At 69.6% G+C, this 56,233-nt stretch carries 52 protein-coding genes and 3 pseudogenes (1 of these 55 cut by a window edge); 25 read left to right on the top strand and 30 right to left on the bottom strand.

Translation table 11 applies throughout. The features are described 5' to 3' along the window. Positions 1–503, top strand: a 503-nt coding sequence (locus ACIRJP_RS06665; protein WP_404168995.1) for a DALR domain-containing protein, incomplete at its 5' end; no start/stop codon positions are given. A gap of 47 nt (positions 504–550) precedes the next feature. Here ACIRJP_RS06665 and ACIRJP_RS06670 read toward each other — a convergent pair. Next, the gene (locus ACIRJP_RS06670) at positions 551–1,357 is read right to left on the bottom strand and encodes a BTAD domain-containing putative transcriptional regulator (RefSeq protein WP_404168998.1); all 807 of its coding nucleotides are present in this window, start codon (positions 1,355–1,357) and stop codon (positions 551–553) included. A gap of 44 nt (positions 1,358–1,401) precedes the next feature. Between ACIRJP_RS06670 and ACIRJP_RS06675 the strand changes: the two genes are divergently transcribed. From ACIRJP_RS06675 to ACIRJP_RS06710, 8 genes are all read left to right on the top strand, one after another. Further along, positions 1,402–1,554: a hypothetical protein gene (locus ACIRJP_RS06675; protein WP_404169001.1), complete on the top strand. Its 153-nt coding sequence runs from the start codon at positions 1,402–1,404 to the stop codon at positions 1,552–1,554. A gap of 647 nt (positions 1,555–2,201) precedes the next feature. After that, positions 2,202–2,657 carry a hypothetical protein gene (locus tag ACIRJP_RS06680; RefSeq protein WP_404169004.1) on the top strand — a complete coding sequence of 152 codons (456 nt, stop codon included), beginning with the start codon at positions 2,202–2,204 and terminating at the stop codon, positions 2,655–2,657. Further along, the gene (locus ACIRJP_RS06685) at positions 2,657–2,986 is read left to right on the top strand and encodes a winged helix-turn-helix domain-containing protein (protein WP_404169692.1); all 330 of its coding nucleotides are present in this window, start codon (positions 2,657–2,659) and stop codon (positions 2,984–2,986) included. Before ACIRJP_RS06680 ends, ACIRJP_RS06685 begins: the two co-directional genes overlap by 1 nt. A 42-nt stretch (positions 2,987–3,028) precedes the next feature. Next, a complete protein-coding gene (locus ACIRJP_RS06690; protein ID WP_404169006.1) occupies positions 3,029–3,943 on the top strand; it encodes an ATP-binding cassette domain-containing protein in 915 nt (304 codons plus the stop codon). A gap of 2 nt (positions 3,944–3,945) precedes the next feature. Beyond that, complete coding sequence (locus ACIRJP_RS06695) at positions 3,946–4,716, top strand: ABC transporter permease subunit (protein ID WP_404169009.1); 771 nt, start codon at positions 3,946–3,948, stop codon at positions 4,714–4,716. 238 nt (positions 4,717–4,954) lie between these two features. Next, on the top strand, positions 4,955–6,955 hold the full coding sequence (locus ACIRJP_RS06700) for a hypothetical protein (protein WP_404169012.1): 2,001 nt from the start codon (positions 4,955–4,957) through the stop codon (positions 6,953–6,955). A 45-nt stretch (positions 6,956–7,000) separates the two neighbouring features. Further along, positions 7,001–7,585 (top strand): hypothetical protein, encoded by a 585-nt coding sequence (locus tag ACIRJP_RS06705; protein WP_383720041.1) that lies wholly within the window; start codon positions 7,001–7,003, stop codon positions 7,583–7,585. Between the two features lie 20 nt (positions 7,586–7,605). Next, complete coding sequence (locus ACIRJP_RS06710) at positions 7,606–8,055, top strand: DUF3592 domain-containing protein (RefSeq protein ID WP_404169015.1); 450 nt, start codon at positions 7,606–7,608, stop codon at positions 8,053–8,055. A 42-nt stretch (positions 8,056–8,097) separates the two neighbouring features. Here ACIRJP_RS06710 and ACIRJP_RS06715 read toward each other — a convergent pair whose 3' ends face one another. The 3 genes from ACIRJP_RS06715 to ACIRJP_RS06725 all read right to left on the bottom strand — a co-directional run bounded on the left by ACIRJP_RS06715 (position 8,098) and on the right by ACIRJP_RS06725 (position 12,011). Then, the gene (locus tag ACIRJP_RS06715; RefSeq protein ID WP_404169018.1) at positions 8,098–8,826 is read right to left on the bottom strand and encodes a hypothetical protein; all 729 of its coding nucleotides are present in this window, start codon (positions 8,824–8,826) and stop codon (positions 8,098–8,100) included. 50 nt (positions 8,827–8,876) lie between these two features. Then, positions 8,877–11,246, bottom strand: coding sequence for a Tox-REase-5 domain-containing protein (locus ACIRJP_RS06720; RefSeq protein ID WP_404169020.1), 2,370 nt, complete (start codon positions 11,244–11,246; stop codon positions 8,877–8,879). A gap of 171 nt (positions 11,247–11,417) precedes the next feature. Further along, complete coding sequence (locus ACIRJP_RS06725; protein ID WP_404169022.1) at positions 11,418–12,011, bottom strand: hypothetical protein; 594 nt, start codon at positions 12,009–12,011, stop codon at positions 11,418–11,420. A 281-nt stretch (positions 12,012–12,292) separates the two neighbouring features. Between ACIRJP_RS06725 and ACIRJP_RS06730 the strand changes: the two genes are divergently transcribed. Beyond that, entirely contained in the window at positions 12,293–12,796 is a 504-nt protein-coding gene (locus ACIRJP_RS06730) for a DinB family protein (protein WP_404169024.1), read from the top strand. 46 nt (positions 12,797–12,842) lie between these two features. Here the strand turns inward: ACIRJP_RS06730 and ACIRJP_RS06735 are convergent, their stop codons facing one another. After that, positions 12,843–13,712 carry an LLM class F420-dependent oxidoreductase gene (locus ACIRJP_RS06735; RefSeq protein ID WP_404169027.1) on the bottom strand — a complete coding sequence of 290 codons (870 nt, stop codon included), beginning with the start codon at positions 13,710–13,712 and terminating at the stop codon, positions 12,843–12,845. A gap of 164 nt (positions 13,713–13,876) precedes the next feature. Here ACIRJP_RS06735 and ACIRJP_RS06740 point away from each other — a divergent pair, with 164 nt between their 5' ends. The 3 genes and pseudogenes from ACIRJP_RS06740 to ACIRJP_RS06750 all read left to right on the top strand — a co-directional run. Then, positions 13,877–14,422, top strand: a complete 546-nt coding sequence (locus ACIRJP_RS06740) for a MarR family winged helix-turn-helix transcriptional regulator (protein ID WP_404169030.1) — start codon at positions 13,877–13,879, stop codon at positions 14,420–14,422. Between the two features lie 148 nt (positions 14,423–14,570). Beyond that, entirely contained in the window at positions 14,571–17,153 is a 2,583-nt protein-coding gene (locus ACIRJP_RS06745; RefSeq protein WP_404169033.1) for an MFS transporter, read from the top strand. Positions 17,154–17,327: 174 nt separating this feature from the next. Continuing rightward, positions 17,328–17,627: pseudogene (locus ACIRJP_RS06750) on the top strand (peptidase); the annotation flags it as partial. Positions 17,628–17,681: 54 nt separating this feature from the next. On the opposite strand, the gene ACIRJP_RS06755 reads toward ACIRJP_RS06750, so the two are convergent. Further along, positions 17,682–18,902, bottom strand: coding sequence for an erythromycin esterase family protein (locus ACIRJP_RS06755; RefSeq protein ID WP_404169037.1), 1,221 nt, complete (start codon positions 18,900–18,902; stop codon positions 17,682–17,684). Between the two features lie 58 nt (positions 18,903–18,960). Between ACIRJP_RS06755 and ACIRJP_RS06760 the strand changes: the two genes are divergently transcribed. Both ACIRJP_RS06760 and ACIRJP_RS06765 read left to right on the top strand, forming a co-directional pair. Next, positions 18,961–19,704, top strand: a complete 744-nt coding sequence (locus ACIRJP_RS06760) for a TioE family transcriptional regulator (protein WP_404169041.1) — start codon at positions 18,961–18,963, stop codon at positions 19,702–19,704. 137 nt (positions 19,705–19,841) lie between these two features. Next, positions 19,842–20,414 (top strand): dihydrofolate reductase family protein, encoded by a 573-nt coding sequence (locus tag ACIRJP_RS06765; protein WP_404169043.1) that lies wholly within the window; start codon positions 19,842–19,844, stop codon positions 20,412–20,414. A gap of 42 nt (positions 20,415–20,456) precedes the next feature. On the opposite strand, the gene ACIRJP_RS06770 is transcribed toward ACIRJP_RS06765, so the two are convergent. Continuing rightward, the gene (locus tag ACIRJP_RS06770) at positions 20,457–20,843 is read right to left on the bottom strand and encodes an ATP-binding protein (protein WP_404169046.1); all 387 of its coding nucleotides are present in this window, start codon (positions 20,841–20,843) and stop codon (positions 20,457–20,459) included. 479 nt (positions 20,844–21,322) lie between these two features. On the opposite strand from ACIRJP_RS06770, the gene ACIRJP_RS06775 reads away from it, so the two are divergent. The 4 genes from ACIRJP_RS06775 to ACIRJP_RS06790 all read left to right on the top strand — a co-directional run bounded on the left by ACIRJP_RS06775 (position 21,323) and on the right by ACIRJP_RS06790 (position 25,069). After that, on the top strand, positions 21,323–22,174 hold the full coding sequence (locus ACIRJP_RS06775) for a helix-turn-helix domain-containing protein (RefSeq protein ID WP_404169050.1): 852 nt from the start codon (positions 21,323–21,325) through the stop codon (positions 22,172–22,174). A 10-nt stretch (positions 22,175–22,184) separates the two neighbouring features. Then, the gene (locus ACIRJP_RS06780) at positions 22,185–22,376 is read left to right on the top strand and encodes a hypothetical protein (protein WP_404169053.1); all 192 of its coding nucleotides are present in this window, start codon (positions 22,185–22,187) and stop codon (positions 22,374–22,376) included. Positions 22,377–22,565: 189 nt separating this feature from the next. Then, positions 22,566–24,689: a PQQ-binding-like beta-propeller repeat protein gene (locus ACIRJP_RS06785; protein WP_404169056.1), complete on the top strand. Its 2,124-nt coding sequence runs from the start codon at positions 22,566–22,568 to the stop codon at positions 24,687–24,689. A 188-nt stretch (positions 24,690–24,877) separates the two neighbouring features. Then, positions 24,878–25,069, top strand: coding sequence for a hypothetical protein (locus tag ACIRJP_RS06790; RefSeq protein WP_404169059.1), 192 nt, complete (start codon positions 24,878–24,880; stop codon positions 25,067–25,069). Positions 25,070–25,123: 54 nt separating this feature from the next. On the opposite strand, the gene ACIRJP_RS06795 is transcribed toward ACIRJP_RS06790, so the two are convergent. The 15 genes from ACIRJP_RS06795 to ACIRJP_RS06865 all read right to left on the bottom strand — a co-directional run bounded on the left by ACIRJP_RS06795 (position 25,124) and on the right by ACIRJP_RS06865 (position 39,326). Then, the gene (locus ACIRJP_RS06795; protein WP_404169062.1) at positions 25,124–27,193 is read right to left on the bottom strand and encodes a protein kinase; all 2,070 of its coding nucleotides are present in this window, start codon (positions 27,191–27,193) and stop codon (positions 25,124–25,126) included. 126 nt (positions 27,194–27,319) lie between these two features. After that, the gene (locus ACIRJP_RS06800) at positions 27,320–27,970 is read right to left on the bottom strand and encodes an OmpA family protein (protein WP_404169695.1); all 651 of its coding nucleotides are present in this window, start codon (positions 27,968–27,970) and stop codon (positions 27,320–27,322) included. 8 nt (positions 27,971–27,978) lie between these two features. Further along, positions 27,979–28,593: a hypothetical protein gene (locus ACIRJP_RS06805; RefSeq protein WP_404169065.1), complete on the bottom strand. Its 615-nt coding sequence runs from the start codon at positions 28,591–28,593 to the stop codon at positions 27,979–27,981. Positions 28,594–28,624: 31 nt separating this feature from the next. After that, positions 28,625–29,233, bottom strand: coding sequence for a pilus assembly protein TadG-related protein (locus tag ACIRJP_RS06810; protein WP_404169068.1), 609 nt, complete (start codon positions 29,231–29,233; stop codon positions 28,625–28,627). Further along, entirely contained in the window at positions 29,233–29,463 is a 231-nt protein-coding gene (locus ACIRJP_RS06815) for a hypothetical protein (RefSeq protein WP_266912799.1), read from the bottom strand. The genes ACIRJP_RS06810 and ACIRJP_RS06815 overlap by 1 nt, the downstream gene beginning before the upstream one ends. 245 nt (positions 29,464–29,708) lie before the next feature. Then, a complete protein-coding gene (locus ACIRJP_RS06820; protein WP_404169073.1) occupies positions 29,709–30,803 on the bottom strand; it encodes a response regulator in 1,095 nt (364 codons plus the stop codon). Positions 30,804–30,856: 53 nt separating this feature from the next. Continuing rightward, positions 30,857–32,173, bottom strand: a complete 1,317-nt coding sequence (locus ACIRJP_RS06825) for a sensor histidine kinase (RefSeq protein WP_404169076.1) — start codon at positions 32,171–32,173, stop codon at positions 30,857–30,859. A 54-nt stretch (positions 32,174–32,227) separates the two neighbouring features. Further along, positions 32,228–33,112 carry a DUF5936 domain-containing protein gene (locus tag ACIRJP_RS06830; protein ID WP_404169079.1) on the bottom strand — a complete coding sequence of 295 codons (885 nt, stop codon included), beginning with the start codon at positions 33,110–33,112 and terminating at the stop codon, positions 32,228–32,230. A 14-nt stretch (positions 33,113–33,126) separates the two neighbouring features. Beyond that, a complete protein-coding gene (locus ACIRJP_RS06835; protein ID WP_404169082.1) occupies positions 33,127–34,065 on the bottom strand; it encodes a type II secretion system F family protein in 939 nt (312 codons plus the stop codon). Positions 34,066–34,074: 9 nt separating this feature from the next. Continuing rightward, positions 34,075–35,412, bottom strand: coding sequence for a CpaF family protein (locus tag ACIRJP_RS06840; protein ID WP_404169085.1), 1,338 nt, complete (start codon positions 35,410–35,412; stop codon positions 34,075–34,077). A 58-nt stretch (positions 35,413–35,470) separates the two neighbouring features. Continuing rightward, entirely contained in the window at positions 35,471–35,869 is a 399-nt protein-coding gene (locus ACIRJP_RS06845; protein WP_404169088.1) for a TadE/TadG family type IV pilus assembly protein, read from the bottom strand. Further along, positions 35,866–36,258, bottom strand: coding sequence for a TadE family protein (locus ACIRJP_RS06850; RefSeq protein ID WP_404169091.1), 393 nt, complete (start codon positions 36,256–36,258; stop codon positions 35,866–35,868). Before ACIRJP_RS06850 ends, ACIRJP_RS06845 begins: the two co-directional genes overlap by 4 nt. 90 nt (positions 36,259–36,348) lie before the next feature. Further along, the gene (locus tag ACIRJP_RS06855; RefSeq protein ID WP_404169094.1) at positions 36,349–37,635 is read right to left on the bottom strand and encodes a CpaE family protein; all 1,287 of its coding nucleotides are present in this window, start codon (positions 37,633–37,635) and stop codon (positions 36,349–36,351) included. A 7-nt stretch (positions 37,636–37,642) separates the two neighbouring features. After that, a complete protein-coding gene (gene cpaB, locus ACIRJP_RS06860; protein WP_383766573.1) occupies positions 37,643–38,350 on the bottom strand; it encodes a Flp pilus assembly protein CpaB in 708 nt (235 codons plus the stop codon). Positions 38,351–38,459: 109 nt separating this feature from the next. Beyond that, positions 38,460–39,326, bottom strand: a complete 867-nt coding sequence (locus ACIRJP_RS06865; protein ID WP_404169097.1) for a hypothetical protein — start codon at positions 39,324–39,326, stop codon at positions 38,460–38,462. Between the two features lie 704 nt (positions 39,327–40,030). Here ACIRJP_RS06865 and ACIRJP_RS06870 point away from each other — a divergent pair. From ACIRJP_RS06870 to ACIRJP_RS06880, 3 genes are all read left to right on the top strand, one after another. Continuing rightward, on the top strand, positions 40,031–41,764 hold the full coding sequence (locus tag ACIRJP_RS06870) for a chitinase (RefSeq protein WP_404169100.1): 1,734 nt from the start codon (positions 40,031–40,033) through the stop codon (positions 41,762–41,764). Between the two features lie 247 nt (positions 41,765–42,011). After that, entirely contained in the window at positions 42,012–44,222 is a 2,211-nt protein-coding gene (locus tag ACIRJP_RS06875) for a serine/threonine-protein kinase (protein ID WP_404169103.1), read from the top strand. Between the two features lie 167 nt (positions 44,223–44,389). Beyond that, on the top strand, positions 44,390–46,321 hold the full coding sequence (locus tag ACIRJP_RS06880) for a serine/threonine-protein kinase (RefSeq protein ID WP_404169106.1): 1,932 nt from the start codon (positions 44,390–44,392) through the stop codon (positions 46,319–46,321). 48 nt (positions 46,322–46,369) lie between these two features. Here ACIRJP_RS06880 and ACIRJP_RS06885 read toward each other — a convergent pair. The 4 genes and pseudogenes from ACIRJP_RS06885 to ACIRJP_RS06900 all read right to left on the bottom strand — a co-directional run. Further along, positions 46,370–46,696, bottom strand: a pseudogene (locus tag ACIRJP_RS06885) (GntP family permease); the annotation flags it as partial. A gap of 30 nt (positions 46,697–46,726) precedes the next feature. Next, on the bottom strand, positions 46,727–47,137 hold the full coding sequence (locus ACIRJP_RS06890; protein WP_388659634.1) for a RidA family protein: 411 nt from the start codon (positions 47,135–47,137) through the stop codon (positions 46,727–46,729). A 6-nt stretch (positions 47,138–47,143) separates the two neighbouring features. After that, on the bottom strand, positions 47,144–47,902 hold the full coding sequence (locus ACIRJP_RS06895) for an IclR family transcriptional regulator (RefSeq protein WP_404169110.1): 759 nt from the start codon (positions 47,900–47,902) through the stop codon (positions 47,144–47,146). After that, positions 47,899–48,978 (bottom strand): sugar kinase, encoded by a 1,080-nt coding sequence (locus ACIRJP_RS06900; protein ID WP_404169113.1) that lies wholly within the window; start codon positions 48,976–48,978, stop codon positions 47,899–47,901. The genes ACIRJP_RS06895 and ACIRJP_RS06900 overlap by 4 nt, the downstream gene beginning before the upstream one ends. A 107-nt stretch (positions 48,979–49,085) precedes the next feature. On the opposite strand from ACIRJP_RS06900, the gene ACIRJP_RS06905 reads away from it, so the two are divergent. Beyond that, positions 49,086–50,414 carry an alanine racemase gene (locus tag ACIRJP_RS06905; RefSeq protein ID WP_404169116.1) on the top strand — a complete coding sequence of 443 codons (1,329 nt, stop codon included), beginning with the start codon at positions 49,086–49,088 and terminating at the stop codon, positions 50,412–50,414. A 151-nt stretch (positions 50,415–50,565) separates the two neighbouring features. Further along, positions 50,566–52,199: pseudogene (locus ACIRJP_RS06910) on the top strand (amidohydrolase family protein). Between the two features lie 55 nt (positions 52,200–52,254). Here ACIRJP_RS06910 and ACIRJP_RS06915 read toward each other — a convergent pair. Continuing rightward, positions 52,255–53,091: a siderophore-interacting protein gene (locus tag ACIRJP_RS06915; RefSeq protein ID WP_404169119.1), complete on the bottom strand. Its 837-nt coding sequence runs from the start codon at positions 53,089–53,091 to the stop codon at positions 52,255–52,257. A gap of 82 nt (positions 53,092–53,173) precedes the next feature. Between ACIRJP_RS06915 and ACIRJP_RS06920 the strand changes: the two genes are divergently transcribed. After that, the gene (locus tag ACIRJP_RS06920; RefSeq protein WP_404169122.1) at positions 53,174–53,995 is read left to right on the top strand and encodes a TetR/AcrR family transcriptional regulator C-terminal domain-containing protein; all 822 of its coding nucleotides are present in this window, start codon (positions 53,174–53,176) and stop codon (positions 53,993–53,995) included. A gap of 61 nt (positions 53,996–54,056) precedes the next feature. On the opposite strand, the gene ACIRJP_RS06925 is transcribed toward ACIRJP_RS06920, so the two are convergent. From ACIRJP_RS06925 to ACIRJP_RS06935, 3 genes are all read right to left on the bottom strand, one after another. Beyond that, positions 54,057–54,917 carry a serine protease gene (locus tag ACIRJP_RS06925; protein WP_383719942.1) on the bottom strand — a complete coding sequence of 287 codons (861 nt, stop codon included), beginning with the start codon at positions 54,915–54,917 and terminating at the stop codon, positions 54,057–54,059. Between the two features lie 131 nt (positions 54,918–55,048). Further along, the gene (locus tag ACIRJP_RS06930; RefSeq protein WP_404169125.1) at positions 55,049–55,918 is read right to left on the bottom strand and encodes a GyrI-like domain-containing protein; all 870 of its coding nucleotides are present in this window, start codon (positions 55,916–55,918) and stop codon (positions 55,049–55,051) included. A 257-nt stretch (positions 55,919–56,175) separates the two neighbouring features. Continuing rightward, a protein-coding gene (locus ACIRJP_RS06935) for a hypothetical protein (protein ID WP_404169128.1) crosses the window boundary here: on the bottom strand, positions 56,176–56,233 show its 3' end. The gene runs 272 nt beyond the window's last position; the window shows 58 of its 330 coding nt (coding positions 273–330); its start codon lies off the right edge, out of view; it ends in the stop codon at positions 56,176–56,178.

Here is a 56,233-nt window from a genome sequence, read left to right on the forward strand (position 1 = left end):
AGTACAGCGAGGAGGCCCTGCGCGAGGCCGAGTCCGCGTTCGCGCGGATCGAGGGCTTCGTCCAGCGCGTCACCGAGAAGGCGGGCGAGAGCGTCGAGCCCGCCACCGAGGTGCCGCCGGCCTTCGCCGAGGCGATGGACGACGACCTGGGCGTCCCGCAGGCGCTCGCGATCGTCCACACCACGGTCCGCCAGGGCAACTCCGCGCTGGCCGCCGACGACAAGGAAGCCGCCGTCGCCCGGCTCGCGGAGGTCCGCGCGATGCTCGGCGTCCTCGGCCTCGACCCGCTCGACGAGCACTGGGCGGGCGAGAACGACCGCGGCGACGATCTGCACGGGGCCGTCGACACGCTCGTACGGCTCGTCCTGGACCAGCGCCAGTCGGCCCGCGAGCGCAAGGACTGGCCCGCCGCCGACGCCATCCGCGACCAGCTCAACCAGTCCGGACTCGTCATCGAGGACAGCCCCACCGGACCGCGGTGGACACTCGGCCCGCGCCAGTAGTCCCCACCGTGTGCCGCCCGGCGTTCCGGGCGGCACATCCGCACGTATCAATCGAGGGCCGCGGCCCGCGTCGCGACCAGGCGCCGGGCCTGGTCACTGTCCCAGCTGAGGGCGGCGTGCCGCATCGCCTCGACATCCGGAGGCAGGTCGAGACCCAGGTCGTCGGCGAACAGTGCCTGGCACCGCTTGATCACGATCAGGGCGCCGGCGGCATCGCCGTCGATGCAGTGCACCGCAGCCAGCAGTTCCCACAGACGCTGCCTGTACGGCGCGTCCGCGATGACACTCTCGATCCGGTAGGCGAGCATCTCGGTGCGGTTGGCGAGGACGCAGGCGGTGAACAGAGTCTGGTATGCGTCGAACCGCGCTCTGTTGAGGCCGGCGGCGTGCGCGTGAAACCACCGAGTCGCCGGAAGGTCCTGGCCGAACGGGCCGCGCCACAGGACCATGGCCTGCTCGAGCGTGGTGATCGCCGACTCGGCGTCACCGCGTGAGAGGAGACTGCGCGCATGGCGCGAAGCCTGTGTGAACCTCGACAGGTCGATCTCGTCAGGAGCGGCTTGAAGTCCGTACCCACTCTGGCCGCCGCGGTAGGTCGTGATCCTGCGGCTGAGCCCCGCACCGGCCTTTTCGAGGTCACGTCGTAAGCCCGTCAGATGGCTACGGATGTTCGCCGCGGCGGAGGTGGGGGGCGCGTCCCACAACAGTTCCGCCATCTCGGTTATCACTACCGGCTGCCCGGCCCGCAGCAGGAGGGAGGTGAGAATCGCGCGCCGTACAGGCGAGCAAATCTCGATCTTTCCCTGAACACGAAGCGGCCCGAGGATACTGAAAAGCATTCCCCCGCCTCTCATCAAAACGCAGAATCGAGGCGACTCCCGTGACACATTTTGAATTCATGGAGAAGATCTTCTCGCGGCTGGAGCGATTTATTGACCGCGCCGCTCGGCAAACACGCGCGAACACGCAGAACCAGGGACGGATGATGCTGATTTCCATCGGATCGCGGCATTTTTTCCGAATGTTCCTGCCGGAATCTCCTGTCACATAGCGTGAATATCGGACATCTACCCTCCCCCACAGACCACACCGCGAAGTCCGGGCCGACAACGGACATACGCGAACGATCGGTGCCAATGCAGGTGCAAACAGACATGGATACGGATGCGGATGCGGATACACGATTCATAATGACCCCCGTTGCGAAATTGCAGAAATCAGGCCGGCGCACAGACTCGCAAAATTACTCAGCAGCCACACACTATGCAATCGATCAACAATCGGTCACGTCGGACCGAAAGCTCTCCCTCGTTCCGGATCATAACCCGTAAGTTGAAATTGCACACGCGATCGACTCAACGAATCGGATCCACCGATTGATGCCCGTCGGTGACGCCGCCAGGAGCGGTGGAGCCCCTCGCGACCCGCGACCTGCGAGACGGGACCGATCGAGACCCCCCGCCCGAAGGGCCGGCAAGACGCTCTCGACATACGGCTTCGACGCCGCCGCGCGACGGCCGGTTCCCGACCCTGCCACCGGCGAGGCGGCCGAGGGCCGTCGAGAGGGACGGGCAGCCGTGGGGTTCCGGCCGGAGCGGGGCCCCGATGACCGCAGGCGACCTACGCGATCCTGCTTTCCTCTGAGGAAAGCAGGTGCTACTTTCCTCATAGGAAAGCAAAGACGACCAAGGAGCGCCCATGACCTCCAACGACGCCCAGGCCAGGCTCACGGAGATCCGCCGCCTTCAGGAACGGACCAGTGACGAGTACGTCCGCCACGGCTTCTCCCGCCCCTATCTGATCACCGCCGCATTGATGATCTTCATCGCTCTGGCGTCGTTCGACCTGCCGAACCCCTGGAGCGGCGCCATGCTCCTGCCGGTGTTCGCGCTGGTGGTCGGGCAGTTGATCACGTACAGGCGTCGGGCTTCCGTGCGCAGGAGGCCCACCGGCCCCGAAGTGCTCTTCGCCCTGGGTCTGTCGGCTGTCTTCCTGGCCGCCTTCGCGGGCCTTCTGGCTGCCGCCCGGGCGATGGGTGCGCCGGCGCCTCACGCGGTTGCCGCCGCGGTGCTCGCCCTGGCGAGCCTGCCGGTCGCGGGCCTGGCGCGACGCGCGTTCGGAGCACTTGTGCGGTGGGAAAGCAGGCCTCGCTGATGGATCCGGACTTCGACGAATTCCTGCACGTTCCGGCCCGGTTGTCCATCGTCGCGTTGCTGGCTCCGGCCAGTTGGGTGGAGTTCGGCTTCCTGCGGGACACCATCGGGACCAGCGACTCAGCCCTGTCGAAACAGATCTCCGCCCTCGCGAACGCCGGGTACGTCACCGTGCGCAAGGGGCGGGAGAACGGGACCAGACGCACCCACGTACGGCTCACCCCGCACGGACGGCAGGCGTTCCAACGGCATGCCGCCACGCTGGAGCGGATCGTCGCCGCCGCGCACGGGCCGACGGAGCGGTCCGCCCAGGACGACGAAGAGAACTGACCCGCACACATCCGGACGATCGCGCACACAAGGTTGAGGGGCATGCTCGAAGTACAGGAACTGACCAAACGCTACGGAACGACACTCGCGCTCGACGGGCTCTCCTTCCGTGTCGAGCCGGGCCGTGTAACCGGATTCCTCGGGCCCAACGGGGCCGGGAAGTCCACGCTCATGCGCGCCGCAGTCGGCCTGGACCGGCCGACCTCGGGCCAGGTCCTCATCGAGGGCAAACGATATGAGGAGTTACATCTCCCTCTCACCAGAGTCGGTGCGCTGCTCGATGCCAGATCACTGCACGGGGGACGCACCGTCCACGGCCATCTCCTGGGGCTGGCCCGCAGCCACCGCATCCCCGAACAGCGGGTGCGGGAGGTACTGGAGACCGTCGGGCTGAGCGCGGCGTCACACAAGCGGGCCAAGGGGCTCTCACTGGGTATGGCCCAGCGGCTCGGGATCGCCACCGCACTGCTCGGCGACCCGTCGCTGCTTTTGCTCGACGAGCCGGTCAACGGCCTCGATCCCGAAGGGATCCAATGGATCCGCCGCCTGATGAAGAAGCTGGCCGGCGAGGGCCGTGCTGTCCTCGTCTCCAGCCATCTGATGAGTGAGATGGCTCTGACCGCGGACCATCTGATCGTGATCGGGCAGGGACGGCTCCTCGCCGACGCATCCGTCGACGACTTCGTCGCACGCCACTCACGTTCGTACGTTCTGGTCCGCACACCTGAGCCGGAACGGATGCGTGATCTGCTCGCGGCCCAGGGCATCCACGCGGACACCGGGCCCGACGGGGCGATCCAGGCTGTCGGGACACTCCCGGAGACCGTGGGCACCCTGGCGGCCGGGAACCAGGTGCCCGTCTATGAGATCAGCCGCCACGTCGCATCCCTGGAAGAGGCATTCATGCAGTTCACCGACGCCGCCGTGGACTACCGCGCGAAGCCGGAGGTGCGGTGACGATGGCAGACATCGGCGCGGCCGTGGCCTTCGAGTGGACCAAGATCAGAACCCTTCGGTCCACCCTGTGGAGCCTGGCCCTCTACTTCCTGGCAAGTGTGACCTTGGCTCTCCTCACAGGCGGCTTCCTGCGGAGCAGTCAGCAGCGCATGAGCGCGGAGGCAATGGCGAAGTTCGATCCGGTAGCCTCCGGCTTCAGCGGGCTCCGGCTCGGATTGATCGCGCTGGTCGTCTTCGGCGTACTGATCGTGAGCAGCGAGTACGCGACGGGCACCATACGCAGCTCACTGCTCGCGGTACCGCGACGCGGTGTCTTCTACGGGGCCAAGATGCTCACCGGTGGCGCCGCGGCCTTCGTGGTGTCCGTCGTCGTGGTGGTCGTCGGTTTCCTCACCACGCAGGCCGCCATGGGCAGTCCGCGGAGTGTCGCGCTCACCGATGACGGGGTGCCGACCGCACTGGCCGGAGCGGTGCTCTACACGACGCTGCTCTGCGTCTTCTCCATGGGACTCGCCAGCGTGCTGCGCAGCTCCGCCCTCACGATGGGCATCCTGGTGCCGCTGTTCTTCATGCTCTCGACCATCCTCAACAATCTTCCCGGTGTGCAGAAGGCCGCGCAGTTCCTGCCCGACGTGGCCGGCGGGCTCATCCTCTACAGGGAGCAGCAGGAAGGCACCGTCCTCAACGCCTGGACCGGCATGGCCGTGCTGTTGGCCTGGACCGTTCTCGCCGTGAGCGCCGGATATCTGGTGACACGGCGCCGTGATGTCTGAGGCTTTGCCGACCTGGTGAGTCGACACGGTGGCCCCGCGTCCGGAAGTCATCGGGACGCGGGGCCACCGCGCTCGAACGCCCGGGACGTCACCCCCGCCCGGCACCGCCCCTCGCGCTTGGGCCCGATTTTGGGGCCAAGGGCCCAGGTCACCCGGCTCGTACACCCGTACGCTCACGTCGACCCGAATGCGAACTGCGGGCACAGGCATGGCGAGTGGGCGTCGGAGAGGAAGAACCGTGACTGGTGGCGGGGGCTGGGGAAGCGGAGGCGCGGGCCACATACCGCCGGGGAGCGGGGGTGGCGGATCCGGTGCGAGCGGGGGCGTGTTCTTCGCGCTGACCCGTAGCTGGGCCGCCGGCGCGCTGGTCTACATCGCCGCCGGGTATCTGGTCTCGCGCGGGCTCGTCGAGCTGCTGGCCAGCGACGAGCGGCTGGCCGGATTCGGCTGGCGCCTGGCCCTGATCCACGTACCCGCCGTCATCACGACCGTCCTCACGGTTCTGGCCTCCGCGCGCGTCCTGCCCGACGAGTACCGCGAGTCCCGCCTGCTGACGCTCCTCGCCTCCCTCACCGTCCCGCTGGCCGCGCTCGTCTACGGGCTGGCCGTGTCCTGGCATCTCGTGGACGTCGAGGGCACGTTGATGCCGCTCGTCTCGCTGGCGACCGGCGCGGCGGCGGGACTGGCCGTCGACCGGCTCCTGGACGACCGCGCGGACCGGCCGGAGCCGGCCCCGTACCAGCCGTACTCCTGGCGGGACGGCGGTGCCACCGCCATGGAGTACCTCGGGGTGGTCGTCCTCGTCGTGACGCTGATCGGCGCGATGGCCATGGCCGGTGTCGGCGGGCAGATCGGTGAGCGCATCCGCTGCGCGATCAGCTCCATGGGCGGCGGCGGTGGCGGCTGTTCCACCGGCGGCGGGGACACCACCGCGAAGCCGAAGACGGACGCCGACTACGAGCCCAAGATGTGCCAGGTCTCCAGCATCTCCGACACCGTCGGCGACAAGGTCAAGATCGGCTGGTTCGAGTGGGGCAACGAGTACGGCTTCCAGCAGAAGGTCAGCCAGGCCAAGACCGATGTGAACGAGGACGGCAAGGTCGACGAGAACGACAAGCTCGTCTACATGACGTTCACGGACGCCGCCTCGGCCGGAGCCACCGCCAGCACCCCCGGCGTCAAGCTCGGCAAGCTGGGCAAGGCCGATGTGGACGTCGGCGGCGGCATCAAGATCACCAACGGTGACACCTGGGTCTTCAAGAGCGAGGAGGAGGCCCAGAAGATGAGGGACGACATCGAAGAGATGAAGATGTGGGAGACCTCCACCAAGTACAGCGGCGGCTACGGCGGCGGCTGGTACTCCGGGATGAAGTGGGCCGACAAGAAGAAGGACGTCGAGAGCAAGATCGGCGACAAGAAGATCTCGTACTCGACCATCGGCCTCAACGCGTACGCGGACGGCGGCCTCTCCATCAGCGCGGGTGACGAGTCCAAGCTCGGCGCGAAGCTCGGCGGCAAGGCGAAGTTCTCTCCCGAGGTGACCATCACCAAGGACGACGTCAACGGAAACGAGTCGTACACGTACACCGCCAAGCTCGAACTGGAGGGCAAGGTCAGCGGTTCGGCCGGCCCGCTGGGCGGCGCGGCCTCCGCGAAGGACAGCCGGACCGGGGCGGTCACCGTCACCCGTGACCAGAAGACCGGCAAGATCGTCCGGATCGACATGACCCAGACCATCGAGAACGGCTCGACGTCCGACAAGGGCGACATCAGCGGCGACAACGGCGAGAAGGGCAAGGACAAGCGCGGCGGCAAGGTCAGCGGCTCGGACTCCTCCGGCGACACCGGCATCGAGGTCCGGACGAACTCGATCGTCTTCGGCAAGGACACCGACAAGGCCACCGAGGACAAGCGCGCCGTCGCCGAGCAGTGGCTGGACGGCTCCGGCAACAACACCGCTCCGTTCGAGTACATGTTCGGCGATCATTCGCTGGAGCAGAAGCCCACCGGAACCGACCCCTTCGACCAGCTGATGTACGAGGACGGCCTGTCCAGCAAGATGAAGTACAACGGTCAGACGGACGCGCAGGAGTTCGGCTTCGAGGTCTCGCTCGGCATGAGTCTGGGATTCTCCATCTCCGACGAGCACAAGAAGGAGACACTGACGGACGCGGAGTTCCTCGGCGCTCCGCAGGGCGACAAGCGCTCGTACCTTCCGTACAGCTACTGCGCGAAGTAGCTGTACGGGAAGCAGCAACCGGGCACGACGAAGAGGCGATAGGCGATGACGACGACCAAGAAGACGTACCGGACCATCGGCGCGACCGCGGCCGCCGCCATCGGCCTCGCCCTGCTCACCGGCTGCGGCGGGGAGAGCGCCGCGCTCCCGCAGGGCTGGGACAAGCTCGACACCAAGAGCCTCTCCGTCGGCTACCCCGGGGACAAGGGCTACAAGGAGCAGCCCGCGGCCGACCGGGCGAAGACCAACGCGGCCGTCGCGCTCAAGGAGGAGGGCGGGCTGCGCACCGGCATGGTCTCGGTGCAGCTCGACTTCGCCACGGGCGTGGACAGCGCCGCCGAGGCGGCGTCCGCGGCGGGCGCCGGCATCGGCCTCGGGGCGACCCGCAAGGGGACCGAGGAGGTGCGGCTCGCGGGTGCGGAGAGCGCCCGTGAGGCGCGCCGGATCGACTACGAGTTCACGTCGAGCGGCGAGGACCGGACGCCGGCACAGGGCACCCGGATGACGGGGGTCGTGGTGGCGGGCGTCGATTCGAAGGACGTGCCGTTCGCGGTCCGGATCAACGCGGTGAAGGGTTCGCTGAGCTCGAAGGACCTCGACGCCTTCGTCGACTCGATCACGGTCAAGTAGCGGACCGGGAGCGCTCGTTCATGCAGATCCTGCCCGGTGGCACGGCCACGTTCCTGCTGCTGTTGGGCCTGCTCCTGGGCGCGTTCGCACTCCGTTCCGCGCTGCGGCTGAACCGGGTGCTGCGGCTGGTGCGGCACGGCGAACGCGCCGAGGGCCGGTGCTCGGACCGCCGGACGGTCGACCGGGGGCCGGGCTCCGAGCGTGCTTACGCCACCGAGTACGTCTTCGCGTTCCGTACCCGCGAGGGCCGCGACATCGAGTTCACCGACCATGCCCCGGGCCCGTTCGGCTTCGAGGTCGGGGCACCGGTCCGGGTCAGCTACGACCCGGCCGACCCGGCGAGGAGCGCCACGGTGGCCGGGCCGGGGGCGTGGGGTCCGGTGCTGATGCCAGCGGCGTTCACGCTCGTGCCCGGGGCGTTCGCGGTGGGGCTGCTGCTGGGGTTCGCGGCGATGCGGGGATGGCTCTGAGGGCGGCCGGCCGGGCGGGGGCCGGGGCGGTGGGACTGCTGGTCAGAACCTGGCACGGTCGAAGGGCTCCGGGAGCGGCGTCAGCGCCCCGGCCGCCCGCAGTCGCATGTTCGCCTCGATGACCGTCTCGATGGACGGGGACTCCGTACCGCCACGGGTGAGGTCGATGACCAGTCCGTCGTGCGCGGTACGGACGTACGTTCCGGGCAGGCCATCGGGGGCGAGGGCGGCACGGCCGGCGGAGAGGAAGACCGCACGGCCGCAGCGGGGGTCGCTGTTCGCCAGGTCGAACCGCTCGGCCACCGCCCGGTACTGGGGCTTTCCGTACACCTGCCCGGCGTCGATCTCCCAGTGCTCCGCGAGGACACGCAGGATCTCCGGGGCGCGCCGGATCACTTCGGCGGATTCGTCGACCTCACGCGACCGGAAGGTGAGGGAGACGGAATGCGGTGCGTGGAGCGACGTACCGCCCGCGTGGATCGCGAAGGACACGTGCGCCGCTCCGGGATTCCGGGCCCACAACGACGACGTGTAGCCCACCACGTCGAGGTCGGGGCCCGTGTTCGTCCGTTCGATGTACTCCGCCAGTGCGGGAACCGAGGGCTCCAGCAAGGGGTCGGAGGCGATACCGTCCTCGGATTCGTGCCATGCGCCGAAGGTCGGGCCGTCGATGTTCCTCAGCGCGGCGAGCGTGCCGGACCAGCGCTCGGCGATGTCCGGCACGCATTCCCCGCGAGGACCCCAGAGACCATTGACGACTACGTACAGCACGACACGCTCTCCTCGGGTTCCCGGTCCTGAGTTCCGCTCCCGGCAGGCGCTCAGCCGACCAGGTCATCAGGGGTGTTGATGACCTTAACGTTGATGCCCCGCTCCTCGAACATCTCGCGCGCCGCCTCGGCGACGTTCGGGTCGGAGAGGTGCCACTCGACCGGTTTGCCGCGTGCCGCGTCGACCTGCCGGGTCGCCTGGTCGGCCCACCGGTCGGCGATCTTCGGGGTGAGGGTTCCGGTATCGGCGTTGTAGAAGTCCTTGCCCGTGTACCCGTACTTCGCCTCCAGGTAGGTGCCCCGCGAGGCGTCCCAGCCGTCGAAGTCGACGGGCTTGCCCGTGAGCTTGTCGAGCGGTACCTGGTACTCCTTGCCGCGGCCCACCTTGGAGATCTGTTCCTGGTAGCGGGCGCCCATCTCGGACGCGTAGCTGAAGACGCCCGGCCTGATCTCCGCCCAGTTCCCGTCGCCACCGTCCTTGGCGCCCGTCGTCGGGTCCTTCAGGTCCTCGTACCAGGCCGGCTTGGGCTGATTCTGGGCGCGCTCCAGCCCCTGCCTCCGCTTCGCCGCGGCGGCGGCCTTCTTCGCCTCGTCGGCCAGTCGCTGGGCCTCGTCGGCGGCGGCCTTGTCCTCCGGGTCGACGTCGCCGCAGTCCTTCGCGAGGAACCCGACGGGTACGGAGATGGGCGGCGCGGCGATGGTGCCGGTGCCCGAGCCGGGCAGTCCGACGCCCGCACCACTGCCGTACGGGACCCGGACGCGACCGCCCATCCCGACGGTGCAGCCCTTGAGACCGGCTTTCTCGGCGGCGTCGTCGGCGTGCCGCTGCGCTTCCTGCGCGGCCCTCTCCGCGCCGTCGACGTCGCCCGCCTTGGCGGCCTTCCTCGCCTTGTCGGCTGCCTTCTCGGCCTTCTGGGCGACTTCGCCGAGCTTGCCGAGCTTCCCGAGCTTGCCCAGTTTTCCGAACTTGCCGATGAGCTTGGCCTCGCCGTAGCCCGGGATGAACAGCGAGCCGATGTTCCAGAGGCCGGTGCCGATCGCCTGGCCCTCGTCGCCGTTCTTCCACATGTCACGGACTTCGTCGCCGATGAACATGTCGTCGAGGACCTTGACGCCGGTGCCGCCGGACGCCTTGGTCCAGTCCCAGATCGCGCCGAGGTAGTCGCCGTCGTCCCACTTGCCCCCGGCGTCCTTGGAGTCCTGGCTCCACTTGTCGCCGAGGCTCTTGCCGTAGTCCATCAGGCCGTTCCACGCATCGACGGGGTGGAAGATCGTGCTGATGGTGCCGGTGATGTCACCCCACAGGCCGTCGCCGATCAGACCCTTGAAGAAGCCGCCGGTCTGGTGCGCGGCGCAGGAGAAGAACGCGCCGACGCCCGAGGTGCAGCTCTCGTCGGACTTCCCGTCGTCGCCGTCGCCGGAGTCGTCCTGGTCGTCGTCGCCGCCGTTCGGCTCCCCGGTGGTGTCCACGTCGTCGCCGCCGTCGTCGACCTGGATGGCGGGATCACCCCCGTTGGAGCCCGCGGAGCTTCCGGAGGCGCCGGATTCGCCCGAACTGCCGGAGCCACCCGAGTCGGACCCCGAGCCACCCGATGCGCCCGAGTTGCCGGCTCCGCCGGCCGTGTCGGAGCCGCCGGCCGTGATGGAACCCCCGGCCGTGTTAGATCCCCCGGCCACGTCCGATCCGCCCGAGTCCGTGCCGCCGGAAGCGGCCGTACCGCCGGAGTCCTTGCCGGGACCCGCCTCCACATCGCTGCCGGGCGCGGGGCAGGCGCTCCCGGTGAGCCGGCAGATCGCGTCCTGCATCCCACCGGTCAGCTGGGCGGCGATGCCGGTGACGACGAGCCCGCCGATGAGGGCCACGACCACCAGGATCATGCCCAGGTATTCCATGGCGGTCTGACCGGCGTCGTCCCGGCGCCACTTGATCATGCGCGCGATGCTGAACCGCCGGTGCGGCAAGCGCTGTTCGAGGGGCAGGTCGAACCATTCGCGCGAACTCGGCCGGAACAGCAGGACGATGACGGCGACCGGCATCACCAGCTGGGTGACAGCCCGCCCACCGCCGTCCCCGCCGAGGTTCGCCAGCGCGCCGAAGGTGAGCCAGATGTGTATGGCCAGCAGTCCGCGCCAGATCCAGACGCCGCCGGTGCGCGCGTACAGCGAGAGCACGAAGGCGGTCACGCTCGGCAGCGCCGCGTACAGCAGCAGCCCGAAGAGCTGGCCGTCGACCTCGTCGACCGCCGACGCCACCGTCAGTACACCGATGCCGCCCAGAGCCGCGGCGGCGAAGAGGAGCCGTACGAGGATCAGCACCGCCTGCAGCGGGCGCGGCAGGGACTGCCTGCCCTGCCGACCCACGGCGACGGCCCCGCCCCCGCCCCCGCCACCCGAAACCGCAAATCCGCCTATGCCAGACACGACGAGTCCCCCACCTTGCCGGTGTACGGCCACAGTTCAGCCACTCCACGCATCCGACCACACCGGCACCCATCGGGGCATGGGCCTCAGGACCCAATGCAAGGCTCAAATTCGGCGCTACCGGGCGGGGAGCCCCTACCGGACGGGGAACCGTCACCGGGCGGGGAGCCGCTAGCGGACGGGGACCTCGCTCCCGAAGAGCATCCAGGGCGACTGGTCGTACGAGGCCACCCCGGCGAGCTGCGGCTGCATCGCGGCTATCTCGTGCCGCACGGCCAGGGTGTCGGGCCAACTGTCGAAGAACGTGGTGCCGTTGATGACGACGCCGCTCCAGTCCGTCGCCACGGAGGCACCCTCGCGGTCGACGACGAAGCCGATGCAGAGCACGGAAGCCCGCCCTATCGCCTCCCTGATCGCCCTCGCGGCCACCTCCTGTTCGTCCCGGGTCAGCCGCCCGAACCCGAATTCGAGCGCGACCACTCCGTCCCTCATGCGGCGGATGCGTGCGGGCACATCGGTCCCGCTGTCCACCCACAGCACGAAGTCGACGCTGTCGAGCCGCTGGAGTCCGGCGAGGAGCACGAGCTGCTCCCTGGTCACCCATGACGGGGTGCCGTGCGGGCCGGGCCCCGGGCCGAGCAGGGTCACCCGCCGGGTGACCGGGTGGCTGAGCCGCAGGCCCGCCGCGTCGAGATCGCTGAAGAGCGACTCGGAGTCCGGGCGGCTCCAGCCGAGGTGGTACGAGTAGAAGAAACCGTCACTCATCGACAAATCACCCCATGAATGTGTGGAGACAGAGATGGAGACAGATGGAGATAGGCGGAGACGGACTGAGACAGGTGCAGACAGATGGCGCGTGCAGCTCCGGATGTCTGCGGGCACGCCGGACAGGCGCTGGTCGCGGGCGCCGGCCGGTTGGCTCACAGTTGGTCGTGCACGAGCGTAATGAGGCAGGATCGCCGGGGCGTGGGCCCACGGGCCCAGGGGCGGGCCCCATTGGACAATGCGGTGGACAGGGGACGGTCCGTCGCACATCGTGTACGGCGATGACACGCACCGATTCGCCTCCCGCATGGGACGAGCGCACCCAGTTGGCCACCTTCCTCGACTACGTCCGCGCCACCGCCCGCGCGAAGTGCGAGGGCCTCTCGCCGGAGGACGCCCGCAGAGCCCCGCTGCCCGGATCGCCCCTGATGACGATCGCCGGGCTGATCAACCACCTCAGCTGGGTGGAGTACTACTGGTTCGAGGTGGCCTTCCTCGGTGGCCCGGACGAGGGCCCGTGGACCGACGAGGACCCCGACCGAGAAATGCGCATCGCGGTGGACATGCCACTCGCCGATGTACTTTCACTCTACGAGGAACGAACCTCCCGCTACAGCGAACTGGTGGCCTCCACCGACCTGGACACACGGGCCAAGCAGCCGCGGCGCGACGGCAGGCACCCCGACCTGCGCTGGGTCGTCATGCATCTGATCGAGGAGACCGCCCGGCACAACGGCCATCTCGACGTGATCCGGGAGATCGTCGACGGCACCACCGGCGTGTAGGCCGGCCCTGCTGCGACGCGGGAGCGCATCGCCCCGCCCCCGCCGGCTATCCGATCCCGGCGACGGCGGGTGCGATGCGCTCCGCGATCTGGTGGGTGAAGCTGACCGGATGCCGGTCGGGCAGCACCTGGATCTCGCTGATGCCCAGGTCCGCGTACGCCTGCGCGTCGGCGAGGAACGCGGCCGGCTTCTCCAGCACCGGCCCGCCGTACATCACGGTCTTCGTGATGGCGTCGTAGTCGCGGTCCTCCGCCTCGCAGTGCGCCCGCAGCACATCGAGCTTGTGGGCCACTTCCTCCTGGTCGGTGGCGAAGAGGTTGCACGCGTCCCCGTAGCGGGCGACCAGGAGCAGGGTCTTCCTCTCGCCCCCGCCGCCGATCATGATCGGCGGGTGCCCGCCGATCGGCTCGGGCACGCACAGCGTCTCGGCGAGCCGGTAATGACGGCCCCGGAACGGGCCGTTGTCGTCGCTCCACATCTGGAGGCAGATGCGGAGCGTCTCCTCCAGCCGTTCGAACCGTTCGGCGACCGGGACCACCGGCACGCCGAGCCCGTACTGCTCGCGCTCGTACCAGGAGGCGCCGATGCCCAGCCTCGCCCTGCCGCCCGACAGCACGTCGAGGCTGGTGACGATCTTCGCCAGCAGGCCGGGGTGCCGATACATCACCCCCGTGACCATCAGGCCGAGCGTCATCCGCTCGCTCACCGCCGCCACGTAGCCGAGGGTGGTGTACCCCTCCAGCATCGGTTCGTCGGCGACGCTGCGCCCCGTCTCCATCTGGAAGTAGTGGTCCATCACGCTGAAGGACGCGATCCCGGCCTGCTCGGCGACCCGCACCGACTCCGCGAGCGTGGGCGCGATGAGCGCCGGGTCGGCCGGTGTCGAGTAGTTCCAGTAGTGCAGACCGAGCTTCATGTCCGCCCTCCGAGGGCCGAGGGGCTCGGGCGCGGGGCTGCGGCGCCGTCGCGGCCGGGGTCTGTCACGCTACGCGAGGCGGCACCCGTCGGCATGTCGGAGGGAACCAGTTTGCTACGATTTCAAAATATCTGAATCGGGATCATCCCTTCTATGCTGGAGCCATGGAGACCACGCGCGATCCGGCCCACGGCGCCGACTCGATCGACCGGCACATCACCCGATGGCGGCGCGAGGTCCCCGACCTGGACCCGCTCGTCGAGGGTGCCGTCACCCGGATGCAGACACTGGTGCAGTACCTCCAGGGCCGCAAGGAAGCCGGGCTCTCGCAGCGCAAGTTGAAGATGTGGGAGTACGAGATCCTCTGGCGGCTGCGGTCCGCCGGCGAGCCGTACCGGATGACGCCGACGCAGCTGGCCGAGGGCCTGGGCACCCATCCGGCGACGCTGACCAACCGGCTGGACCGCATGGCGAAGTCCGGCTACGTGACCCGTCAGCCCTCGCCGGAGGACCGCCGGAGCCTGCTCGTCGTGCTGACCGAGAAGGGGGCCGACGCCTGGTCGTCCACGATCGGCGAGCAGATGGAGACGGAGCGCGCGCTCCTGGCCCCGCTGAGCGAGGCGGAGCGGGAGCAGCTCGTGGTCCTGCTGCGCAAGATCGCCTCGGCGGCGGAGTCCGACGGCCCGCCGCTCATGCCGTCTCCCGACTGAGCCCCGTACCGCGTGCTGCGCACCCGCGCCGCGCGCACGTAGTCGTACGCGGACACGTGCAGGTACGCGGACACGTGCACGGACACGTACACCGATCGTTCACGGCAATCCGGCACAACGGCTTGGATACCTCAACTATCTTGCTGCCGTGGAACAGTTGACCGCCGAAGATCCCCAGCGCATCGGCCCCTACCGTCTGATAGCCCGGCTGGGCGCGGGCGGCATGGGCCTGGTGTACCTCGGACGTTCCGAAGCCGGACGGACCGTGGCCGTGAAGGTGGTGCAGGCCGAACACGCCCAGCACCCCGAATTCCGCAAGCGGTTCACGCGCGAGGTGGCCGCCGCCCGACGGGTGGGCGGGACCTGGACGGCGACCGTGCTCGACGCCGACACCGAGGCCCGGGTGCCCTGGGTGGCGACCCAGTACATCCCCGGGCCCGATCTGACCACCGTGGTCGCCAAGGACTTCGGACCGCTGCCCGAGCACTCGGTCCGCACCCTCGCCAACCGCCTGGCCACAGCCCTGGAGTCGGTGCACGGCGCGGGGCTGATCCACCGCGACCTGAAGCCGTCCAACGTGCTGGTGACGGTGGACGGGCCGCGCGTGATCGACTTCGGGATCGCGCGGGCCATGGACAGCCTCGCCGGGGACAGCCTGCACACCCGCACCGGAATGCTGATCGGCTCCCCCGGCTTCATGTCGCCCGAGCAGGTGCGCGGCCTCGAACTCACCGCGGCCAGCGATGTGTTCTGCCTGGGCGCGGTACTGGTCTACGCCGCCACCGGCCGCCTCCTCTTCGGCGCCACGGAGACCGGCCTGAACGCGCACCTGTTCCGGATCGCGGAGGAGGAAGCGGACCTGACCGGTGTACCGGACTCACTCGTCGACCTCGTACGCGCCTGTCTGCACAAGGACCCGGCACAGCGGCCCACACCCGCCGACGTGGTCGCCCGCACGTCCGGCGACCAGGGCGGCGAATGGCTGCCGGGCTCTGTGCTCGCCCAACTCGGGCGGCACGCCGCCCAGTTGCTGGACTTCACCCCGGAGCCGAGGAGCGCTCAGCCGGACCCGCGCGTCCCGTCCCAGCCGCAGCACGCCGACCGGCCCCAGCCACTCCCCCCGCACCCCGCGTACGCCCCGACAGTGCCGGAGGACCACCACCCGTCACCGGGGTTCGGGCCGTCCCTGAGCAAGGCGCCTGCCGGCCTGCCGACGGCCCCCGTCCCGGCAGGTGCGCAGGCTCCGCACCCCAGGCGGTGGCTGGGGCTGGGGGTGGCCGCGCCGGCCCAGCTGCTGGTGCTGACCGGCACGACGATCACCAGCACCGCACTGCCGTCCATCTACGCCGAACTGGGCGCCTCCTTCAACCCGAGCCTGTTCACCACCGCCTACATGCTGGCCTTCGGCCTGCTGCTGCTGCTCGGCGGGCACCTCTCCGACCTCCTGGGCCGCAAACGGGTGTTCGTCATCGGTTCGGCCGGTTTCGCCGTTTCCTTCGCGGTCGCCGGCCTGGCTCCCTCCTTCAATCTGCTCGTCCTCGCCAGCGCGCTCCAGGGCATGTCCGCCGCGCTGCTCTCGTCGTCGGCGCTGGCCCTGGTCTCCGCCGGATTCAGTGCCCCGAAGGAACGCGGCAAGGCCTTCGGCGTCTACGCCGCGGTCGCCGGCGCCGGCACGGCGTTCGGCATGTTCGCGAGCGCCACGCTGGTGGAGAACCTGAGCTGGCGCCTGTGCATGTACGCCATTGCCGTGCTCGCTCTGGTCATCACGGTGTGCGCGGCCGCGCTGGTGCACGACCCCCACCCGGTCCGCACCCCTGCCCGCCTCGATGCACCGGGCCTGACGATCGGCTCCGTCGCACTCATCGCCCTCGCCTTCGGCTTCGACAGGGCCCAGGCGACGGGCTGGGTCACCCCCCTGCCCCTGATCCTCCTCACGAGTGGTGTTCTCCTGCTGCCGGCCTTCGCATGGCAGCAGACCAGTTCACCCAACGCACTCGTCCCGGCGCACGTGCTCAGGGACCGCAACCGTGCGGGCTCTCTCCTGACCCTGTTCCTCCTCGGCCTGAGCCTGTTCGCCATGTTCCTGATCCTGAACAGGTACTTCCAGGGCGTCCTCGGATATTCCCCGGCCAACAGCGCCATGGCCCTGCTGCCCATGGCCGGCGCGGCCGTCCTCGCCGCCACCCAGGTCGCCGCCCGGCTGTGCCACCGGCTGGCGCCCCGCAACCTGATCACGCCGGGCCTGCTGCTGGCGGCGATCGGCCTGGCGCTCCTGACCGGGATCGATGCCGACAGTGTGTACACCGCCCAGGTGCTGCCGGGCACGCTGCTCATCGGCTTCGGTGCCGGACTGGCTCTCACGCCGCTGTTCACCACCGTGACCGGCGGGCTCGCCGCGCAGGGTTCCGGCGGGACCTCGGCGATCGTCCTCGCGGCCCAGAACGTGGGCGGCTGGGCCGCCTGGCCCCTGGTCACCGGCGTCCTCGCCTCGGCGATCTCCGCTCGGCTGACCAACACCCCGGACATTCCCGCCTCTCTGGTCGAAGCGGCGAAGAACGGCTTCCCGATCAGCCGGAACAATCTTCCGCCGTCGTTCTCCGCAACCCTGGACCGGATCAACGCCGCGGTACTGGACGGGTACTCCGTAGCCCTCTGGTGGACGGCCGGCCTCACCCTGCTGGCGAGCGTGCTCGCCGGTCTGCTGGTCACGGCCAGGGCTCCCAAGGAATGACCCGGGCGAACAGCCCCAACGGATCCTCCCTGAGCCCTGCGTTGCGCGTCAGTGGCACCGAGGAGGCGGCACCCCGCCCCCTCGGTGACCTGGAGGCAAGACGCATGAGGCAACGAACCACACGTATCTCCTCGCTCGCCCTGGCGATGGCCACGACCGTGGGAACGGCTCGACGAGGTGCCGCTGGGCAACGGGACCGGCTACGGACTCGGCGTCGAGTTCGCGGAGCTGTCCTGCGGCGTGAAGGTGGTGGGCAAGAACGGCCGTACGAACGGCTCCCTGTCCGCGATGGTCGGCACACTGGACGGGAAGCACCAGCTGACGTTCAACATCAACGGTGACTGGTTGTGGGACGGAGACACCTACGTCGATGTGATCGAGGCGGAGTTCTGCGACAAAGCCCCGTCCTCGGCCCCGGCCCCGGGTGACGCCGGCACCCCGAACGCCGTCAACATTCCGGCCGCCCTCAACTAGCCATAAACGCACGGAACTTCGCGGCCCCCTGGACGGAATGGCCGACCCGACCCCTCACTGAACCTGTGGGACGTCCTTGACGAACACGATGCCGTCGCTGCCCGCCAGGTGGGCCGGGTCGAAGGGGGCGTAGCCGAACCAGGGGGATACGCGGGGGCCGGGCCGGGTGTCCCCGAGGGCGGTGGCGAGCCGGCCGGCGTCGATGACGCAGCGGTCCTCCGGGAGCGCGTACAGGAGTCCTTCGAGGGTGTCCGGTGGCGGGGTGTCCACGCCCTGGTGCCGGATCGTGCCGAGGGCCGTGGCCACGAAGGCGTACTCCTCGCCGAGCCCGGCGCTCACCAGCGCACCGGCGCTCCACCACTCCAGCCGCGTCCCGCCCATCCGTACCGTGCTCTTCTCCCGCTGGAGGTGGGAGTTGTGGGCGTGGACGAGCACGGGGCCCCGCTCGGCGAGGGCGAGGAGGTTGTGGGCCATCATCTGGTCCCGCAGGCCCACCAGCCGGGCCAGGCGGGCCGTTGAGGAGTCGGCCATCCAGTGGTGGTAGCGCAGCAGGCCGATCGCGGTGCGCCCGTACAGCCGCGCCCGGTCCCAGTCTTCCGGCGGCCCCGCCGTGGTCAGGTGCGGCGCCTGCCCGTCGAGCAGTGCCACCAGATCGTCGGCGAGCAGCCGCAGTCGGCCGGCCTCGGCCGACTGCCCCACGGACCGGGACGGGTCCCTCATCGCGGCGGGCTCGGTCCACCGGTCGTCGACGCCGAGCAGGCGGTCGAGCGTCTGCGCGGTGCAGGGGAGCAGGTCCGCGTCCACCCGGTCCGCGAGGTAGCCGTGGAGTGCGGTGAGGGCCTGCCGGGGACTCGCGGCGTGGGCGATCTCCAACGGGCCGTCGAACCCGGCGAAGCGGACCCGCTCGGACTCGGGCCGGCCTTCGTTGTGGGCGCGGACGTTGTGGGCGCGCATCCAGCGCACGAGCTCGCGGTTGGCCTCGGAGGCGCCCCAGCCGTGGCTGAAGCCGTGCTCCATGACCTCGTCGAAAGTGCCCGTGCCGGAGGTGACGTAGTCGTCCACGACCTGGCCCATCAGGCAGTCGCTCTCGATGGTGATGGCCCGATAGCCCTCCTGCTCGACGAGCTGCCGGAAGAGCTCGTTGCGCAGGTCGAGCAGGCTGTCCTCGCCGTGGGTGGGCTCGCCCAGGGCGAGCACCCGGGGCCGGGCCGGGAGCAGCCTCATGACGGCGGCAGCATCGACGGCATGCGCGGTGTCCTTGATGTCGGTAGCCATGCCTTCGACGCTATCGTTGAACCTTCGGTTGAAACTTTCCCGCGATATCGGCAGGACAATGGGTCGAAACCTTCAAACCGGTGATCGGCTCCGGCCGGTCGACCTGGCGCGCGTGCACGGACTGTCCACGCAGGCGGTCAGGAACTACGAGGAGGCCGGCGTCCTTCCCGCCGCCGGTCGCACACCCCACGGCTACCGCACCTACACCTCGCTGCACGCGGGGGCCCTGCGCGCGTTCCTCGCCCTGCTCCCCGGCCACGGCCACCCCACGGCGTCGGCGATCATGCGGGCGGTGAACGAGGGCTCGATCGACGAGGCGTTGCACCTCGTCGACGAGAGTCACGCCCAGCTCCTGGAGGACCGGCAGACACTGCGGGCCGTGGAACGCGCCCTCCGCGACCTGGACCCCGCGGCGGCGCCCGCCCCGGATGCGGCGCCCGGTTCCGGTTCCGGTTCCGGCGGGACCTTCATCGGACCGCTGGCCGGGAAGCTCGGCGTCCGGCCCGCGACGCTGCGCAAGTGGGAGCGCGCCGGACTGGTGCACCCGCGCCGCGACCCACGGACCGGTTACCGCGTCTACGGCGAGGCCGACGTACGGGATGCCCGAATGGCCCACCAACTCAGGCGGGGCGGCCACCTGCTGGAGCAGATCGCCCCGCTGGTCGCCCAGGTCCGCGCGGCGGGCGGCCCGGAACCGTTGGAGGCCACCCTGCGCGACTGGCGCGACCGGCTGTCCGCCCGAGGACGCGCGATGCTGGCGGGGGCAGCCGAGCTGGACGCGCACCTGCGCGAACGCGGATGAGCAACCCGCCCACACGATCGACGGGGGCCGATGAGTTTCCCGTAGATCCGCAGTCTGCAGTCCGTAGGCAAGTGAGCAATAGTTCGGTACGGCGCAGCCCGCTGCCGCACCACCCACGTGAAACGAGGAGTCCTCAGATGCGCACCCTGATCAGCACCGCCTTCATCTCGCTCGACGGCGTCGTGGAGGCCCCGGGCGGCGAGCCCGGCTACCGGAACTCGGGGTGGACGTTCAAGGACATGGAGTTCGTCCCGGAGGCGTTCGAGATCAAGGGCCGGGAGCAGCAGGAGGCCGCCGCGATGATGACGGGCCGGGTCAGCTACGAGGCTTTCAGCCCGGTCTGGCCGGACATGGCGGACTTCGCCGACTACAAGGCGATGCCGAAGTACGTCGTCTCCACCACCCTCACCGAGGACGACCTGGTCTCCGGCTGGGGCGAGACCACGATCCTGCGCTCGCTCGACGACGTCGCCGCGCTGAAGGAGACCGAGGGCGGCCCGATCATCATCCACGGCAGCGCCACCCTCAACCAGAACCTCTCGGACGCCGGCCTCATCGACCGCTACCACCTCCTCGTCTTCCCCCTGCTGCTCGGCGCGGGCAAGCGCCTGTTCAGCGACACGGACAAGGACACCCAGAAGCTGAAGCTCGTCGAGCACGAGGCGTACTCCAACGGCCTGCAGAAGAACGTCTTCGACGTCATCCGCTGACACCGCCGCCCGGCGCCCACCGCGTACGCCGCGTCGAAGAACTCAACGGGGCAGCTGCACCCAGGATTTGATGCCGCCACGGGGCGGGCTGGCCTCGGTGGCACCCCACTCGCCGCCCCAGTCGTCCACAACGGCCGCCAGCATCCAGAGCGCCCGTCGGCGGCGGGTCTCGCAGAGGGTGGCCGTGTCCGGGGCGGCGTGATGCGGGTGCTGGTCCCAGACAAGGAGACGTACGGCATCCTCGCGGTGGCGCAGGGACACGTAGAGGTCCTTGCCCGGACTCATCCGTACGGTGACGGCAACCAGTTCGTCCACGATGTGCGTGGCCGGCCAGACATACGGGGCAAGCCCGTGCACCTCCAGGGCGGCGGCCACCACGGTCCGGCCGATGAACGCGCTACGGGTGTCACCGGGGAGCGTGAAACTCAACGAGAGCCCACGTCCGGAATGGCCCTTGGAACGCAGATGGGGCCGGGATGCGCCTGCGAGGGGTCGGAGCGGAGGGCGAGGCGGGGATACGGGGTGGTCTGCGGACTCGTCTCGGCAGTGACGGCCGGACAGAGTGCGGCGAAGGTGGATACGTGCATGACGGACTCCCCTGATGCGGGTGGCGAGTTGGCGGTGACTCTCTTTCGCGTGGGCGCGCACGAGTGGCTCACGTTGTTGTGTTGTGGACGAGCAGTGGCCTGTCTCCCTGACGCGGGACCACCCCTCCCGGGGCAGGAGGTTGCGGGCAGGACCGCGTGATGCACTTCCGGCTCGTCGACGCTGTGTGGGCGGTGCGTCACCTAACGTAGCGCAGCATTGGCACACATGTCGCCGAGCTGGAGGCAATTGCCTCCTACGTGTTGGACTGGGCACCCCCTGCAGCGGCAGACTGTTCCCACAGTCCGTGGAAGAGAGGGCCTATGCCGAGCAGTTCCACTCCGACAGAGCGCCAGCGGCGACTCGGCGCCGAGCTGCGCAAGATGCGTATCGCGAGCGAAGCAACTACCTCGTACGCGGCCGGACTACTGGGCATCGACCGGACGAAGATCTCCAACATGGAGGGCGGGGTCCGCCCGATCTCGCCCGCCCGGGTGCGGACCTTGGCCTGCAACTACGCCTGCGCCGAGGCCCTTTACGTCGACGCGCTGGCGGAGATGGCCGAGCAGCGCGAACGTGGATGGTGGGAGCAGTACAGGGGCACGCTCCCGTCCGGCCTTCTGGACATCGCCGAACTCGAATGGCACGCAACGCGCATCCGTACGGCGCAGACCGTCCATCTCCCCGGCCTGCTCCACACCGACGGATACGCCCGCGCGGTGTTCGGTGCCGTTCTGCCTGAGCTGTCACGCCTGGAGATCGAACTGCGGGTTGCACACCGCATGGAACGTCAGCAGGTACTCGACCGCGAAGCCCCCATCGATTATGCGGGCTACATCCACGAAGCTGCCCTCCGCATGCAGTTCGGCGGCCGGGACATCACGCGCGAGCAGCTGCTGCACCTGTGCGAGATGTCAGAACGCGATCACATCGATGTGCGAGTGATCCCGGTGGACCAGGGCGCGTTCCCCGGTGCCGGGCACGCACTCCTCTATGCCCACGGCGTCGTGCCTCAACTCGACACCGTGCAACTAGATTCAGCTCACGGTCCCGAGTTCATGCACGCGGATGCGCAGCTGACCAAATACCGCGCACACCTGGACTGGATGGAGGAAGCCTCGCTGCCTTCCGCCGAGTCCCGGGACTTCATTCGCGCCATCTCCCGCCAACTCTGAGGAGTTCAGCATGCCCGAGATCGACTGGGAAGAGCCGTACTGCGGCGAGGGGAACAACTGCTTCAGGCTCGGCACGGACGTGGAAGGCAACGGATTCATCGCCATCCGGGGCGAGGAGGATCGTTACCTCGTCGACAGTCGAGAAGCGCTTCAACAGATGATCCGCGACATCAAGGCCGGCAAGGCCGACCACCTGCTGTAAGCGCGAACGCCCGGCGTGACACTCCCCCGGCTCGGTACCGGCCCCGACCTCCTCCCGGCCCGGGGGTGCCCCCGCTCCGCGTCGACGGCGATCCGGGCCGGCCCAGGGCAAGGCCGTCCCGCTCCCGTCGCCCGCGGGGTACTGTGCCGAGGGATCCGGTCGGGCCAACTACGGGGAATCCAGGGGGATATGAAAGAGCTCACTGACCAGGACCCACAAGTACTTGGCGGCTTCCGCCTGCTCGCGCGGCTCGGCGAGGGCGGCATGGGCCGGGTGTATCTGGCGGTCGACGGGCAGGGCGAACGGGTCGCGGTCAAGGTGATTCACCCCGAGTACGCAACGGACCAGGAGTTCCGGCGGCGCTTCCGCCGGGAGGCCCGGCTCGCCGCCCGCGTCGCGGGACCGGGCCTGGCACGCGTCGTCGCCGCCGATCCGGACGCCGAACCGCCGTGGCTGATCACCGAATACGTGCCCGGCCTCGCCCTGTCCGAGGCGGTGGACGCGCACGGTGCGCTTCCCGCACCAGCCTGCCGCCGGCTCGCCGGGCAATTGGTCGAGGCTCTGGAAACCGTCCACGCGGCAGGCCTGGTACACCGGGACCTCAAGCCCAACAACGTGATCCTGGCGGCGGACGGCGCCCACCTCATCGACTTCGGAATCGCCCGCTCGGCCGACGAGAGCGCCATCACACATACGGGCCAGACCCCGGGCACACCGGGCTACATAGCCCCGGAGGTGCTGCTCGGCGGGACCGCCGACGCCCGCGCGGACGTGTTCGCACTCGGAGCCGTCCTCGCGTTCGCCGCCCAGGCCCGCCACCCGTACGGCACCGGCCCGGCCGCCGTCGTCATGGCACGGCCGCTCGCCACGGACCCTGACCTGTCCGGCATCACGGAGCCGGAGCTGAAGGGTGTCGTACAGCGCTGCCTGGCGCAGGATCCCGCGCACCGGCCCGGGCTGGCGGAGATTGCCGGGATCATCGAGGCACACCCCGCAGCCACCGGCTTCTGGATACCGGCCACTATGCTCGACGGCATCGGCCGCCGCGCCGAGGAAGCCGCCGCGCTCACCATGATGCGGCCGGCCCGGCCCCCCTCACCACACCCGCCCACAGCCCTCCCCGCGCCACAGCCGCCCACGGTCACGACGCCCGCGCGCAAGCCACGGAAACCGAGCACGGCCACGGCCACCCCGCGGCCCGCGCCGAGCCGGAAGCTCCGTCTGCCGCGCGGCAGCGCGGCGTTCACCCGCCGCGGTGCTCTGGGCCTTGCCGCCCTCGCGACCGGAGCGTGGGTGATCGGACGCATAAAGGGATTGGGCGACGAGGATCCGGGCCCACGCCCGAGAACGCTGTGGCACCACCCGATGAAGGGCGAAGTCGCCACACCCGTCGTCGCCGACGGCGTGGTCTACGCGGGCAGTTCGAAAGGCGGGATCACCGCACTCGACGCACGCACCGGGCGACAGCGCTGGCACGTGCCCCTGCGCGCCGGCGCCGCCTGGCTGACCCATGCCGAGGGGACGCTGTACTTCTCCGATTTCGCCGAACCCGGCAACGAGGACGCACCCCTGCATGCCGTCGACGCGCGCACCGGGCGGGCGCGCTGGACGGTCTCCGGCCCTCATCCGGGATATGAGGCCGTGACCGCCCACCGGGATCTCGTGTACCTCTCCCACCCGGATCCGCTGCGTGCCCTCGACTCATCGAGTGGAAAGGTGCGCTGGGTCCACCGACACGACCCCGACTATCAGGACAGTCTCTCGGTCACACCGTACGGCGACGCGCTGTACGTCACCGGCAAACAGGGCGTCGACTGCCTGGACGCCGCATCCGGGAGACGTCGCTGGCGGACCGCTGTCCAGATGCCGAGGGACATCGCCGTATCGGGCGGGGCGCTCTACGTTGCCGGATTCGGCGCCGTGAGCGTCCTGGACCGGCGGACGGGCAAGCTTCGACGCAGCTACGAGTTCGGCAGCAACTGGCCTTTCGACGTCGTCGCGTCAGGGCGCACGCTGTGCGTCACCGACAACGATGACGTGGTCGGCGTCGACGTGGCCACGGGGGAGAAGCCCTGGCGGATCGACATGCGGAACTCCCCCGACCTGTCAGCGATGGAGGGTGGCTTGGTGGCACTGGGCGACGGCGACCAGATCCGTCTGATCGAGGCCGCGTCCGGCACCGCCCGCTGGCGTCTGGCCCCGGACACGGCGGTGTCCTACCCGGTCCTGGCCGGCTCCGTCGTCTATGTCGGCGTCGACGACGACGGTGTCATGGCTCTCGACACGGCCAAACCGCCCGCGCCAAGCAGCTGACCAGCACGGCAGGATCCGCAGGGATGTGTTCACACCCGAGCGCCTTCCGAGCCTGCTACGAACCTCGGACCCCGCGCCGGCCCTCTTCCAAGTGATCACCTGGACTGGATAGAAGAGATCGCACTGCCGCCGGACAGGACACGGGACTTCATCCACGCCATCGCACGCCGTCTCCGAGGAGGTCACAGATGCCGGACGTCAACTGGGAAGGCGCGTATTGCGGGGACGGAAACTCCTGCCACCGGGTAGGGACCGACGAAGCAGGCAAGAGCTACATCTCCGTCAGCGGCGTGGAGGAACACTTCCTCACCGACAGCCGCGAAGCGCTTCAACAGATGATCCGCGACAACAAGGCCGGCAAGGCCGACCACCTGCTGTAGCCGGAGGACGACAGGCGCCCGGCACCGCGATGCGCTCGCCGTGCCGGGCCTCGATCAAGCGTCGGCGCGTTGAAGACGCGTAGTGTCCCAGAGGAGGCCACGCCGGCCGTCCGCCGTCTGCGCGATCAGGGCCCGCCCGCGCTGGCCCACCGCGAGATACCAAGCCCCTGGCAACAGCTCGGCCTCCACTCGCGGGGACAGGTCCTCCGCGACAAGCTGACGGGGCTCAGGCACGGCGAACCAGAATGCCGAGAACCCGCTTTCCGGCTGCCTCACCTCCTGCCTGTCCCCGGACGAACTGTTCGTCGCCGAAGCGCCGCGCCGATCCTCTTTGGCACGTGAGGACGGAACACTCGGTGCGCGGTCGGAGCCGTCGCCCACGCGTTGAACACGCTTCGTGTCCCACAAGAGCCCACGTCGACCATCGTCCAGCTGCGCGATCAGCGCCTGCCCGCGGTGACCCACCGCGAGGTACGGCGTGCCTGGCAGCAGATCGGTCACCACCCGGGGGGACAGGTCCTCGGCCACGAGCTGACGGGGCTCGGGCACAGTGAACCAGTAGGTGGAACCCTCACCGTCCGGTTGCCTTACGCGCGTGGCCCGGAGAGGGATCTGCCGCTCTGCCACCGCCCCCATCACCAGGTCCGCATCGTGGTCAGGACGCATCCTGTGTCTTCCGGCAATCGGATTGAGCCGAGACCGGAGCGCGGCAACGACGAGCGGAACCTCCGCAGCCGGTCGACCACTGCCCGCCGCCTTCAAGACCTCGTCCGCGTCACTGTCACGTCCGGCTGAGCGGAGAGCCGTCACGAGTGCCGCGAGGCTTGCGGGAGACTGGTAGCGTCCGGCGTATCGGAGCAAGTCCGTCGCCAGCGGCGGACGTTCACCTTTCCGAAGCCCTTGGGCCGTCTCGATCACGTCCATCGCCGAGAGCATCTTCGCTGCTTGGACAAGGGACCGATGCGCCGTGTCCCTGTGTCCCGAGTTCCACAGATCGAGCAGCGCGGGAACCAGCCTGGCCACTGGCAGGCCCTGAATCAGCACCGGCGGATCAGGGGTAGCAGCGGCAGGTTCTGCGGCGGACATCGTGCCGGGACCGGCCGGGGGCGGCACGGTGGTCTCGGCCGCCACAGCCTCCGTCACAACAGCCTCGACGCGGCGGCCTGTCGGAAGGGGGTCGGGCGCGGCAGGGCGAGGCATCCCTGCCCGACCCGCTGCCACGGGGCCCGTGCGCGTCGTCATCTGATCGAAGGGCGTCGGCGAAGGCGGCGTTCGCGTACCGAGAACCTCCTGGGAGCCGGTCACCGGACCATTGACGATCGCGGAAAGTGTCTCCGCCGCCTCTTCAACGGTTGCCCGCCCATCAGGTTCCTTGACGAGCAGACGCAGGAGAAGGGGTGCGAGATCACCTGCCCAGCGCATCTGCTCGGGCTCCCTGCCACAGATCGCCGCAATCAACGTGGCGTACGTGTCCCCTCGGAACGGCGGCCGCCCTTCGACCAGCTCGTACAACGTCGCGCCGAGCGACCAGAGATCGGAGGCCGCGTCGCCACGGGCGCTCTGAAGCTGTTCCGGGGAGGCGTACTGCAGGGTCACGGGAGCACCCCCGTCCCTGGTCATGGTTGTCGCGTCAGAGATGAGCGCGATCCCGAAGTCCGCGATGAACACCCTTTGGCCGGAGAGCAGGATGTTGGCCGGCTTCAGGTCGCGGTGTACAACGTTGTGCCGATGCGCCTCTGCCAGGGAATCCAGAACGGCCAACCCGATCTCCGCCACCCGGCGCACCGGCAGCCGGCCCTCGTCGTCGAGCAGCTCCCTGAGCGACGGCCCCTCCACGTGCTCCATGACGATCGCGGGCGGGTCGATCCGCGAAAGGATGTCGAACACGGTGACGATGCCGGGATGCCGGCTGAGCCGGGCCAGCGCCTTGGCCTCCCGCCGAAAGCGCTCCACCTGACAGCTTCGCTCCTCCTCGCCGTCGGCGAACCCGTAAAGGATCTCCTTGAGGGCGACCTCCCGGTCGAGTTCCTCGTCGTGAGCGAGCCAGACGCGGCCCATGCCGCCCTTTCCGATGGACCTGATCAGTCGGAATCGGCCATCGATCAGCTCACCCTGCTGCCCCATGGCCCTTACTTTAATGGCGCGTCACACGCGCTGTGAGTGATCGTCAGGAGAACGCTCTGCATAGCCGAAAGGCCCGTGCACCGCGATGCGATCGCGGCACACGGGCCCTTGCTGTGGCGCGGTTCCTCAGGAAGACGTGCCGCGCGGGAAGGAGACCTCCACGCGTCGGTTCTTCTTCCGGCCCTCTTCCGTGCTGTTGTCGGCGATGGGGTACTGCTCGCCGTAGCCACGGATCTCGAAGGTGACGGTCGATCCGAGGTCCTTCACCAGCACCGACTGCACGGCGTTGGCGCGCTGCTTGGACAGCACATCGCCGTGGGCCGACGAGCCGAGATTGTCGGTGAAGCCGAAGACGCGCACCTTGGTGGCGTTCTGCTTCTTGATCTCGGCGGCGATGGCCGCGATACGGGAGTTGGCCGCGGAGCTCAGCTTGGCACTGTCCTTGCCGAAGAGAACCTCGGCCTGGAGCGCGAACTTGATGTTCGCGTTGCTGTCCTCGCGACGCTCTTCGCCTCCCATGTCCTCGATCACCTGGACGATGTCGAGCACCTTGGCCGGCGCGAGCGTGCCGCCCTCTGGCATCTTCAGGTCGGGGTCCTTGGGGTCGAGCTCGACCGGGGGCACCGACGTCGCCTCAGTGCCCGGGGGCACACTCGGGCCGTCATCGGCGACCGCCGAGGTCGCCCCGAACAAGGTGATGCTCGCGACGACCACAGCCGCCGCAACAGAGAGGCCAGCAGCGCCGAACGGCTTCGGCCGGATCCGGTTGTAGGTCATACCGGCCGTCACCCCGAGATCTTCAGGGATGTCGTGGCGAACGTCGGCAGGGTGAAGTCGACCTCCGTCGTCGTGCTCGGAGGTGCCGGGAACTGCATGAAGATCGGGGTCGACGCCGACGGCGCCAACGGGGAGATGCCGGTGGTGCACAAGCAACGGTTCTCCGTGTCCCGGAGAACGTAGTAGCGCTTCTTACTGGCCTTGTCCACCAGCGTGGCACCAGCGACAGAGTTCGGGTTTGCGTTGACAATATTGGTTTCCGCACCCTCCCAACCGCTGGAGTTCCGCGTCCGGTCGCTCACGTTCTTGAGCTCACCCTGAACCGTGACGAACCCTCCGGAATCACGCTTCACCTGATTGATCACGAGGGTCAGTCCGTCTCCCCTGAGCTCGGCGAGCTTCACATTCGGGTCCACGTTGTCCCCGGCAGCAGTGTTCTCCTGCTCCGCCCCCTTGTCCCCTTCGGAGGACTTCGAGGGCGCAGAGGATGGCGACGAACCTGCATCATTCGTCTTCTCGCCACCACCGTCAGTGCCGCAGCCCGTGACGGCCAGAGCCAGGGCCGCTGCCAGGGAGACAGCGGCCACTGCCCTTCGGGACTTGGTGGAGCACCGAATGCTCATGGATTCTGATTCCTTTACTCGTCGTTCGCCGTCATTTGTCGACCAGGTGCACGTCGTAGAGAATCTTGCTCACCTTGGACCAGGGCGGTGGACTGGCTGGCTCGATTTCGAGCATCTCGCCACCCCTGCATGAGAAGAAGTACATGTCCTGGACGCCGTCGTCGTTGAAGTCCACGGACTCCCAGTCGGGACAGCGGAACTCGATGACGGCTGTGGCCTCGGTCTCCGGGAACGTCTTCTCCGTGTCCGGGACCACCGGTGAGTCCACCGCGTCACGGCCCTCGACCTCAACCCTGATCCGGTCCCGAAGGCCGCCAGGCAGCGGTTGACAGGTCGTGACGTGTGCCCGGTTCGCCGAGGCCAGTCCGTAGGCCGCAGGACAGCCGAGAACAGGGTGAGCGTTCAGAAACGGATCCAGCATCTTCCCGGGCAGCGAGGCGTAGAACGGTGCCCCGAACTGCTCACGAGTCTGCTGGGCGGCAGCCAGGGCCGCGGCATCCGCAGCCCCCTGGGCTCCGTTGCGCAAGGCTGCGGCCTTGCCGACGGCAAAGAATGCGAACGCGAGGAAGAGCAGGCCCGCCACCATCACTACGTAGATGGGGAAGGCCTGCCCTGCATCGGTGCGGAGGCGATGGCGCATTACTGGGTCTTGATGCTGCTCACAAGGCCCTTGATCTTGTCGCTGATCGCGCCGCCGATACCCGTGGCCACGATCGCACCGATGATCGCCACGACCACCAGGATGATGCCCAGGTACTCGAACGCCGTCTGGCCGCGGTCCATGTTCTCGTAACGCTTTTGGATGCGGCTCACCGCGGTGTTGGCCCAGCCGTTGATGCGAACGGCAGTCTTCAGGGTGATGTCCGTCATGGTGTTCCCCTCCGGGTTCGGCCGACCGATAGTCGGCCGACTCGCAAGTTTCCTTGGCGTCCCCCGCGGTACCGGCTTCCTCCTGGCCGGTACCGCCGGCGACGTGAGAAACATACGGCGACACGCCCTGCTCACCGGAGGGTCCCAGGGCCCATTCTCGGGCCCAATCCGTCAGTTGGGTCTGCGGTGCCGGTGCGTGCAGGGCCCCACGCCCCGCACGCACGCCCGTGGCCCTGCTCCCCCGCTCAGCCACGGTGACCACCGGCCCCGCGCACTCCTGGCCCCGCCACGGGGGCCGTACCGAGCCAGCGGGCGATGGCCTCGCTGCGGCTGGCGCTGTGCAGCTTGGTGAAGATGCGGTTGATGTGGTTCTTGACCGTCTTCTCACTGATGAAGCAGGTGGCGGCGATCTGCTGGTTGCTCATGCCGGACGCGATCAGCTCCATGACCTCCACCTCCCGTGAACTCAGCCCGTACTGCTGCCTGTTGAGCGCCGCGCGTGGTTCCCCGTCCTTGGTAGACTGTGCCATACCTGGTTGCAGATGCGAAAGACCCTGAGGTGTCCGGACCGGTCGCGCCGCAGGTGGAGACAGTTCGGGCTTGGGCGTATGTGCAGGCGCACCGTGTTGCTGAACGGAACTCGGGGCGTGGCCGTCGTAGCCGGGCCCCTGGTACGGAACGCCCGTGGTCAGGGCCGCCCCGAGCCCCTCGGGAAGCGGTCGTCCCTGTGGGCCCGGACCCTGGCGCATGTGAGCGAGGAGTGCGTTCGCCGCGGTGGCCGTGAAGTGGGCGCGACCGTGCTTCGTGTCGCGTACGGCCTGCACCAGCTGGTCGGCCGTGAATTCGCCATGGACCAGGTAGCCGCTCGCGCCCAGCCTCAGTGCCTCGTGGACGATTTCGTTCTCTCGGCTGTAGGTCAGCATCATCACGGGTGCGATCTGTACCAGGTGCGGCAACGCGGAGATGCCGTCGACACCGGGCATCCGGACATCGAGCAGGACCACGTCCGGGCGGTGCCGGGCAGCCATGTCGTAGGCCTGGCGTCCATCCGCGGCCTCCGCGACGACTTCGATGTCGTCGCGGCCGGAGAGCAGGACGCCGAGGCCGGCCCGGACCACGGGGTTGTCGTCGGCGACGACGACTCTCAGAGCGTTGGTAGCGGCCATGGGCACCGCCGCGGGAAAGGGGGACATGGGCTCGGATGCCGCGGGCTGCTGGGAGACGGGGAATGCGTTGGAGCTGGGCTCCGAGTTGAGCGGGGTGACGTGCGAGGACGTGTGCTGGGACGCGTGCTGTGCGGCCCAATTCTGGCCCGACGCGCGGGAGACGTCGTCCGGCATCTGCGACCTCCTCTCAAGGGTCTACGGGGGGGTGAGGGTGGAAACGGAGCGGTTCAGTCGGGCTGATCGGTGCCGGGAGCGGCCAGCAGTGCTGCGATCGGAAGCTCCAGACGGACCTCGGTGCCCTTGGCCGCCTGCCCCTTTCCGATTCGGATGCGGGCGCCGATGGATGCGGCGCGCTCGACCATGCCCACCAGGCCGAAGTGGCCGGCGTGGCGGAGGTCGTCCAGTGTGATTCCGGTGGGCAGGCCGCGTCCGTCGTCGTACACGCTGACGCGAAGGACATCGCCCTTCACACCTGCGAGTACGACGAGGTAGGTGGGTTGTGCGTGGCGGTGCGCGTTCTCCATCGCCTCGGAGGCGATGGTGAGCAGCTGACGCCCGACAACCTGGGGGACGTGCGGTATCGGTGCGTCGTCGAGTAGCCGGAATGTGGCGGTGAGTCCGTGCCGCCGGGTGAAGTCATCAGCTCGGGCGCGCAGTTCGCGTACGACATCCACGCCCCCGTCGAGTCCGGACTCGCGGCGCAGGTCGGAGAGGAGCTCGCGGGACTCGGCGGCGGCCCGGCGGGCGGCGCGGGCGACCAGTTCTGCCTGGTGCCTGACGGTGAGCGGGTCCATGCGGTCGGTGGAACAGGCCAGGCTGTCGGCGGCGAGCGCCAGGCCGTGCAGGGTCTTGGCTACCGAGTCGTGCATCTCCCTGGCGAGCCGCGTGCGTTCGCCCTCCACGGCTTCGTTGACAGCGAGGCGGGCCCTGGTCTCCGTGAGGGCCTGGCTGGCCGTCCCGAAGCGGAGGAGCAGATTGCGCAGGGTGACGCCGACGGCGCCCGCGATCATGCAGAAACCAGGGAGCAGGAGCGCCGTGGCATCGGCGGGCTGCAGTTTGGGGTCGGTTCCGTACACCCCGAGGACGATGACGATCTGGAGTGCGGCGAAGACCGCCGCACCGCGCCAGCCGTAGACGAGACCGGCCAGCAACGGGGTGCAGGCGGTGACGTACGCCAGGGTGGACTCAGGGCTTGCGGTGATCAGCAACAGGGCGCCGAAGAAGGCGTCTATGCCGAGCAGCCAGGGGTGGCGCAGGAGAACGGGGCCGAAGCGTTCCCAGTCGCGGAACAGGACGTACGAGCCCATGAAGGTGACGAGGATGGCCGAGCCGATCAGCCAAGAGGCCGGGCCCGCAGCGGTATGACTGATCGCGAACGGTGTGGCTATGGCGATCATTGCGAGCCGGAAGCCGAAGACCTGTCGGCACATTGCCTGAAGGGCGTTGAGCTGGATCGCGAACGCCGGGCGCGATCCGGGATCGGCGATCGCCCGGCGCACCTCCGCGTTCAGTCCGGTCTGGATGCCGCCGAGTTGGAAAGACATGAGCCTGTCACCTCCTTCTTCCCGTCCTGCCCGCCGTCCGCGTCGTTCACGTCATCAGCCCGTGAGGAAGCTGAAGTCGACGTTGGCCCCGTAGACGAAGCCGACGGTCAGCAGCACCAGGGTTCCGGGGAGAAGGAATGTGGTGACGGCAAAGGTCGCCTTGGGGACCGCCCTGGCCGCCTTCCTACGAGCGTTCTGAGCATCCGTGCGCCGCATGTCGTTGGCGATCTGGATCAGCGTCTCGACGATCGGTGCGCCGAGCTCCTCACCCTGTTGCAGCGTGGTCACGAACATCGCCACCTGCTCCGAGTCATTGCGCTTGCGCAGCTGCTCGAATGCCTCGCGGCGGCTGACGCCCATGTCCATCTGGCGCAGTGTGATGCGGAGTTCGTCGGCCCAGGGGCCCTCGTACTTCTCGGCGACGCGCCCCAGCGCCTGGCGGAAGCCGAGGCCCGCCGACACGACGACGGCGAGCACGTCGAGGAAGTCCGGGAGTGTCCGGTCGATGTGGTCACGGCGGACGCGGACAGCCGACCAGAGGCCGACCTCCACCCAGAAAATGCCGAAGGCGATCAGCACCAGGGAGAGAAAGAGCTGCCCGCGTATGATCATCGTGAACGCACCGAGGCCGCCGAGGGCGCCGTAGACGGCGCGGCGGGCAGCGTAGCGGTCGAGGGTCAGACCGCCCGGGTTACCAGCCATGTCGATCTGGCGGCGCTTCTTGTTGACGGCCTTCGGGCCCATCATCCGCAGGACCGCGGGCGCCCACCTCATGCCCAGCCGGTCGATGCCGGAGCCGACCGCGCTGGTGCGGGTCGAGCCGACCTCCAGTGCGATGGCCAGGTCACCGGGGAGCTTCGCGTCGGCCCGGTACATGCGGATGCCGGCGATGATGCCGTACACGGCCAGAGCCATGCCGCCCGCGAGCAACAGGTCCATGTGCGCCCCGCCCATCAGACGTCGATCCGGGACAGACGGCGGATCACGATGAATCCGATCGCGTAGAGGGTGATGGCGATGACCACCGCGACCTGGCCGATGAAGGCACCGGTCATGCGGTCGAGGGCGCCTGGCATGACGGCGTTCATCAGGAGCATGGCGCCCAGGCCGAAGATGGGAACGGCGTAGGCGGTGACGGTGACCTGTGAGAGTTGGGTCTTGACCTCACGTCGGGTCTCCTTGCGCTCCTCCAGCGTCTCGGTGAGGTTGCGCAGGGAGCTGACGACCGTGCCGCCGGCCCGGTTGGACAGGACGAGGGTGGTGACGAGGACGACGAGTTCGCGGGAGGGAAGCCGGTCGGTCAGCTCGCTCAGCGCGTCGTCGAGCGGTTCACCGACAGCGAGGCGTCGGGAGACCCTGGACAGTTCCTCGCCCGCCGGGTCCTCCATCTCGTCCGCCGCCATGCTGATGGAGGTACGCAGCGCGAGGCCGGCCTGGGTGGCGTTGGCGAGGATGCGGGCGAGCTCGGGAAGCTGGTTGATGAAGCGTTCGGTGCGTTTGGTCCGCTCCCAGTTCAGGAAGGCGTTGGTTCCCCAGAGGCCGATCAGGGCGGCGACCGGGCCGAAGAAGCTCGCGAGCATCGACGAGGCGATCATCCAGAGCCCGGCCATCGCGGCGAGCGCGCAGACGAAGAACTCACCCGGGGTGATGTCGAGGCCGGTGGCGGCCAGCTTGAGTTCGAGCTTCCGGCCGAGGCCGGTCTTGCGCAACCTGACATCGAGGCCGCGGAACCGTCGGTGCCGCCCGGTCTCAGGAATCTGACCGGTGTACGACAGACGGTCCACCATGGCTTCCCGGTCGGCCTTGCCGCCGGAGTAGGCGTGCAGGCCCATGACGCCCGTGACGCCGGCGAGCAGCGTCACGCCAATGGTGAGAAGAGGAAGATTCGTCATGACACGTACCTAGTTGGCCTCTCGGGTGGCGAGCTGTTCGGCGGATTCGGCGACCCCGAAGGCCTGCGGGACGGGCTGGCTGGCCATGAAGAGGCGATCGGCGATCTTGCGTGGGATCGGGAGGTAGTTGAACTCGCCGTTGATCCGCCCCTCGGCGTCCATCGGCTGGGCGTCGAACTTCGCTACGGTCACGATGCGGTAGGGGTCGCGCCCGTGCGAGTCCAGGACGGCGATCTCGGTGATCTTTCGGGAACCGTCGGCGTGCCTGGTGAGCTGGACGATGACATCGACGGCGCTGTTGATCTGGTCGTGCAGCGCCTCGAACGGGATCTTGATCTCGGACATCGAGGCCAGGGTCTGCAGACGCATGAGCGCGTCCTCGGCGTTGTTGGCGTGAACGGTGGCGAGCGAGCCGTCGTGACCGGTCGACATCGCCTGGAGCATGTCGAGCGATTCGCCGCCACGGACCTCACCGACGACGATGCGGTCGGGTCGCATACGCAGGGAGTTGCGGACCAGGTCACGGATGGTGATCTGGCCCTTCCCCTCGACGTTCGCCGGCCGGGACTCCAGCCGGATGACGTGGCTCTGCTGGAGCTGGAGCTCGGCGGAGTCCTCGATGGTGACGATGCGCTCCCTGTCGGGGATCAGACCGGAGAGCGCGTTGAGGAGCGTCGTCTTCCCGGTACCGGTGGCGCCGGAGACGATCACGTTGAGCTTGGCCTGGACAAGGCCGGACAGCAGAATCAGCATCTGGTCGTCGAGCGAGCCGACATTGATCATTTCCTGGAGCGTGAAGGCCCTCGGGAACCGTCGGATGGTGAGCGTGGCACCGGTCAGCGACAGCGGCGGGATGATCACGTTGACACGCTCACCACTGGGTAGACGCGCGTCGACCATGGGGTTCTGCTCGTCCACACGACGGTTGACCGTCGACACGATGCGCTCGATGGTCTGCATCAGCTGTTCGTGCGAGCTGAAGCGCATCGGCAGCTTCTCGACCTTGCCACTGCGCTCGACGAAGATCTGGTCCGGTCCGTTCACCATGATTTCGGTGATCGACGCGTCTTCGAGGAGCGGCTCCAGGATGCCGAGCCCGAGGGCCTCGTCGACGACCCGGCGGATCAGCTGGGTGCGCTCGACCGTGGAGAGCACTGGGCCCTCACGGCTGATGATGTGGCTGAGTACGCGCTCCAGCCTCGCTCGCCGGTCTGCGGCGGCGAGCGAGGACATTTCCGCCAGGTCGATCTCTTCGAGCAGCTTGGCCCGGTAGGTGGCCACCATGTGGCTGTCCTCCCGCGCCCCGCCGTTCTTCTCGGGGGCAGTCATGCGTGCCCGCAGACTCATTGCGTAACTCCTCGCTCAGACTTGCTTGTGGTACTCCGGTTGTGCGATGCGGCCCCGATCACCCGCGAGGCATGGTGGAACTGCGCTTGGCCCAACCCCAGTCGTCGATACCTGGAACGACGGAGGGGATCCTCACGCGGGTGGTGTACGTCACGTTGCCAGACCCGCCGTGGCGCCTGAACTTCGAGTTCTTGTGGCTGCCGAGCCAGTCGCTCATTGCTTCTCGGCCCGCCCGCTCGGAATCCCCGCGCGGCACGTCCTGGGAGGCGGCGCGCGCCGCCGTGCGGGCGCCGGTGCCCGCCTGGTTGGCGGCGTACGCAGCGACCCCCAGCTGGATCGCGAAGAGACCCACCAGCAGCATCAGCGGGATGAAGCCCATGTACTCGATGGCGACCTGGCCTCGGTCCCGGCGGGTTTCAGCAGCCCTCCGGCCCGGTGTGTGTACGCGCATGCTCATCGCTCGGCCTCCAGCGGCGACGCGGCGTTGCCCTCGATGGTCATCGGCAGGTTGAAGACTCCGGGCACCAGGACCGGCACCCGCAGCTTCACCGTGGCCTTGTACAACCCGGACGAGTCATCACACTGCGTCCGCTTCATTGCCTCCCGCCACACCTTCGGCAGGTTCTTCTCGGCCGCGTCCCGGCAGGCACGGCCTCGCGAGCCCTCCGAGATGGCCCCCGTGTGCGCGGCCTCGTCCGCCGAGTTACCCGCCAGGGAGAACGTGTAGCCGATCAGCGCGCACTGCCAGAGCGCGACGCACAACAGGATGATCAGCGGCGTGACGCCCAGGAACTCGATCGCGGTCTGGCCCCGGTCACGCCCCCGGCCGACGAGGTGGACGCGCATCCCACCCCGCGCCGGGCCGCCATCACCGCAACGCCTTCCCCGTATCTCCGTGTCTCTCGTCTCGGTAAGTGCCATTGGTCAACTTGCCCCCTAGGTCGTCTTCCGGTTCCGGGAGTCGCCGTCACGGTCGCGCCGGCGACCGATCGAGCCTCGGTCGTTCTTGAACTTCGCGATGCTCTTCGCGCCGCTCTTTTCCGCCTTCTCAGGAACCTTGACGATGCCGAGCTCGCCCGCAAGGGCCCAGAGGGCCTGTTTGACCGTGCTCTTGGAGTCGAGTTCGTGCAGTCTGCCCGAGTCGACGACGGCCTGGAGCTCCTTGAAGTTCGCGGGAACGGCGGTGTTGGCCGTCGTGGTTCCGGTGATCTTCTCGATCAGCTGCGGCTGGATCTCGGTGTTGCGGATGAACCGGTTGACGACGGTGACCGTCTCCTCGGCCTTGCGAATCTGGAGCCGTTCCCACATCCGTACGACCCGCTTCGCACCGCGCACCGCGATCACGTCGGGCGTGGTGACCAGCAGCGCCGTGTCGGCCATCTCGATGGCCGCCGCGCTGGCCCCCTGGAGCTGACTGCCGCAGTCGATCACCACGACCTCGTGGCGCGAGCGCAGGGCACTGACGATCTGCCGGGCCGAGCGGTCACTGACCTCCTCGGCGCTCTCCCCCTCGTTGGGTGCCAGCAGCAGCGCCAGGCCGGTGCCGTGGCTGAACACGGCGTCGGACAGGACGCGTGGCGATATGTCGGTGATCGTCGACAGGTCGACGATGGAACGCCGGAACTGCACATCGAGGTACGAGCCGATGTCGCCGGTCTGGAGGTCCAGGTCGACCAGGGCCACGTTGCGCCCGGACGCCTGCGCCGCCAGGGCGATCTGCACGGCGGTGACAGTGGCGCCCACGCCGCCCTTGGCGCCGCTGACGGTGATGACCGTACCGCCGGGACCGGTGAAGACATCGGTCCCGGTGGTCAGGTGGCGGCGGACTCCGACGGACCATTGGGCCGCGGATTGAACCCTGTTGGCCAATTCTTCGTAGCTGAGGGGGAGGGTGACGACACCACGCGCACCCGACTCCATCGCGGACGAGAACAGACCGGGGGTGACATCGGCGGTGATCAGCACGACCCCGATGGCGGGGAAGCGCAGGGAGACCTCCCGGATCAGTTCCAGTGCCGGCACCGGACCGATCCGCTCGTGGACCAGCACGACCTCGGGCAGATCGTCGAGCGACTCGCCCGCGAGGCGGGCGAGGGTGTCGATGAGCTGGGTCGAATCGCTGACCGGAGCGGCCGGCTCCGCCTCGGGGAGCTGGCTGAGCAGGGTGGTGACGGATCTGGCCGCGTCGACGTCACCGACGGCCGGGAGGATCCTCGTGGTCATTCGATCCTCACTTGTCCTTGTCGAGCGTGTAGGTGCGGTCGCCCGGACGGATGGTGCTGTCGCTGCCGGAGGCGAGGAGCGCGAGGCGTACGTGCTCCGCGAAGGACTCGGCGTAGGCGATGCGCTGGGTGTCGAGCGTGTTGAGCGCGAAGGTGATCGGGACGGCCTCGGTGCCCATGTTGGACTTGCCGTCGTTGCTGGGCTCCAGGGCGGTCAGCTTGCCGACGTCCAGGACCTTGGCGTTGGAGACGATGACCTTGGACTGGGATGCCTGGCCATCGTTCTCACCGGCGAAGGTGGCGTAGATATTGACTGTGGCACCGGGAGTGATCTTGCCCGCGACGCCAGTCGCCGCGTCGATCATGATGGCGATCTCCTGCTCCCCGGGCTGCAGCTCGGGACGGCGCTGCATCATGTCGGACTGGAGCAGCGAGCCCTTGCGCAGCTGGGTGACGGCGATCTTGCCGTTGACCTCGGAGAGGTCCGTCACCGCGTTGGAGGAGAGCCAGCGCTTGGGCATCGAGATCTTCTCGAACTGTCCGGAGGACAGGGCGGTATAGGGGGCTACATCGGACTTCAGCTGGTAGGCCGAGACCTCCGGCCCGACCTTGGAATTGACGTCACTGATCACCGAGAGCACGCCGGCGAAGGCGCCGAAGGCGCACAGAACCGACAAAAGCAGGAGTATCACGCCGCGGCGCTGACGGGAGTTCATGGGCCGGACAACCTCGTTCGATTCGGATGCGTGGGGCAGCGGACGGAAGGGCGTCTACGGAGGAAAGCGGAAGCGCTGGGACTGCGGTGGTGCCAGGACTGCGGTCGTTCTAGGACTGCGGTGGTGCGAGCGCTCCATGGCTGAGGACACCGGCTGGGTGCTTACGGTTCTCCGCTGCGGGTAGCGGGGAGGAGCAGAACCCGCAGCGGTCACCGATGAGTTCCATTCCGCACCAGTGGCAGCTCTCCCGGCGCACCGAGGCCACCAGCTGGTACAGGACTGAGATATCTGGCAGATAGGCGGCGAATTCCACCAGTTTCCCGGTTCCCCACCATGCGGCGGAACCGGACGGGAGTGCGGCCTCGTGAATGGACTGGACCTTCCACGCGGGCGCGAGGGTCTCCTTCACCCACTCGGACTGGGACTGCCCCTTGGCGGTCATCAGATGAGTGGCGAATTCGGGGCCGGTCGGGAGTTCCGCCTTCGGACCGACCTTGACGAGCTGCGGTTCGGGTCCCGCGACCACGGCGAACTGCGAGCCGGGCACCCAGGACTTGGCATGGGTCCTGAGGTCGACCGGGACCCGGTCGAACCTGGTGACGGAGTGGAGCAGAGCACCCGCGTGGATGTAGTGCGCCAGCAGCCGGGCGGCGGAGGCTACCACTCCGGGGCTGAAGTCACAGATGGACAACTGGCGCAGCTGCCTTACGAGTACGGCCACACCGAGCGGCGGCAGGTCCGTCTTCACCAGAGCGATGCGATCGCTCTCCAGGACCGAGCGGACGGAGTAGAGCCGACGCTCGTGGGCGGGCGAGATGCCGGTCGGATAGACGGCGACGACGTACCCGTGCTGTTCGAGCAGCACGTGCATGTCACCGATGGCCATCTCCAGAGCCTGGGCATCCGGAGCCTGCAACAGGGCGGCTGTCGGTGTCTGCTGATCGGTCGGAGGTAGTACCAAGTCAGCACTGGTCACTGCTATTGCGGTCGGCACGCTGTTCCCCGTTTCGGCTCCGGCCGGACGCCGGTCATGACGTCGGCCGCAATCGCTCCTGTTCCGCGGTTCTGCCTCAGCACTTTATCCACGTCTTACCTGGCAGAGAACACTTTTCGGAGGCCAGTCCGACAACGTGTGCGAGGCGCCCTCGTAACGCCCCGGTGCTAAATCGGACCAAATCGAAAATCGTCAACTTCTGTACAACTGCGGAGGGTTACCGATGCAACTTCCGGTTACCCCGGCCCCGAATTCATCGCCGCACGTCAGCACAGATGCGGAACCTGCCGCACCCGCCCCCGCGAAGGCCGGACGGTCACTGTCCGAGCACTTGCGGCACTTCACCCGCACGGGGTGCGAAACGGTCCGGCGAGGTCAACAAAACGTCAATTCACAGGGTGGCCGAGGCTGGTTCGGGGCCCAAGCGGAGGCACTTGCGAGCCCTTGGCGGACCGGTTCGGCAGCGGCTGGGCGGACCGGGTAGCCGCAGGTCCCGTCGCCAGAGGTCTTGACAACTCGATTGGTCTGGACCAGCTTTGTCGGCCAGCGGTGGCCACCGTTCCTCAACTCCGCATCCCTTCTTCTGCCCGTCACCCGCCGGACGGTCCGAGTACCGCCGGTCCACCCCGCCGGCGCCTCGCCGAGCACCCCGGCAGGCATCCCCGAATCCCCCACGGAGGCTGCAAGTGGAACCTTCCCCCGCCAACGGCCACAGAATCCGCAGACGCTACAGCCGTCCCTTCGTCGGCGCCGCCGCGGCCGTCCTCGCGGCCGGCGCGCTGACCGCCACGGGCCTCGCCGGAAACGCCCAGGCCGCCGATATCAACGTCGCCAAGAACGCGGGCTTCGAATCCGGTCTCGCCAACTGGACCTGTTCCGGCGGCAGTGGCACCACCGTCTCCTCCCCCGTGCACGGTGGCACCGCGGCCCTCAGGGCCACCCCGGCCGGCCAGGACGCCGCGCGGTGCACCCAGACCGTGGCCGTGAAGCCCGACTCGACGTACACGCTCAGCTCCTGGGTGCAGGGCGGGTACGCGTACCTCGGCGCGAGCGGCACCGGGACCACCGATGTGTCGACCTGGTCCCCCGGCTCCGGCGACTGGACGCAGCTCACCACCAGCTTCAAGACCGGTCCCGGCACCACCTCGGTCCAGGTCTACACGCACGGCTGGTACGGGCAGGCCGCCTATCTGGTGGACGACGTGTCGGTCAACGGCCCCGACGGCGGGGGCGGCACCGACCCGGAGCCGACCATCCCGTCCGCCCCGGCCGGCCTGGCGGTCGGCACGGCGACCTCCTCCTCCGTGGCCCTGTCCTGGAACGCGGTCTCCGGCGCGACCGGCTACACCGTCTACCGGGACGGCGCGAAGGCCACCACGACCACCGGTAACTCGGCGACGGTCACGGGGCTGGCCGTCGACACCGCGTACCAGTTCGCGGTGACCGCCACCAACGCGGCCGGTGAGTCCGTCAAGTCCGCGACGGTCAGCGGCCGTACGGCCAAGGAGGGCGGCAACCCCGACCCCGGCAGCTCCGTGCCCAAGCACGCGGTGACCGGCTACTGGCAGAACTTCAACAACGGCGCGACCGTCCAGAAGCTCAGCGACGTGCCCGCGAACTACGACATCATCGCGGTCTCCTTCGCCGACGCCACGAGCACGCCGGGCGCAGTCACCTTCAACCTGGACACGGCGGGCCTGAACGGCTACACCGTCGACCAGTTCAAGGCCGACATCAAGGCGAAGCAGGCGGCCGGGAAGAACATCATCATCTCGGTCGGCGGCGAGAAGGGCTCCCTCTCGGTCAACAGCGACGCCTCCGCGACCAACTTCGCGAACTCGGTCTACACACTCATCCAGGAGTACGGCTTCAACGGCGTCGACATCGACCTGGAGAACGGCCTCAACTCCACGTACATGACGAAGGCGCTGCGCTCGCTGTCGCAGAAGGCGGGATCGGGCCTCGTCATCACGATGGCGCCGCAGACCATCGACATGCAGTCCACGTCCGGTGAGTACTTCAAGACGGCGCTCGGCATCAAGGACATCCTGACGGTCGTCAACACGCAGTACTACAACAGCGGTTCGATGCTGGGCTGCGACGGCAAGGTCTACTCGCAGGGTTCGGTGGACTTCCTCACCGCGCTCGCCTGCATCCAGCTGGAGGGCGGCCTCGACCCGTCCCAGGTCGGCCTCGGTGTGCCGGCCTCCACGAGGGGCGCGGGCAGCGGGTACGTGGCACCCTCGGTCGTGAACGCGGCGCTGGACTGCCTGGCCAAGGGCACCGGCTGCGGTTCCTTCAAGCCGTCGAAGACCTACCCGGGGCTGCGCGGGGCGATGACCTGGTCGACCAACTGGGACGCCACGGCGGGCAACGCCTGGTCGAACGCGGTGGGCCCGCACGTGCACGGCCTGCCGTAACCGGTACTCGGTTGTCGGACTGATCGCCGTCGACTGGTAGCCGCACCTCCTGACCAGCAGCGCCGCCGCTCCCCCGGTGGCGCTGCTGCACGTTCCGGGGCCGGGGCCGTTCCCGGGGCCGTCCCGGGCCTGTCCCGGACCGGCAACAGAGTGTCGGGACTTCCCGCATTCGATGGCTGTTCGGACGCGTACATGGCACCGTTGTTGGGCTCGACGGGCTCGACGGTGATGCGACAGGGGGCGGGACATGGCCGGGGCGCGGGTGCAGGCACTGGGCGCGGACGATCCGGCGGCGCTCGGACCGTACCGGCTGATCGGACGGCTGGCGTCCGGCGGCATGGGGCGGATCTATCTGGCCCGCAGCGGTGAGCGCGGCGGCCGGGGGCTCGTCGCGGTGAAGACGCTGCTGGCCGAGGGGAGCGTCAGCGAGGTCGACCGGCGGCGGTTCGCCCGCGAGGTTTCGCTCGCGCAGCGAGTCGACAGCGCGTACACGGCGCGGGTACGGGATGCGGACCCGGACGCCGAGCGGCCATGGATGGCCATCGACTACATCGCCGCACCACCGCTCTCCGAACTCGTCCGCAGCTGCGGGGTGCTGCCCGCGTCGGCGGTGCGGTGGATCGCCGCGGGCACCGCGGAGGCGCTGGTCACCCTGCACGGGGTGGGCATCGTCCACCGTGACGTGAAGCCGCAGAACGTGCTGCTGCCGCTGGAGGGCCCCCGAGTCATCGACTTCGGCATCTCGCACGCCGCCGACCTCACCCGTACCAGCCTGACCCTGGGCACCATCGCCTTCACCTCCCCCGAACAGGCACGCGGCGAGGCATCCACAGCGGCCTCGGACGTGTACTCCCTCGGCGCGACCCTCTTCATGCTCGCCACCGGACGCCCGCCCTACGCCGCCGACGGCGACACCCTCCGACTCCTCGCCCGCGTCCAACGCGGCGAACTCGACCTCGACGGACTGCCCAAGGAACTCGTCCCGACCATCCGCCCCTGCCTCGCCACAGACCCGGCCCGACGCCCCGCACCCGCCGAACTGCTCGCCCGCTTCCGCCGGGACCAGGCCGGAATGCCCACCACGCACAGCGGTACGCGCTGGCTGCCGCCGCGGTGGACGGAACTGATCGGCGCGTACGCGACCCAGGGCCTGGAACTCGCGAACGGCCGCGGCGCGGCCCCGGCGGCGCCGACCGCCGACGGACGTACGAACGTGGTGCCGCCGCCCCGCCCGACGATGGTCTACACGGAGGAGCGCAGGGCCCGCGCCGCCCGCGACCGGGCCCGCCGCGACCGTACCCGGCAGGAGCTGGCGGCCCTCGCGGAACTGGCGGAGCGGCAGCGGGCGGAGCAGGCCGAGCGGGAGCAGGCGGAGCGCGAACAGGCCGAGCGCGCCGAGCAGGAGCGGGCGGAGCGCGAACGCGCGGGAGCCGCCCGGCAGGAAGCCGCCCGTGCCGAGCAGCGGCGGGCCGCGCAGGAGCGGGCCAGGCGGGAGGCGGCGGCACAGGACCGCGCCAGGCGGGAACGGGCCGAAAGGGAGCGCGCGGAGGAGGCCGCCCGTGCCCAACAGGCGATCCGTGCCGCGCGTGCGCGGGCGGCCGCATCCGCCAACGCCTCGCCCGCCGGGGGCACGAAACGGCCGCCGGGCGCCACCTCGGGCAGCTCCTCGAACTGGGGCTGGCTGATCGCCGTCGCCGTCGTCGTCGCCCTGGTGATCTGGCAGCCCTGGGAAACCTCGGGGAAGGCGAGCGGCAGCGGCGGATCCTCCGCCGGCACCACCGCTTCCGGCGCCGTCACATCCGGCAGCAGTCTCGACACCCACTCCGACGACGAGACCACCGGCACCGACGACAACGACAGCAGCGACGACTCCGGGGGTACCTCCGACGATTCCGGCAGCACCGACGACGAGCCGTCACCGACCCCGACACCCACACCGACCCCTACGCCGACCCCCACACCCGACGCCACCGATCTGGCGTTCCGCGCCGTGAACGCCGGTGACTGCCTCAATGTGTACAGCGACGGGCACGGCAAGATGAGCACCACGACCCCGGTCCGGGTCAACTGCCGCTCCTGGAACGCCTATATGCACGTCAACCGCGTCACCTCCCGGTCGGGGGAGTCCAGCTCCTGCGACACGGGGCAGGGCTTCACCTGGTGGCACAAATCCGGTGAGGACGGGATCGAGCGCACGCTCTGCCTCGACCGGGTGTACCAGGTGGGCCAGTGCTTCCCCGCAAACGTGCAGAGTTCCGTCAGCGCCGATCTGACGGTGGTGCTGTCCTGCAACTCGTCGACCGTCCCTCAGGCCGGCCAGTCGATCCTGCGGATAACCGGGTACTACCGGGCGCCCTCGGCCGGCACCAAGTGGACCTGCCCGGCCGGGGGCGGGGAGCGGTTCTGGTACTGGCAGGTGAACAACGGCCGGAGCATCGTCTGCGCCTCGGCGGCCTGACCTCGGCTGCCTGACCGCAGCGGCACAACACCCCCGTGCACCACGTGCGCCTCCCCGTTGTCTGTCCCGGACCGGCCGCGGGCTGTCCGGGACAGGCCGGTCCGTAGCCCCGGACGAGGTCGCGTGCCACCTTGATGGGGGTGCGGTTGTGCGACAGGGGGAATGACATGGCCGGGGCGCGGGTGCAGGCGCTGAGCGGGGACGATCCGACAGTTCTCGGGCGGTACCGGCTGATCAAACGGCTGGCGTCCGGCGGCATGGGGCGGATCTATCTGGCCGTGGGGGACGCCCGGGGCGGCGGCGGGCAGGGCGCCGGAGAGCTCGTCGCGGTGAAGACGCTGCTGGCCGAGGGGAGCGTCAGCGAGGTCGACCGGCGGCGGTTCGCCCGCGAGGTGAAGCTCGCGCAGCGGATCGACAGCGTGCACACGGCGCGGGTACGGGATGCGGACCCGGACGCCGAGCGGCCATGGATGGCCATCGACTACATCGCCGCACCACCGCTCTCCGAACTCGTCCGCAGCTGCGGGGTGCTGCCCGCGTCGGCGGTGCGGTGGATCGCCGCGGGGACCGCGGAGGCGCTGGTCACCCTGCACGGGGTGGGCATCGTCCACCGTGACGTGAAGCCGCAGAACGTGCTGCTGCCGCTGGAGGGCCCCCGAGTCATCGACTTCGGCATCTCGCACGCCGCCGACCTCACCCGTACCAGCCTGACCCTGGGCACCATAGCCTTCACCTCCCCCGAACAGGCACGCGGCGAGGCATCCACAGCGGCCTCGGACGTGTACTCCCTCGGCGCGACCCTCTTCATGCTCGCCACCGGACGCCCGCCCTACGCCGCCGACGGCGACACCCTCCGACTCCTCGCCCGCGTCCAACGCGGCGAACTCGACCTCGACGGACTGCCCAAGGAACTCGTCCCGACCATCCGCCCCTGCCTCGCCACAGACCCGGCCCGACGCCCCGCACCCGCCGAACTCCTCGCCCGCTTCCGCCGAGACCAGGCCGGAATGCCCACCACACAGAGCGGGAGCCGCTGGCTGCCGCCGACCTGGGCGGCGCTGATCGGGGAGTACGCGGCCCAGGGCCGGGAACTCGGCCGCGCGGGCCTGATCGACCCGGACGCCCTGACCATGGACCAGCGCACGGGCAAGGACCAGCGCACGAGCGCGGTCCCGCCGCCGGGGCCGACGCGGATGTACACGGCGGAGCGCGAAGCGCAGCTGCGGGAGCGCAAGCGGGCCGCGCGGGAGCGGGAACGCGCCGCGAAGGAGCACGAGCGCGCGGAGCGCGAGCGGGCGGACAAGCGGGCGGAGCGCGAGCAGCGGGAGAAGGCCGCGCAGCGGGCGCGTGCGCGTGCGCGTGCCTCTTCGGCGAAGCCGAAGCCGAAGTCACACCCCACGCCCGCGCCCACGCCCGTGACACCGGCGAAGAAGTCGTCCCCCTCCGCGGGCTGGCTGCTCGTCCCGGTCATCGTCCTGGTACTCCTGATCTACCGGCCCTGGGAGACGCCGGGCGCGCAGAGCACCGGCGGCACTTCGGCCTCCGGGAGCACCTACGGCACCAACGCGATACGGACTCCGACGCCCACCCCCACCCCGACCGCCGATGCCGTCGACCGGGCCTTCCGGTACGTGACCAGCGGCCAGTGCCTCAACGTCTACGACGACGGGTACGGGAACTGGAGCTCGGCGGTGCCGCAGCCGGTCGCCTGTGACTCCGCCAACGCGTACGTCTATGTCACCCGCGCCTACTCGACCGGCGGCACCCCCGACCCCTGCCCTTCGGAGAACGGCAGTGGCACCTGGTACCACGCCGCGAAGGACGGCATGAACACGACGCTGTGTCTGACCCGTCAGTTCCGCAAGGGCCAGTGCTTCCCCGCCGACCTGGACGGCAACGGCAACGCCCGTCTGCTCGTGGTCTGGAGCTGCAACGCCGACAAGGTGCCCGTCGCGGGCCAGTCGATCGCGCAGATCACCGGCTACTACCGAGCGCCCAAGTCGTACAGCGGCCGCATCTGTCCGGCGAACGCCGGGCAGCGCTACTGGTACTGGAAGGTGGACAAGGGCAAGAGCATCATCTGCGTCAGCCAGGCCTGAGCCACTCCGAGCCGGACCGAGCTGGTCCGAGCCGGACGAAAGAACCTGGATCACCAGGCTCAGCAGCGCCGCCACCGCGAATCCCGCGACCGACAGGACGGTCTCCAGGACCGTCCAGGACTTCAGGGCGCCGCGTTCGGAGATGCCGAAGTACTTCGACACCATCCAGAAACCGTCGTCGTTCACGTGCGAGGCGAAGATCGAGCCGGCCGAGATCGCCATGATGATCAGGGCCAGGTGGGCCTGCGAGAAGCCCTGGCCCTCGACCAGGGGGACGACGATGCCGACGGTGGTGACGATGGCGACGGTCGCCGGGCCCTGGGCGACGCGCAGGACCACGGAGATCAGCCAGGCGAGCAGGATGACCGGCAGGCCTGCCCGGGTGGCTCAGGTGGCCCAGCCTGCTCAGCCGAGGACCGCGAGTGCGTCGATCTCGATCAGGAGGCCCTTGGGGAGGCCGACGTAGACGGTTGTGCGGGCGGCGGGGGCGGCCTTGAGGTTCTGCTCGCCGAAGTAGGCGTTGTAGATCTCGTTCATCTCGGCGAAGTGGTCCACGTCCGTGAGGTAGACGCGCATCATCATCACGTCGTCCCAGCTCGCGCCGCCCTCCTCCAGGATCGCCTTGACGTTGGCGAAGGTCTGGAGGGTCTGCTCGCGCAGCGTCGGGCCGGCGGGGGTCGGGGCCTGACCCTCGGCTGCGGGCAGGAAGCCGACCTGGCCGGCGACCTGGAGGATGTTCCCCTTCTTCACCCCGTGCGAGAACTTCGCGGGGGGCGTGGTGTGGGTGCTCGGGGTGAGGGCGATCTTCTCGGTCATGGCTGTTCAGGCTTTCTTGGGTCGGGTGGTGCCGGAGTACTCCCGGCTGATGGAGTCGGCGGTGCGGCGCACCAGCGGGAGCAGGGTGAGGAGTTCCTCGGCCGTGACGACGACATTGGGCGCGGAGACCGACATCGCGGCGACGACCCGCCCGTCCGCCCCCCGGATGGGGGCGCCGACGCAGTTGATGGACTCCTCGTGGCCGCCGAGGTCGGTGGCCCAGCCCTGTTCGCGGACGACGGTGAGCTCCTTGAGGAAGGCACCGGCGTTCGGGGTGGAACGGGACGTGTACATGGGGTAGTCGAGCTTCTCGGCTACGGCGCGCCGCTCGGGCTCGGCGAGGTCGGCCAGGAGCAGCTTCGCGACGGCGGCGACGGTGATCGCGACGGGCTTGCCGATCCGCGAGTACATCCTGACGGGGTAGCGGCTCTCGACCTTGTCGATGTAGAGGACCTCCTGCTCCTCGTACACCGCGAGATGCACGGTGTGACCGCAGCTCTCGTTGAGTTCGACGAGGTGGGGGTGGGCGATCTCCCGTACGTCGAGGTTCTCGACGGCCTCCTGCGCGAGGGCGAAGAGGCGGGCGCCGAGGCGGTAGCGCTGGTCCTGCTGGCGGTAGACGAGGCCGTGCTCGTGGAGCGTACGGAGCAGGCGCAGCGCCGTGGACTTGTGGACGCCGAGGCGCTCGGCGACCTGGCCGAGGTCGGCGGGTCCCTGGGCGAGCAGCGGCAGGATGCTCAGCGCCCGGTCGACGGTCTGACTCATGTCGTACGTACCTCCTGGTCGTGCCCCGTCCACCCCGGGCCGAGACGAAGTCTCCCCCAGGCCTCGTCGTCCAGTGCGGCAAGGCCGTCGGCGTGCGCGCGGGCCGGCGGGGCGGTGAGGTCGCCGGGGACGGTGAGGACGGCGGCGGCCATGAGGTGGCCGTGCCGGACGCGGTCGCGTACGGGGAGGTCGCGCAGCGTGGCGGAGAGGAACCCGGCGGCGAAGGCGTCGCCCGCGCCGACGGGGGCTACGACGTCCACGCGCAGGGCGGGGACGGTTGTGACACCGCCGGCTTCCGTGACGCCGCCGGTGCCCGAGACATCGCCGGTGCCCGAGAAGACCGTCGCGCCCTCCGCGCCCCGCTTCACGACCAGCGTCGCCGGTTCCGGCAGGGCCGCGCGGATCGCCTCCGCGCCGGTCACGCCCCACGCCTGAGCCGCCTCGTCCTCGCCGACGAAGACCAGGTCGCTACGGCGGGCCAGGTCGAGGAGCACCTCGGGGGACGCGTCGGCGTCGCGCCACAGGCCGGGCCGGTGGTTGACGTCGAAGGAGATCAGCGGGCGGCCGGGGCGGGGCTCGGTCAGGTCGTGGAGCAGGGCCAGGCAGTCGGCGGAGAGCGCCGCGGTGATGCCGGACAGGTGCAGGATCCGGGTCGTGGGCAGTGTCACGTACGGGATGCTGCGGGGCGACATCGCGGAGGCGGCGGAGCCGGCCCGGTAGTAGGCGACCTCGTGCACGTCGGTGGCGCGGTCGGTCGCGGTGCGGAAGTAGATCCCGGTGGGCCGCGAGGGGTCGCGCCGCACACCGGAGGTGTCGACCCCGTAGCCGGCGATCGCCTCGACGAGGTGGTCGCCGAAGCCGTCCGCGCCGACCCGGCTGACCCAGGCCGTCCGGTGCCCGGCGGCGGCCAGCGCGCAGGCGACGTTGGACTCGGCGCCGCCGATGCCACGGCCGAAGGAGGGCACGTCGGCGAGGCGTCCGGGCTGCGACGGCAGGAACGTCACCATGGACTCGCCGAGGCACACGACTTCGGCGGCCGTGGCGGCGTCGGCGGTCCTGGCCGGGGTTCCGGACACTCGGGGCTCCTCGCGGGTTCGGTGATGAGGGTTCGGGGCGCGGCGGGCTTGCATGCCATTGACCCGGCGTCGGCTCGGATGTTAGACAGCGTTAAGCGATCTACGCAATGGGTGTTGCATGTGATGCAACGACGACTTCGATCGAGGAGGCCCCCTTGGGCGCCGACCGTCCTGTGTCCGGACTCGCCGACGAGCTGGTCGACCACCGCTTCAAGGCGCTCCCGCCCGACGCGGAGGGCCTGACCGTCGGCGCCCTCGCCGCCGAGCGGCGCAACCTCTTCACGGGCGGCTTCACCACCCCGGTGCTCGCGCTGTCCGCCGAGTCGGTCGAGCACAACCTCGCCCTCCTGGAGACGTACGCGGAGCGCCACGGGCTCGCCTTCGCCCCGCACGGCAAGACCTCCATGTCCCCGCAGCTCTTCGCCCGCCAGCTGGAGTACGGCGCCTGGGGCATCACCGCCGCCGTGCCGCACCAGGCGCGGGTCTACCGGGCGTACGGGATCCGGCGGATCTTCCTCGCCAACGAGCTCGTCGACGCCTCGGCCCTGCGCTGGCTCGCCGCCGAGCTGGACTCCGACCCGGAGTTCCGTCTCATCTGCTACGTCGACTCGGTGCGCGGCGTGGAGCTGATGGACGAGGCGCTGCGCGTGGCGGGCGCCTCCCGTCCCGTCGACGTCGTGGTGGAGCTGGGCGCCGGCGAGGGCGCGCGCACCGGGGTCCGCACCGAGGCCGAGTGCGCGGCGGTGGCCGACGCGGTGGCGGCGACCGGGACCCTGCGGCTGGTGGGCGTGGCCGGTTACGAGGGCGAGGTGCCGAAGGCGTCCGCCGAGCGGGTACGGGAGTGGCTGGACCGGCTCGTCGCGCTGGCCGTCGACTTCGACCGCGCGGGGCGCTTCGCGTCCGGCGAGGAGATCGTGATCAGCGCGGGCGGCAGCGCCTGGTTCGACGCGGTGGCGGATGTGTTCGCACAGATCCCGGAGCTTTCGGCGCCGGTGCTGAAGCTGCTGCGCTCGGGGGCGTACGTCTCGCACGACGACGGCCACTACCGCCATCTGACCCCGTTCAACCGGGTGCCGGAGGAGGGGGAGCTGCAGCCCGCCTTCCGGCTGTGGGCGCAGGTCGTGTCGCGCCCGTCGGCCAAGCAGGCGTTCCTCAACGCGGGCAAGCGGGACGCGGCGTACGACCTCGATCTGCCCGAGGCGCAGGTCGTGCGGTCCGGCCGGGACGGCGCGGTCCGGTCCGCGACGGGCATCTCGGTCACCGGGCTGTCGGACCAGCACGCATGGGTGCGTACGGAGCCGGGTGCGGAGCTGGAGGTCGGTGACTGGGTGGGGATGGGCCTGTCCCATCCGTGCACCAGCTTCGACAAGTGGCAGTTGATTCCGCTGGTCGCGGCGGACGGGACGGTCACGGATTACATCCGTACGTTCTTCTGATGCGGGCGGGGGTGGGCGGGGGTCTGCCCTGCGGGACTGTTCCCCTGCCCGCCCCTTCCCGTAACCGGGGCTCCGCCCCCGAACCCCCGCTCCTCAATCGCCGGAGGGGCTTGAGTCGCTCCTCCACGAGGGGCCTGATCCGGGAGCCCCCATGGACCTGGTCATCCGTAACGCCCACGTCGTCGACGGCACCGGCGCCCCCGGCCACCGCGCCGATGTGGCCGTCGCCGACGGCCGGATCGCCGGGATCCACCCCGAGGGCTCCCCCGGCCCGCGCCCCTTTGCCCGCCGCACGCTCGACGCCGACGGGCTCGTCCTCTCGCCCGGCTTCATCGACATGCACGCGCACAGCGATCTCGCGCTGCTCCGCGACCCGGACCACAGCGCCAAGGCCGCGCAGGGCGTCACGCTCGAAGTGCTCGGCCAGGACGGCCTGTCGTACGCCCCGGTCGACGACCGGACGCTCGCCGAGGTCCGCTCCACCATCACCGGCTGGAACGGCGGTGCGCCCGAGGACACGAGCATCGACTTCGACTGGCGCACGGTCGGCGAGTACCTGGACCGGCTGGACCGCAACTTCGACGGCCGGGGCATCGCCGTCAACGCCGCCTACCTCGTCCCGCAGGGCACGGTCCGGATGTACGCGGTGGGCTGGGAGGACCGCCCCGCCACCGATGCCGAACTGACCCGGATGAAGGAACTTGTCGCCCGGGGCATGGCGGAAGGCGCGGTCGGCATGTCCTCCGGTCTCACCTACACCCCGGCATGTACGCGAACGACGCCGAACTCACCGAACTGTGCCGGGTGGTGGCCCAGTACGGCGGCTACTACTGCCCGCACCACCGCTCGTACGGGGCGGGCGCGCTCGGCGCGTACGAGGAGATGGTGCAGCTCACCAGGAACGCGGGCTGCGCCCTTCATCTCGCCCACGCCACCATGAACTTCGGCGTGAACAAGGGCCGGGCTCCCGAGCTGATCGCCCTGCTCGACGACGCCCTGGACGCGGGCGCCGACATCTCCCTCGACACCTACCCGTACACCCCCGGCTCCACGACCCTCGTCGCGACGCTGCCGAGCTGGGCGAGCGAGGGCGGGCCCGAGTCGACGCTCGCCCGCCTCGCCGACGACGCCACGGCGGAACGCATCCGGCACCACCTGGAGGTGCTGGGCTCGGACGGCTGCCACGGCGTGCCGATCGAGTGGGACACCATCGAGATCTCGGGCGTCGGCACCCCCGCCCTCGCCGGCCACGTGGGCCGCACGGTGGCCGAGTCCGCGCGGCTGCGCGGCGAGGCGCCCTGGACGACCGCGCGCCGACTGCTCGTCGAGGACCGGCTCGGCCCGACGATCCTCCAGCACGTGGGCCACGAGGAGAACGTGCGGCAGATCATGCGCCACCGGGTGCACACCGGGGGCAGCGACGGCATCCTCCAGGGCGACAAGCCGCACCCGCGCGCCTACGGCACCTTCCCGCAGTATCTCGGCCGGTACGTAAGGGAGTTGGGCATCCTTTCACTGGAGGAGTGCGTCGCCCACCTCACCTCGCGCCCGGCCCGGCGGCTGCGACTGGCCGACCGGGGGTACGTCCGCGAGGGCTACCGCGCCGACCTGGTGCTCTTCGATCCGGCGACCGTGGCGGCGGGCTCCACGTTCGAGGAGCCGCGCACCCTGCCGGTCGGCATCCCGCACGTACTGATCGACGGCCGCTTCGCCATCGAGAACGGCCGCCGCACCCAGACACTGGCGGGCCGGGCCGTCCGGGGAACAGGGCGCGCCGCCGGGTAGCACGTCCGGCCCCCACTCCCCCGCCCTCGCCCCTCAGCCCCCCGCTCCCCCGCGCTCACTCCCCCGCCTGCTCCTTCGCCCAGGCCAGGTCCTCCTCGGTCGGGGCGTCGTCCTGGGTGAGGCTGCGCCGCCAGTAGCCGCTGAACTGCACGGCCGCCCGGGGCAGCCCGCGCTCCTCGACCAGGTGGCGGCGCAGGGCCCGTACCGCCCCCGCCTCACCGGCCAGCCACGCGGCACCGGTCCCGGCGGGCAGTCGCGCCGCCCGCACCGCGTCCGTCAGTGACCCGCCCCGGTCCCGGTGCACCCAGTGGGCGCTCACCTCGCCGGCCGAGTCGAGCGGCCGCTCCTCCGTCGCGTCGGCGACCTCGGCCCAGACGAGCGCCCGCGCCCCGGCGGGCAGCGACTCCAGCAGGGTGGCGATCGCGGGGAGCGCCGACTCGTCGCCGGCCAGCAGCAGCCAGTCGGCGGCGGGCAGCGGCCGGGCGTACAGCGACGACGGGCCCACCATGCCGAGCACATCGCCCACTCGCGCGTCCCGGCCCCAGCGGGCGGCGGGCCCGTCGTCGCCGTGAAGCACGAAGTCGACCGTCATCACGTCACGTCCGCGGTCGTACGCGCGAACGGTGAAGCTCCGCAGCAGCGGCCGCTCGGACCCCGGGATCGCGAGGTACGCCTCGTACCACCGCATGCCGTACGTGTCGTCGGCCTCCGGCTCCGGCAGCCGGGGCACTCCTTGCCCCTCCCTCGGGAAGCAGAGCTTCATCTGCTGGTCGGGCCGGTCCTCCATGAGCCCCGCCAGCGCGTCCCCGGTGAAGGTGACGCGCGCCGTACGCGGAGTGATCCGCTCCACGCCGACGACCCGTACGTACGACACGGCCAAAGCCTGCCCCATGGCGGTTCCGCCCTCTCCGACTGATAGTTTACGTCGTAAGGAATTACCTGGCGAAGTTACTTTACGACGTAAGGAGTCGCAAGTGGTGGTCTTTGCCGGACAGGGCGACGCCCGCCGTTCGATGTCCCTGCTGTGGCGCGCCGACGGGCCAGAGGAGCAGGGCCGGCGTCCCGGTCCCGGCCGCAGGCCGGGGCTGAGCGTCGACGCGATCGTGACCGCCGCGATCGCCGTCGCGGACGAGGACGGCATGGCCGCGCTGTCGATGCGCGCGGTGGGCGAGCGGCTCGGCCGCACCGCGATGGCCCTCTACACCTACGTCCCCGGCAAGAGCGAGCTGCTGGACCTGATGTACGACGCGGTCCACGCCGAACTGCCCACGGAGTACGAGGAGACCGGCGACTGGCGTGCGGAGCTGACCGCCTGGGCGCGGGACAGGCTCGAATTCCACCTCCGCCACCCCTGGGTGCTCCAGGTCTCCCAGGCCCGCCCGGTGCTCGGCCCGCACGAGTACGCGGGGCTGGACACGCTCGTGCGGCTGCTGAGAGCGACCGGGCTCGAAGCGCACCTGCTGCGGCGGCTGGTCGGCACGCTCTCCCACTTCGTGCGCGGCTGCGCCGGGACGGTCGCCGAGGCGCGGCAGGCCGCGGCGGCGACGGGCGAGCCGGACGAGGAGTGGTGGTTCGCCCGCTCGGCGCTGCTGGGCGAGGTGGCGCCCGACTTCGCGGAGCGCTACCCGAGCCTGGTCGCGATGGAGACCGCTTCCACTCCTCAGCCACCTGCGCCCGCGCCCGGCGAGGAGTCGGTGCCGTACCTGGAGCGCGAGGCGAGGGAGACGTTCGACGTGGGACTCGGGGTGCTGCTCGACGGGGTCGAGGCGGCGATCGGACGCGCGGCGAAGCCGTGAACGCGCGTCGCCGCCGCGGCACCCGGTGGCGGGCCTCGCGGCGGCGACATGACTCACACGGTCACGGCTTGGGCAGGGCACACCCCGCACGGTCGAGGTCGAACTGACTGCCGGCGCCGATGCACGGCACGATGCCGTACGTCTCCTGGGCGTAGTTGATTCCCTCGCGCACCGTCACATTGCCGTTCTCGTCGACCTCGCACGGGTTGTTGTCCGTGCACTCCTGGCCGTCCTCGTTGCCGGTGTTGTTGACGGCGACGACCTTGCCGGTCGCGTTGTCGATCACCGGGGAGCCCGACGTGCCGCCGATGGTCTGACAGGCGGAGGTGTAGCGGACCGAGTCCTTCCAGGTCCACTCCCCTTCCTTGAGGCGGTAGACGAAGCCGTCGACGTTGCAGGCGTACGTGCGCTTCCAGTAGCCGGACACGACGGTGATCGCGGTGCCCTGGACCGGGTGCGCGGTGTTGAGCTCCAGCGCCTTGATGCCGTAGGTGCTCTCGATCTGGGCGTAGGTGCGGGTGAGTTGGTACACCGATATGTCGGTGTCCGTCATCGTCCCGTACGCGATCTTGCTGGCCCGCAGGGTTCCGACGCCGCTGCCCGAGGCGTTCAGCAGGGTGAAGCTGCGGGTGGACGGCTGGCCGAACACGACCTCACCGGGGCCCGGGAATCCGGTCTCCATGCAGTGCCCGTTGGAGAGCACCAGCGCGGGATCGCCCGGCTGGGAGTCCGGGGTGCGGACGACGGAGCCGGAACAGTTGCTGAGCGCCACGGTCCCGGCGAAGTTGACCGCCTTGGGCCTGACCTTCTCCTTCACCGCGGCAGGCGACGACGCGTCGTGGCCGGTTGCAGCGGTTGCGGGCGCGACACCTGCCCCGAGGAGCAGGACAGCGAACAGCGCACCGACGAGAGGCTTCTTCATGTGGGGGTCCCCTCAAGTGACCTGAGCAGGGTCCTGTTGGCCCCCGCCCACCGAAGTCTCCTTCGGATTTGACATGCGCATGTTGGCGCACTGAAGGAGCCCCCACAAGGGGCGGTTTCAAGCCGTCGATCTCAGCCGGTGTCCGGCTCCACCGGGATCCAGAGCTCCGCCTCGCCCCGCGCACCGCCCTCCGAGAGCCGGGCACGCAGGATCTCGGGCCCCGGCCTGCTCCGGTACGGATTGGACGGGAACCACTGGGTGAACACGTCCCGCCACAGGTACTGGAGCGCCTGGGGGAAGGGCCCGGTGTTCTCGAAGACGGCCCAGGCACCGGCCGGGACCACCAGCACATCCAGATCCTCGGGAACATCCCGACTGTCCGTCACCACGCCTTGGTAATAGTCGAGTTCGGTCCCCTCGGCACGACTCCGGTCGAGGTTGTCGCTGACCTGGACGATGCCCTCCGGCTGCTGGTCGGACAGAGCCGCGATGCGTGCCACGGTCTCCTTGTCGATGCCCCGGACGAACTCGGCGATGGCCGGGTTGACCCCCTCGTGCACCAGGGGGACCCGCGCCTTCCTGCCCGCCACCCGGAACTCGTCCTTCGTCACGATCCGGTACTCCATGCTGCTGCTCCCTTCGACCACGAGACGGAAGGACATCCGGGGCTGGGACCGCAGAACCGCACCGGTCCGCCGGGCCTCGCCCGGACCGACACCGTGCATGGCACGGAACGCCCGCGCGAACGCCTCGCCCGAGGAGTAGCCGTGGCGCACGGCGACCTCCAGCAACGTCCGCTCACCGCCGAGCACTTCGGCGCCCGCGAGCGTCAGCCGCCTGCGCCGCACGTACTCCGACAGTGGCATCCCTGCCAGCGCGGAGAACATCCGCCGGAAGTGGTACTCCGACGTCATGGCGATCCGGGCCAGCTCGGCCGCCTCGATCTCCTGGCCGAGACGGCACTCGATGTACTCCATGGCCTGGTTCAGCTCCTCCAGCACCCCGGCCTCCTTCCCTTACGGACACTCACGTTAGGAACCGCGCACCACCGCGGGCCCGACATCCTGTGCCCGGTACGGTCGGGTGGCCGCCCGCGGGGCCGGCGCCCCGTCAGGCCGACGCGCTGGCCCGGCTGCTCGCCGACTGGCCGGTCGCCTGGCGCCCTCGGTGCGCCTGACGGCCTCCCAGCCGGCCGACGGTGACTGCGCGTGGGGGGTTGGTGTCCAACCTCGCCATGCAGGCCGCGGGCAGCGGGCCCCTACGCGGCCTCCGTCGCGGCCGCCTCCCCCGACAGCTGCACCGCCTGGCGCAGGCTC

Source organism: Streptomyces sp. NPDC102437 (assembly GCF_044765565.1).
Classification (GTDB): Bacteria; Actinomycetota; Actinomycetes; order Streptomycetales; family Streptomycetaceae; genus Streptomyces.

Bases quoted from the DNA above. Each gene is read 5' to 3' on its own strand.
- ACIRJP_RS06670 (WP_404168998.1), bottom strand. From the start codon at position 1,357: ATGAGAGGCGGGGGAATGCTTTTCAGTATCCTCGGGCCGCTTCGTGTT.
- ACIRJP_RS06675 (WP_404169001.1), top strand. From the start codon at position 1,402: ATGGAGAAGATCTTCTCGCGGCTGGAGCGATTTATTGACCGCGCCGCT.
- ACIRJP_RS06680 (WP_404169004.1), top strand. From the start codon at position 2,202: ATGACCTCCAACGACGCCCAGGCCAGGCTCACGGAGATCCGCCGCCTT.
- ACIRJP_RS06685 (WP_404169692.1), top strand. From the start codon at position 2,657: ATGGATCCGGACTTCGACGAATTCCTGCACGTTCCGGCCCGGTTGTCC.
- ACIRJP_RS06690 (WP_404169006.1), top strand. From the start codon at position 3,029: ATGCTCGAAGTACAGGAACTGACCAAACGCTACGGAACGACACTCGCG.
- ACIRJP_RS06695 (WP_404169009.1), top strand. From the start codon at position 3,946: ATGGCAGACATCGGCGCGGCCGTGGCCTTCGAGTGGACCAAGATCAGA.
- ACIRJP_RS06705 (WP_383720041.1), top strand. From the start codon at position 7,001: ATGACGACGACCAAGAAGACGTACCGGACCATCGGCGCGACCGCGGCC.
- ACIRJP_RS06710 (WP_404169015.1), top strand. From the start codon at position 7,606: ATGCAGATCCTGCCCGGTGGCACGGCCACGTTCCTGCTGCTGTTGGGC.
- ACIRJP_RS06725 (WP_404169022.1), bottom strand. From the start codon at position 12,011: ATGAGTGACGGTTTCTTCTACTCGTACCACCTCGGCTGGAGCCGCCCG.
- ACIRJP_RS06730 (WP_404169024.1), top strand. From the start codon at position 12,293: ATGACACGCACCGATTCGCCTCCCGCATGGGACGAGCGCACCCAGTTG.
- ACIRJP_RS06735 (WP_404169027.1), bottom strand. From the start codon at position 13,712: ATGAAGCTCGGTCTGCACTACTGGAACTACTCGACACCGGCCGACCCG.
- ACIRJP_RS06740 (WP_404169030.1), top strand. From the start codon at position 13,877: ATGGAGACCACGCGCGATCCGGCCCACGGCGCCGACTCGATCGACCGG.
- ACIRJP_RS06755 (WP_404169037.1), bottom strand. From the start codon at position 18,902: ATGGCTACCGACATCAAGGACACCGCGCATGCCGTCGATGCTGCCGCC.
- ACIRJP_RS06760 (WP_404169041.1), top strand. From the start codon at position 18,961: ATGGGTCGAAACCTTCAAACCGGTGATCGGCTCCGGCCGGTCGACCTG.
- ACIRJP_RS06765 (WP_404169043.1), top strand. From the start codon at position 19,842: ATGCGCACCCTGATCAGCACCGCCTTCATCTCGCTCGACGGCGTCGTG.
- ACIRJP_RS06775 (WP_404169050.1), top strand. From the start codon at position 21,323: ATGCCGAGCAGTTCCACTCCGACAGAGCGCCAGCGGCGACTCGGCGCC.
- ACIRJP_RS06780 (WP_404169053.1), top strand. From the start codon at position 22,185: ATGCCCGAGATCGACTGGGAAGAGCCGTACTGCGGCGAGGGGAACAAC.
- ACIRJP_RS06785 (WP_404169056.1), top strand. From the start codon at position 22,566: ATGAAAGAGCTCACTGACCAGGACCCACAAGTACTTGGCGGCTTCCGC.
- ACIRJP_RS06790 (WP_404169059.1), top strand. From the start codon at position 24,878: ATGCCGGACGTCAACTGGGAAGGCGCGTATTGCGGGGACGGAAACTCC.
- ACIRJP_RS06795 (WP_404169062.1), bottom strand. From the start codon at position 27,193: ATGGGGCAGCAGGGTGAGCTGATCGATGGCCGATTCCGACTGATCAGG.
- ACIRJP_RS06800 (WP_404169695.1), bottom strand. From the start codon at position 27,970: ATGACCTACAACCGGATCCGGCCGAAGCCGTTCGGCGCTGCTGGCCTC.
- ACIRJP_RS06805 (WP_404169065.1), bottom strand. From the start codon at position 28,593: ATGAGCATTCGGTGCTCCACCAAGTCCCGAAGGGCAGTGGCCGCTGTC.
- ACIRJP_RS06810 (WP_404169068.1), bottom strand. From the start codon at position 29,233: ATGCGCCATCGCCTCCGCACCGATGCAGGGCAGGCCTTCCCCATCTAC.
- ACIRJP_RS06815 (WP_266912799.1), bottom strand. From the start codon at position 29,463: ATGACGGACATCACCCTGAAGACTGCCGTTCGCATCAACGGCTGGGCC.
- ACIRJP_RS06820 (WP_404169073.1), bottom strand. From the start codon at position 30,803: ATGCCGGACGACGTCTCCCGCGCGTCGGGCCAGAATTGGGCCGCACAG.
- ACIRJP_RS06825 (WP_404169076.1), bottom strand. From the start codon at position 32,173: ATGTCTTTCCAACTCGGCGGCATCCAGACCGGACTGAACGCGGAGGTG.
- ACIRJP_RS06830 (WP_404169079.1), bottom strand. From the start codon at position 33,112: ATGGACCTGTTGCTCGCGGGCGGCATGGCTCTGGCCGTGTACGGCATC.
- ACIRJP_RS06835 (WP_404169082.1), bottom strand. From the start codon at position 34,065: ATGACGAATCTTCCTCTTCTCACCATTGGCGTGACGCTGCTCGCCGGC.
- ACIRJP_RS06840 (WP_404169085.1), bottom strand. From the start codon at position 35,412: ATGAGTCTGCGGGCACGCATGACTGCCCCCGAGAAGAACGGCGGGGCG.
- ACIRJP_RS06845 (WP_404169088.1), bottom strand. From the start codon at position 35,869: ATGAGCATGCGCGTACACACACCGGGCCGGAGGGCTGCTGAAACCCGC.
- ACIRJP_RS06850 (WP_404169091.1), bottom strand. From the start codon at position 36,258: ATGCGCGTCCACCTCGTCGGCCGGGGGCGTGACCGGGGCCAGACCGCG.
- ACIRJP_RS06855 (WP_404169094.1), bottom strand. From the start codon at position 37,635: ATGACCACGAGGATCCTCCCGGCCGTCGGTGACGTCGACGCGGCCAGA.
- cpaB (WP_383766573.1), bottom strand. From the start codon at position 38,350: ATGAACTCCCGTCAGCGCCGCGGCGTGATACTCCTGCTTTTGTCGGTT.
- ACIRJP_RS06875 (WP_404169103.1), top strand. From the start codon at position 42,012: ATGGCCGGGGCGCGGGTGCAGGCACTGGGCGCGGACGATCCGGCGGCG.
- ACIRJP_RS06880 (WP_404169106.1), top strand. From the start codon at position 44,390: ATGGCCGGGGCGCGGGTGCAGGCGCTGAGCGGGGACGATCCGACAGTT.
- ACIRJP_RS06890 (WP_388659634.1), bottom strand. From the start codon at position 47,137: ATGACCGAGAAGATCGCCCTCACCCCGAGCACCCACACCACGCCCCCC.
- ACIRJP_RS06895 (WP_404169110.1), bottom strand. From the start codon at position 47,902: ATGAGTCAGACCGTCGACCGGGCGCTGAGCATCCTGCCGCTGCTCGCC.
- ACIRJP_RS06905 (WP_404169116.1), top strand. From the start codon at position 49,086: ATGGGTGTTGCATGTGATGCAACGACGACTTCGATCGAGGAGGCCCCC.
- ACIRJP_RS06915 (WP_404169119.1), bottom strand. From the start codon at position 53,091: ATGGGGCAGGCTTTGGCCGTGTCGTACGTACGGGTCGTCGGCGTGGAG.
- ACIRJP_RS06925 (WP_383719942.1), bottom strand. From the start codon at position 54,917: ATGAAGAAGCCTCTCGTCGGTGCGCTGTTCGCTGTCCTGCTCCTCGGG.